48 protein-coding genes, 2 tRNA genes and 2 pseudogenes (1 of these 52 running past the window's edge) are annotated in these 55731 nt (G+C 62.4%); 35 read left to right on the forward strand and 17 right to left on the reverse strand.

The window, feature by feature from the left end:
- The 4 genes in view from YH3_RS22985 to YH3_RS23000 are tightly spaced (at most 1 nt apart) and all read right to left on the reverse strand, a layout consistent with a single transcriptional unit that may run on beyond the window.
- Window positions 1-10, reverse strand: partial view of an SDR family NAD(P)-dependent oxidoreductase gene (locus tag YH3_RS22985; protein ID WP_030537576.1) — the start only. Its footprint begins 866 nt before the window's first position; 10 of the gene's 876 nt are visible here — the first part of the coding sequence; the start codon lies at window positions 8-10; the stop codon falls past the left edge of the window.
- Between the two features lies 1 nt (window position 11).
- Window positions 12-1142 carry a nitronate monooxygenase family protein gene (locus YH3_RS22990; protein WP_064444099.1) on the reverse strand — a complete coding sequence of 377 codons (1131 nt, stop codon included), beginning with the start codon at window positions 1140-1142 and terminating at the stop codon, window positions 12-14.
- Window positions 1139-1897, reverse strand: coding sequence for a CoA-transferase subunit beta (locus YH3_RS22995; protein WP_042446091.1), 759 nt, complete (start codon window positions 1895-1897; stop codon window positions 1139-1141). Before YH3_RS22995 ends, YH3_RS22990 begins: the two co-directional genes overlap by 4 nt.
- The gene (locus YH3_RS23000; RefSeq protein ID WP_007733364.1) at window positions 1894-2757 is read right to left on the reverse strand and encodes a CoA transferase subunit A; all 864 of its coding nucleotides are present in this window, start codon (window positions 2755-2757) and stop codon (window positions 1894-1896) included. The genes YH3_RS22995 and YH3_RS23000 overlap by 4 nt, the downstream gene beginning before the upstream one ends.
- A 160-nt stretch (window positions 2758-2917) precedes the next feature.
- On the opposite strand from YH3_RS23000, the gene YH3_RS23005 reads away from it, so the two are divergent.
- From YH3_RS23005 to YH3_RS23050, 12 genes are all read left to right on the forward strand, one after another.
- Window positions 2918-3550 (forward strand): TetR/AcrR family transcriptional regulator, encoded by a 633-nt coding sequence (locus YH3_RS23005; protein ID WP_007733365.1) that lies wholly within the window; start codon window positions 2918-2920, stop codon window positions 3548-3550.
- Window positions 3547-4593, forward strand: a complete 1047-nt coding sequence (locus YH3_RS23010; RefSeq protein ID WP_007733366.1) for a phosphotransferase family protein — start codon at window positions 3547-3549, stop codon at window positions 4591-4593. The genes YH3_RS23005 and YH3_RS23010 overlap by 4 nt, the downstream gene beginning before the upstream one ends.
- 359 nt (window positions 4594-4952) lie before the next feature.
- On the forward strand, window positions 4953-5747 hold the full coding sequence (locus tag YH3_RS23015; protein WP_007733367.1) for an IclR family transcriptional regulator: 795 nt from the start codon (window positions 4953-4955) through the stop codon (window positions 5745-5747).
- Window positions 5748-5900: 153 nt separating this feature from the next.
- Window positions 5901-6158, forward strand: coding sequence for a TetR family transcriptional regulator (locus tag YH3_RS36820; protein ID WP_238592697.1), 258 nt, complete (start codon window positions 5901-5903; stop codon window positions 6156-6158).
- Window positions 6155-6358, forward strand: a complete 204-nt coding sequence (locus tag YH3_RS36825; RefSeq protein ID WP_007733369.1) for a hypothetical protein — start codon at window positions 6155-6157, stop codon at window positions 6356-6358. The genes YH3_RS36820 and YH3_RS36825 overlap by 4 nt, the downstream gene beginning before the upstream one ends.
- A complete protein-coding gene (locus YH3_RS36830) occupies window positions 6355-6594 on the forward strand; it encodes a hypothetical protein (RefSeq protein ID WP_007733370.1) in 240 nt (79 codons plus the stop codon). The genes YH3_RS36825 and YH3_RS36830 overlap by 4 nt, the downstream gene beginning before the upstream one ends.
- 127 nt (window positions 6595-6721) lie before the next feature.
- Entirely contained in the window at window positions 6722-7900 is a 1179-nt protein-coding gene (locus YH3_RS23025) for an acyl-CoA dehydrogenase family protein (RefSeq protein ID WP_064444100.1), read from the forward strand.
- 166 nt (window positions 7901-8066) lie between these two features.
- Window positions 8067-9746: an energy-dependent translational throttle protein EttA gene (gene ettA / locus YH3_RS23030; protein WP_007730925.1), complete on the forward strand. Its 1680-nt coding sequence runs from the start codon at window positions 8067-8069 to the stop codon at window positions 9744-9746.
- A gap of 4 nt (window positions 9747-9750) precedes the next feature.
- Window positions 9751-10170, forward strand: coding sequence for a thioesterase family protein (locus YH3_RS23035; RefSeq protein WP_003944475.1), 420 nt, complete (start codon window positions 9751-9753; stop codon window positions 10168-10170).
- Between the two features lie 99 nt (window positions 10171-10269).
- Entirely contained in the window at window positions 10270-15117 is a 4848-nt protein-coding gene (locus tag YH3_RS23040) for an NAD-glutamate dehydrogenase (protein WP_007730933.1), read from the forward strand.
- The gene (locus YH3_RS23045) at window positions 15114-15533 is read left to right on the forward strand and encodes a thioesterase family protein (RefSeq protein WP_003944573.1); all 420 of its coding nucleotides are present in this window, start codon (window positions 15114-15116) and stop codon (window positions 15531-15533) included. The genes YH3_RS23040 and YH3_RS23045 overlap by 4 nt, the downstream gene beginning before the upstream one ends.
- A complete protein-coding gene (locus tag YH3_RS23050; RefSeq protein ID WP_007730934.1) occupies window positions 15526-16212 on the forward strand; it encodes a hypothetical protein in 687 nt (228 codons plus the stop codon). The genes YH3_RS23045 and YH3_RS23050 overlap by 8 nt, the downstream gene beginning before the upstream one ends.
- A 28-nt stretch (window positions 16213-16240) precedes the next feature.
- Here the strand turns inward: YH3_RS23050 and YH3_RS23055 are convergent, their stop codons facing one another.
- A complete protein-coding gene (locus YH3_RS23055; RefSeq protein ID WP_030536650.1) occupies window positions 16241-17839 on the reverse strand; it encodes a glycoside hydrolase family 13 protein in 1599 nt (532 codons plus the stop codon).
- 170 nt (window positions 17840-18009) lie between these two features.
- On the opposite strand from YH3_RS23055, the gene YH3_RS23060 reads away from it, so the two are divergent.
- Complete coding sequence (locus YH3_RS23060) at window positions 18010-18438, forward strand: cupin domain-containing protein (RefSeq protein ID WP_228401110.1); 429 nt, start codon at window positions 18010-18012, stop codon at window positions 18436-18438.
- A gap of 4 nt (window positions 18439-18442) precedes the next feature.
- Here the strand turns inward: YH3_RS23060 and YH3_RS23065 are convergent, their stop codons facing one another.
- Complete coding sequence (locus YH3_RS23065) at window positions 18443-18850, reverse strand: globin (protein WP_003944464.1); 408 nt, start codon at window positions 18848-18850, stop codon at window positions 18443-18445.
- A 182-nt stretch (window positions 18851-19032) separates the two neighbouring features.
- On the opposite strand from YH3_RS23065, the gene YH3_RS23070 reads away from it, so the two are divergent.
- From YH3_RS23070 to YH3_RS23080, 3 genes are all read left to right on the forward strand, one after another.
- The gene (locus YH3_RS23070) at window positions 19033-19731 is read left to right on the forward strand and encodes an HNH endonuclease (protein ID WP_003944465.1); all 699 of its coding nucleotides are present in this window, start codon (window positions 19033-19035) and stop codon (window positions 19729-19731) included.
- A 146-nt stretch (window positions 19732-19877) separates the two neighbouring features.
- Window positions 19878-20141 (forward strand): hypothetical protein, encoded by a 264-nt coding sequence (locus YH3_RS23075; protein ID WP_007730943.1) that lies wholly within the window; start codon window positions 19878-19880, stop codon window positions 20139-20141.
- Window positions 20128-20607: a DUF5130 domain-containing protein gene (locus YH3_RS23080; RefSeq protein ID WP_003944512.1), complete on the forward strand. Its 480-nt coding sequence runs from the start codon at window positions 20128-20130 to the stop codon at window positions 20605-20607. The genes YH3_RS23075 and YH3_RS23080 overlap by 14 nt, the downstream gene beginning before the upstream one ends.
- Window positions 20608-20678: 71 nt before the next feature.
- On the opposite strand, the pseudogene pepN reads toward YH3_RS23080, so the two are convergent.
- Both pepN and YH3_RS23090 read right to left on the reverse strand, forming a co-directional pair.
- Window positions 20679-23034, reverse strand: a pseudogene (gene pepN / locus YH3_RS23085) (aminopeptidase N).
- A 65-nt stretch (window positions 23035-23099) separates the two neighbouring features.
- Window positions 23100-24335 carry an NAD(P)/FAD-dependent oxidoreductase gene (locus YH3_RS23090; RefSeq protein WP_064444101.1) on the reverse strand — a complete coding sequence of 412 codons (1236 nt, stop codon included), beginning with the start codon at window positions 24333-24335 and terminating at the stop codon, window positions 23100-23102.
- A 166-nt stretch (window positions 24336-24501) separates the two neighbouring features.
- Between YH3_RS23090 and YH3_RS23095 the strand changes: the two genes are divergently transcribed.
- Window positions 24502-25125 carry a DsbA family protein gene (locus tag YH3_RS23095; RefSeq protein ID WP_003944541.1) on the forward strand — a complete coding sequence of 208 codons (624 nt, stop codon included), beginning with the start codon at window positions 24502-24504 and terminating at the stop codon, window positions 25123-25125.
- On the opposite strand, the gene YH3_RS23100 is transcribed toward YH3_RS23095, so the two are convergent.
- Window positions 25113-25991, reverse strand: coding sequence for a M48 family metallopeptidase (locus YH3_RS23100; protein ID WP_042923839.1), 879 nt, complete (start codon window positions 25989-25991; stop codon window positions 25113-25115). The genes YH3_RS23095 and YH3_RS23100 overlap by 13 nt on opposite strands.
- A 100-nt stretch (window positions 25992-26091) precedes the next feature.
- Between YH3_RS23100 and YH3_RS23105 the strand changes: the two genes are divergently transcribed.
- Together YH3_RS23105 and YH3_RS23110 are read left to right on the forward strand one after the other, a co-directional pair.
- Window positions 26092-26565: a ribose-5-phosphate isomerase gene (locus YH3_RS23105; protein WP_003944571.1), complete on the forward strand. Its 474-nt coding sequence runs from the start codon at window positions 26092-26094 to the stop codon at window positions 26563-26565.
- A gap of 15 nt (window positions 26566-26580) precedes the next feature.
- Window positions 26581-27378 carry an Fpg/Nei family DNA glycosylase gene (locus tag YH3_RS23110; protein WP_064444102.1) on the forward strand — a complete coding sequence of 266 codons (798 nt, stop codon included), beginning with the start codon at window positions 26581-26583 and terminating at the stop codon, window positions 27376-27378.
- On the opposite strand, the gene YH3_RS23115 is transcribed toward YH3_RS23110, so the two are convergent.
- Both YH3_RS23115 and YH3_RS23120 read right to left on the reverse strand, forming a co-directional pair.
- A complete protein-coding gene (locus YH3_RS23115; protein WP_064444263.1) occupies window positions 27375-28145 on the reverse strand; it encodes a hypothetical protein in 771 nt (256 codons plus the stop codon). The genes YH3_RS23110 and YH3_RS23115 overlap by 4 nt on opposite strands.
- Window positions 28146-28338: 193 nt before the next feature.
- Window positions 28339-28412, reverse strand: a tRNA-Gly gene (locus YH3_RS23120).
- Between the two features lie 395 nt (window positions 28413-28807).
- Between YH3_RS23120 and YH3_RS23125 the strand changes: the two genes are divergently transcribed.
- The 5 genes from YH3_RS23125 (at window position 28808) to clpX (ending at window position 33532) form a co-directional block, all read left to right on the forward strand.
- Window positions 28808-28881, forward strand: a tRNA-Pro gene (locus YH3_RS23125).
- Between the two features lie 149 nt (window positions 28882-29030).
- Window positions 29031-30404 (forward strand): trigger factor, encoded by a 1374-nt coding sequence (tig, locus tag YH3_RS23130; protein WP_064444103.1) that lies wholly within the window; start codon window positions 29031-29033, stop codon window positions 30402-30404.
- 216 nt (window positions 30405-30620) lie between these two features.
- Window positions 30621-31208 carry an ATP-dependent Clp protease proteolytic subunit gene (locus tag YH3_RS23135; RefSeq protein ID WP_007730960.1) on the forward strand — a complete coding sequence of 196 codons (588 nt, stop codon included), beginning with the start codon at window positions 30621-30623 and terminating at the stop codon, window positions 31206-31208.
- A gap of 48 nt (window positions 31209-31256) precedes the next feature.
- Window positions 31257-31919 carry an ATP-dependent Clp protease proteolytic subunit gene (locus tag YH3_RS23140; protein ID WP_003944539.1) on the forward strand — a complete coding sequence of 221 codons (663 nt, stop codon included), beginning with the start codon at window positions 31257-31259 and terminating at the stop codon, window positions 31917-31919.
- A gap of 332 nt (window positions 31920-32251) precedes the next feature.
- Window positions 32252-33532 (forward strand): ATP-dependent Clp protease ATP-binding subunit ClpX, encoded by a 1281-nt coding sequence (gene clpX / locus YH3_RS23145; protein WP_003944582.1) that lies wholly within the window; start codon window positions 32252-32254, stop codon window positions 33530-33532.
- A gap of 151 nt (window positions 33533-33683) precedes the next feature.
- Here clpX and YH3_RS23150 read toward each other — a convergent pair whose 3' ends face one another.
- The 3 genes and pseudogenes from YH3_RS23150 to YH3_RS23160 form a co-directional block, all read right to left on the reverse strand.
- Window positions 33684-35021: an MFS transporter gene (locus tag YH3_RS23150; RefSeq protein ID WP_042450291.1), complete on the reverse strand. Its 1338-nt coding sequence runs from the start codon at window positions 35019-35021 to the stop codon at window positions 33684-33686.
- Between the two features lie 190 nt (window positions 35022-35211).
- Window positions 35212-37434: pseudogene (locus YH3_RS23155) on the reverse strand (glycoside hydrolase family 3 C-terminal domain-containing protein).
- A 71-nt stretch (window positions 37435-37505) separates the two neighbouring features.
- Window positions 37506-38180 (reverse strand): TetR family transcriptional regulator, encoded by a 675-nt coding sequence (locus tag YH3_RS23160; protein WP_007730968.1) that lies wholly within the window; start codon window positions 38178-38180, stop codon window positions 37506-37508.
- Between the two features lie 127 nt (window positions 38181-38307).
- On the opposite strand from YH3_RS23160, the gene aroQ reads away from it, so the two are divergent.
- Genes aroQ through YH3_RS23175 form a run of 3 tightly spaced genes read left to right on the forward strand, consistent with a single transcriptional unit; the run spans window position 38308 to window position 41545 of the window.
- Window positions 38308-38757, forward strand: coding sequence for a type II 3-dehydroquinate dehydratase (gene aroQ, locus YH3_RS23165; RefSeq protein WP_007730969.1), 450 nt, complete (start codon window positions 38308-38310; stop codon window positions 38755-38757).
- A complete protein-coding gene (locus YH3_RS23170; protein WP_007730970.1) occupies window positions 38757-39635 on the forward strand; it encodes a shikimate dehydrogenase in 879 nt (292 codons plus the stop codon). The genes aroQ and YH3_RS23170 overlap by 1 nt, the downstream gene beginning before the upstream one ends.
- The gene (locus tag YH3_RS23175; protein ID WP_064444104.1) at window positions 39632-41545 is read left to right on the forward strand and encodes a sugar phosphate isomerase/epimerase and 4-hydroxyphenylpyruvate domain-containing protein; all 1914 of its coding nucleotides are present in this window, start codon (window positions 39632-39634) and stop codon (window positions 41543-41545) included. Before YH3_RS23170 ends, YH3_RS23175 begins: the two co-directional genes overlap by 4 nt.
- On the opposite strand, the gene fdhD is transcribed toward YH3_RS23175, so the two are convergent.
- Entirely contained in the window at window positions 41496-42365 is an 870-nt protein-coding gene (gene fdhD, locus YH3_RS23180) for a formate dehydrogenase accessory sulfurtransferase FdhD (protein WP_064113167.1), read from the reverse strand. The two genes, YH3_RS23175 and fdhD, sit on opposite strands and share 50 nt — an antisense overlap.
- 1 nt (window position 42366) lies before the next feature.
- Window positions 42367-44676, reverse strand: coding sequence for an FdhF/YdeP family oxidoreductase (locus YH3_RS23185; protein WP_193777181.1), 2310 nt, complete (start codon window positions 44674-44676; stop codon window positions 42367-42369).
- Window positions 44677-44797: 121 nt separating this feature from the next.
- Here YH3_RS23185 and YH3_RS23190 point away from each other — a divergent pair, with 121 nt between their 5' ends.
- The 3 genes from YH3_RS23190 to YH3_RS23200 all read left to right on the forward strand — a co-directional run bounded on the left by YH3_RS23190 (window position 44798) and on the right by YH3_RS23200 (window position 48529).
- Window positions 44798-45805 carry an iron-siderophore ABC transporter substrate-binding protein gene (locus tag YH3_RS23190; RefSeq protein WP_064444106.1) on the forward strand — a complete coding sequence of 336 codons (1008 nt, stop codon included), beginning with the start codon at window positions 44798-44800 and terminating at the stop codon, window positions 45803-45805.
- Between the two features lie 63 nt (window positions 45806-45868).
- Window positions 45869-46483, forward strand: coding sequence for a GNAT family N-acetyltransferase (locus YH3_RS23195; protein ID WP_030536638.1), 615 nt, complete (start codon window positions 45869-45871; stop codon window positions 46481-46483).
- A 12-nt stretch (window positions 46484-46495) separates the two neighbouring features.
- Window positions 46496-48529 (forward strand): S9 family peptidase, encoded by a 2034-nt coding sequence (locus tag YH3_RS23200; RefSeq protein ID WP_050654660.1) that lies wholly within the window; start codon window positions 46496-46498, stop codon window positions 48527-48529.
- Between the two features lie 71 nt (window positions 48530-48600).
- Here YH3_RS23200 and YH3_RS23205 read toward each other — a convergent pair whose 3' ends face one another.
- Window positions 48601-49302, reverse strand: a complete 702-nt coding sequence (locus YH3_RS23205; protein WP_019749074.1) for a hypothetical protein — start codon at window positions 49300-49302, stop codon at window positions 48601-48603.
- A 172-nt stretch (window positions 49303-49474) separates the two neighbouring features.
- On the opposite strand from YH3_RS23205, the gene YH3_RS23210 reads away from it, so the two are divergent.
- The 5 genes from YH3_RS23210 to YH3_RS36835 form a co-directional block, all read left to right on the forward strand.
- A complete protein-coding gene (locus tag YH3_RS23210) occupies window positions 49475-52156 on the forward strand; it encodes a valine--tRNA ligase (protein WP_064444264.1) in 2682 nt (893 codons plus the stop codon).
- Window positions 52153-53592 carry a folylpolyglutamate synthase/dihydrofolate synthase family protein gene (locus YH3_RS23215; protein ID WP_003944455.1) on the forward strand — a complete coding sequence of 480 codons (1440 nt, stop codon included), beginning with the start codon at window positions 52153-52155 and terminating at the stop codon, window positions 53590-53592. The genes YH3_RS23210 and YH3_RS23215 overlap by 4 nt, the downstream gene beginning before the upstream one ends.
- The gene (locus YH3_RS23220; RefSeq protein WP_003944448.1) at window positions 53589-54029 is read left to right on the forward strand and encodes a DUF4233 domain-containing protein; all 441 of its coding nucleotides are present in this window, start codon (window positions 53589-53591) and stop codon (window positions 54027-54029) included. The genes YH3_RS23215 and YH3_RS23220 overlap by 4 nt, the downstream gene beginning before the upstream one ends.
- An 18-nt stretch (window positions 54030-54047) precedes the next feature.
- A complete protein-coding gene (ndk, locus tag YH3_RS23225) occupies window positions 54048-54467 on the forward strand; it encodes a nucleoside-diphosphate kinase (protein ID WP_003944527.1) in 420 nt (139 codons plus the stop codon).
- Between the two features lie 448 nt (window positions 54468-54915).
- A partial coding sequence (locus tag YH3_RS36835) for a translation initiation factor IF-2 N-terminal domain-containing protein (RefSeq protein WP_238592684.1) occupies window positions 54916-55731 on the forward strand: 816 nt, incomplete at its 3' end.

Raw genomic sequence — 55731 nt, forward strand, 5'->3', positions numbered from 1 at the left:
GCTGATTCATTTCAGTTCGTTGTTCCTTTCACGTTTTCAGTTGACAAGACTCGACTGTCCAATTCGGGTGCGGGTGTGAGTCGAGCAAGGACGGCCTCCGCGTCCTGCATGATGCGTTCGACGAGTTCTGCGCTACTGGGGATGTCGTCGATCAGTCCGACGACCTGCCCGGTCGCCATGACTCCGATATCCGTGCGGCCGTCGAGGAGTGCGGATCGGTACAGCATCGGTGCGTTGGCGGCCATCACAACTTGCCGCCAGCCGAGTTCGTGGCTCTTCCGCATTTCCAGGCCTTCACGTATCAACTTCGACCAGGGTGTTCCCGAGAGACGTTGGAAAGCAACAGCATTGCGGGCAGCACGTAACATGCGCGTCGGTCCGTGGCTTGATTCGAGTTGATCGATCGTTCCTGCGCGCAGCACACGCTGAGGAACCCCGTCGATCTCGAGTGTGACCACGGTGTCGTTGACCGACTTCGAGAGATAGACATCTTTGACTGCCTGAGACACCGGTGAATCGCTGGTGAGCATGAAGCGAGTCCCCATCGCGATTCCGTCCGCACCGTAGGCGAGTGCTGAGACGAGACCTCGGCCGTCGAAATATCCGCCTGCCGCGATAACGGGGATGTCGACTGCGTCGACTACCTGTGGCAGAAGCAAACTCGTGGGGACTGCGCCTGTGTGTCCGCCGCCCTCGCCGCCTTGAACGACAACTGCGTCAACTCCCCACGCTGCAACTTTCTCGGCATGTCTGCGAGCTCCGATCGACGGCACGACAACAAGGCCTGCATCTTTGAGTCGGCCGATCAGCGCCTGGTTCGGTGCGAGCGCAAAGGAGGCGATCTTGACCCCCGATCGAATGAGAAGTTTGATTCTGCGATCGATGTCGTCCTGGTTGGCTCGCAAGTTCACGCCGAATGGTTGGTCGGTGCGGTCTTTGACGTAATCGATGGCGCTGACGAGTTCGTCGTAGGTCAGCATCGCCCCGGCGATGATTCCCAAACCGCCGGCTTTGGTTGTGGCCGCCGTAAGTCGGGCGTCCGAGACGTACCCCATGCCGGTCTGCACAATCGGATACTTCACACCGAAGAGTTCGCAGATACGGGTGTGCAGTGGCCCGGTACCTGAGTCCAGCACGGTCATGCCGGTACTTCCTTGTCACGTAGGTTCCGTGGATCGATGACGTTGCGAATCAGGTCGAGTTCCTCGCTTGTGGGGGTTCGAGTAGTGGGTACGGCTTTGGGCAGGTGGAGTTCGAACCCGGTTGCGGCTACTACTTCGTCGACGGTTACGCCGGGGTGAGTCGACACCAGACGCAACTGTCCGCTATCCGGCTCGAAGTCCAGAACTGCGAGATTTGTGACAACTCGTCGTAACTCGTGGTATCGGCTGGCCGACGGTCCGGCCTTGCGTGCATTGTCGTTTCCGACACCGGAAACCATGTCGACCTGTGAAGTGAGAACGCGTGCACTGTGTTTCGGCACCCAGTAACTTGTCGGGTGATGCACGGTATTGCTCGGCGCTCCGCGGACTCCCAAGAGTTGCACTGTCGGCCGCGAATGATCACCTATCGCGGAGATGTTGCAGTTCCCATAGGAATCGAGCTGCGTGGGAATCATCATGATGTGCCGTTTGCCATTCCAGACGAGATTGAAGATCTGGTTGAAGGGCAACCACGATTCGACCTCGCCTGCCGGAGTTCGGTCGACGGCCCACGTGCCGCGCACGGCTGACGCTTCTCCGTCGGACAACACGAGATCGGGTTCGAAAGTGTGACGCGCCAATCGCACACCGATTGCAGGTATCACGCCGAATGCGCTCGCGATCACTTCACCGTTGCCTCGGTACGCCTCGGCGCACGCGATCGCGCAGACCTCTGCCCGAGTGGCGTCACTCATGCCGGCACTCCTTCGAATTCCGCAGCGACGAGTCTCTGGTAGTCGGCCTCGGAGCCGGACAGATATCGGTCCACGAAGCGTTGCCAAGCTTCTGGATCTTTTGCTGCAGTGGCATATTCGAGTTGGAAAGCCTCGTCACGATCGTAGTCGGGTACGCAGGATGTGAAATGCGCACCACCTGGAGCGTGAACGACTCCCGATACAAGCAACCGGGGAATTCGAATCGTCGACGGATGTGCATCCGCGGTCAACTCCGCAGTGGGAACCACTTGTTCGCAAGAGACATAGACCGATTCGGCAGCCAGGCAGAACAGGTCGTCGAAGTACAGGTCCGGCCCGAGGTATTGGGCATTGCCATGCATGTCCGCGCGGTTCATATGTACCAGCGCGGCATCGAGGGGGAGCGCCGGCATCGCAACCAATGATTCGCCCGCATAAGGATCGACGATCGTCTGCAGTTCCGGATTCACCCGGAGGACGTCGGAACCGAGTCCCGCGCGAGTCGGCAGGTAGGGCATACGGATCCCGGCCGCGTACAGGCCCCATTGGAGCATGCCCTCGTCGTATTCGCTGACCTCGATACGACCAGCCTGTCGGGCTGCTCTGAAGTGAGGGTCCAGGGGGATCGAGTCCAGCGAGACGAAACCGAACACAACCTTTCGAACCTTTTCGGCTGCGCACAACAACCCCACATCAGCTCCGCCGTACGACACAACGGTCAGATCGGTCAGTTCTGACTTGAGGATCTCTCGGATGAGTGACATCGGCTTCCGGCGCGAACCCCACCCGCCGATTCCGATTGTCATTCCGGATCTCAGTCGACTTACGACATCTGCTTCCGACATTGTCTTGTCCGACACGCGTCCGTCCTCTCCTGGTATTTCACGAGCGCTCAAAGTCTCGTATCAAACGTTTGCTACGCGGTACGGAGCGACTGTAGCAAACGTTTGATTCGCGGTATAGAGTCAAAATTGCAACCTCGTCAGAGGTGACACGTGAAGACTCGTCAGGAGGACTTGAATGGAATGGTCGGATCGTCACGACTTGATACTCGAACAGGCTGCAGAACTGTTTGCCACCAAGGGGATCGCGGGCACCAAAGTTCGCGATATCGCTGATGCGGTGGGAATTCTGTCCGGAAGCCTTTATCACTACTTCCCATCGAAGGATGCAATCGCGAATACGATTGTCACACAATATCTTCAGGCGCTCACGAGCGCATACGGGTCGATCCTGGAATCTGCCGGTGACCCACGTACTCGCCTCGGTTCGCTGGTTCGAGCTTCGTTTCAGGTCAGTCAGGCGCACCCACACGCCTCCGAGATCTATCAGAACAACAGCACCTATCTCCGGAAACTTGACTCCTATCACGACATCCGTGAGGCCGCCCGTAGCACCAAGGACGCCTGGATCGCTGTTATCGAATCCGGAATGAGCGCAGGCGAGTTTCGATCGGACCTGCCGGCGGAGATTCTCTACGGACTGATTCGCGACGCTGTGTGGTTGTCGCTCCGATGGTTCAGCCCCACAGAGGAGTTCGGTCTTTCAGAGCTCGCCGATGCCGTCGTTTCGGTGTTTCTCGACGGCATCGATGCGCCGCTGAAATCAGCATCTGTCGGAAGTGGTCCCGCGCGAGAGGGTGTGAGGTCGTGAACCCGGCACCGCAGGGCGACAACGGTTTGTGTGAGCCCCTGGTGGCGGCGTGGTTCCGTGAGTATCTGCCCGATGCCACGCAAGGATTGCTCGAATTCGAACGGATCGCCGGTGGACGCTCGAACCTGACTTACTCGGTGAGCGACGAGGCAGGTTCTCGATGGGTGCTACGTCGACCCCCGCTCGGAATCAGGCATGCATCCGCCCATGATGTAATTCGCGAAGCTGACATTCTCGAGCGACTGCAGAACGTGCCGGTTCCGTCACCGATCGTTGTAGGCAAGTGCATTGACGAATCTGTGACTGGTGCTCCGTTCTTTGTCATGGACTTCATCGACGGCGCAGTCCTGCGTGATCCGGAGGTAGTACGCGCGAAAATCCCGTACGAAACGCGAGCCGGATTGGCCGCGGAACTGGTTCGCAATCTTGCCGCCCTGCACTCGGTCGACCCTCGTGAGATCGGATGGAATGCTCTGGCCGATCGGACGGACTACATCGATCGTCAGTTGAATCGGTGGTTGCGGAACTGGAAGGGTGATCGTGTGCGAGATAGCCTCGACCTCGAACGCACACATGCCAAGTTGTCTCGAAATATTCCCCCTCAGTGCAGTAGCAGCGTCGTGCACGGTGACTTTCGCCTTGACAACTGCATTGTCGGCGCCGACGGCGTGATCGCCGGAATACTGGATTGGGAACTGGCCACGGTGGGTGACCCCTTGGCAGACCTGGGCCAACTGTTGGTCTATTGGGCCGAACCCGATGACGATGTTTGTGCATTGGAGAATGCTCCGACTCGAATCGAAGGGTTCCCGTCGCGCGATGAGCTGTTGGACGTCTATATCTCTGCGGCCCAACAAGATGCGGACTTCAATATCGACTTCTACATTGCGTTCAACTGGTGGAAGATCGCATGCATTGTCGAGGGTGTGTACAGCCGCACGCTACGTGGCGCGATGGGCGAAATCGAGCGGTCGGCGGAATCGTTCGGCGCCCAGGCGGACAGGCTTGCGGCACAAGCGTGGCGAATGGCCCAACGGATTTGACGGAAATCTTCCGTGCGACTTTCTGGTCTAGTGGAATATGCCTCCGGGGCAACGTATTTCGTCCTTCTCTGTTCATGTTGCGGCGTTAACGTCCACCGTGATCCTTCTGTGAATGCTCCTGAGGTTTTTCTCTTCACACCCGATGTCAACATGGCACAATTTGTCACACTGAGATCGTTCGAACATCCGACGGTGACGGACGGCCTGGTGTCGCGGTGCTGTTGCAGCGGGCCGTAACCAGTAAGCCCGATGTCGGCAACAACGGCCACGGCGACAACACCGTTGCCGACGGTAGCGCTTTTCGGCTCCACGTGCCCCACATGCACCATAAATTGTGGGAATGACTTCAAGGAATTCGCATGCAAGCTTCCGCTCGTGCAGACGCTACGACCCCGGCGGGGTTCCTGGATCGACTGGCGTCGGTCATGGATGCTTTCGAAGTGTCCGGACAGCTCACTCTCAGTCAAGTTTCGCGAATTACCGGCTTGCCTCGTTCGTCGGTGCATCGCATGCTCGAGCAGCTCGTCGCCAAGAAGTGGCTCCGGCGGGATGGCACTGATTACTGCCTTGGAATCAGATTGATGGAGCTGGGAAGCCTTGCAATACAACAGGATCGATTGTATTCGGTCGCTTTGCCCTTCCTCCGCGAGTTGCATCGAGTGACCGGACTGGTAGTGCAGTTCGGAGTGCTGGACGCGCCGGATGTCGTTTACCTCGACAAGATCGGCGGAATGCTGTCCGGTGTAGTTCCTACTCGTGTCGGCGAACGTTCTTCGGCCGACAGGTCGGCTCTTGGACGTGCGCTCCTTGCGTTCGGAGGCTCCCCTGTGGGCGCTGAAGCGCCGATGACTCTAAGGCAGGAACTCAGTCGAATACGTGATACCGGCGTAGCGTACGGCGCGGGGCTGTTGAGTCCCGGCCTCAATTGCGTTGCTGCACCGGTTGGGCCGCAAGGAAACGCGATTGCTGCCGTTGCTGTTTCCGGTCCGTCCGCGATGCTCAAACTCGACTACCGAAGTGCGGTACCTGTCCGCCTTGTAGCGTCATCGATTTGGGGGGCGGTTGGCCAAACTGCGACACATTTCGATGTTCAACGCACCATGCGTGAACTGCGAGCGTTGCCGTCGGCGGGACCCAGGCGTATGCGTTCGTGAACGTCGATGATCCGTAGACTTGGTCCTGCGCTGCCGCCTCGAATCGCGTCAAATGGCGATGGGGGTGAGACGAGGCTGGCCTGGCGTCTCGATGTCCAGTCGGTGGCGGAACTGATCGAAGGCGAAGTGGACGGTTCATGGCTTCCGCAGCCGATGCCAGGGTTCTTCCTGTTCAACTCCGAAGCACGGTGGCGCACCCTGCGATACTGGCATGAGCATGGTTCAGTGTCTAACTCCCCGTCGCTCACCCAACGGCGGAAGGAGCAGGCAAAGTTGGAGATATCACGTTGTGCTGCAGAGCTTTTTGTCCTTCGCGGCGAGAATCCGGTGACTGCCGAGGGCATTGCACGCGCAACTGGAATCGGACTTCGCACGTTCTATCGATACTTCGGACGAAGGAAGATGCGGTGAGGCCGATACTCGCCAACGGGATCGACGAATGGCTCGGGTATATCGCGTCCAGTTCGCCGGGTACGCCTGTTGTTCAGGTGCTGGCATCCGCCGCCCGCGTCGCACTGAATTCACCTGCTGCAACACCCGATGCGATTGCGTTGATTCGCCGACTTCAAAGGATTGTTCCTGGCGATCCGGCGCTTCGGAACGCGTGGTGAGCTTGGTCAACGACACCGAGACTGCATTGGTGCTCGTACTGCGTGATTTGATGGGACCCGGCGCAGACCCACTGGAAGTGCGTTTGCTTGCAATTGCAGCGAACACGGCCCAGCGGATGGCCGTTGTCGCGTGGGTTGACGGGGACTCCCCGGCGTATGGCGACGGCTCGCCTGCGGAAGTTGCGATGAGGTGTATTCGCATTCTGACCGCGGGACTGGGGCACGTGTCGACCTGAACGCCACTGGCCTTGTCGCATCCGTATTGATCGGCGCTGAACGAACTGGCCGTTCTACTTCCGCATTTTTCTAGAACGTGTTCTACTTTATTGAAGGTTGGCGGGCTATCAATGGAGGCGGAAGATCATGGGTCAGGTTCTGGACAACATCTCACAGTTCGCCGACGAGATCCGCGCCGACGGGGTCGAGGGCGACAAGCTGATGCGCTTGACGGACGGCAGCGCGAAGCGTTTGCGCGACGCCGGCGTCATCCGGATGTTGCGGCCGAAGGAGTTCGGAGGCCTCGAGGCGCATCCGCGTGAATTCGCCGAGACGGCAATGGCTATCGGTGCGATGGACGGTGCCACGGGCTGGGTCAGCGGCATCGTCGGTGTGCATCCGTGGGAGCTTGCGTTCTTCGACCGCACGGCTCAGGAAGAGGTGTGGGGAACCGATCCCGATACGTGGATGGCGGCGCCGTATGCGCCGATGGGTGTGGCGAGGCCGGTCGAGGGTGGGTACATCCTCAACGGTCGTTGGTCGTTCTCGTCCGGTACCGATCATTGTGACTGGATCATGATCGGTGCGATGGTCGGTGACGAGTCCGGTAAGCCGTTGATGCCGCCGAAGATTCTGCACGTGTTGTTGCCGCGTTCGGATTACGACATCGACCAGGACAGCTGGAATGTCGTGGGTCTGCGCGGTACGGGGTCGAAGGATCTGATCGTCAAGGATGCGTTCTTGCCGACTTACCGCACGATCGACGCCGGAAAGGTTTTCGACGGGACGGCGTGGAAGGAAGCGGGTCGTACGGAGACGTTGTACAAGTTCCCGTTCTCGTGCATTTTCCCGTTGGGGATCACTTCGTCGTTGATCGGTATCGCCGAGGGTGCGTTGGCGTGCAACATGGCGGCGCAGCGTGAGCGGGTGACGGTCAGTGGTGTTCCGATCAAGGAAGATCCGTACGTGCTGTTCGCGATCGGTGAGGCGGCGGCCGAGATCGCTGCTTCTCGGGCTGCGATCTTGGAGACGGTGGATCGTTTCTGGGACATGACGGAGAAGGGGCAGGAAGTTTCGTTCGAGCTTCGTGCGATCGGTCGGCGTACGCAGACTGCTGCTGCGTGGCGGGCGGTGCGTGCGGTGGACGAGATCTTTGCTCGTTCCGGTGGTGGGGCTTTGCAGTTGAGCACGCCGATGCAGCGGTTCTGGCGTGATGCTCATGCCGGTTTGGCGCACGCGATCCATGTACCCGGTTCCATTTTCCATGCGTCGACGCTCTCGCAGCTCGGTGGCGAGCCGAAGGGCATCCACAGGGCAATGATCTGAGCCGTCCTGGGGACACCCGGAGGTGTCCCCATCGCGGTTTTCGTGGGGGTCGATGAGCATGTCGACGAATCTGGTCGATGACCTCGGACTGTCCGCAGAACCCGCATCGGTGTGAGCGCCAACGCGCAATGTGGGTTATAGGACAAACACCGATAGGCTGGCGGTCATGGCTGAGTTCATTTACACGATGAAGAAGGTGCGCAAGGCGCACGGTGACAAGGTCATCCTCGATGACGTCACGATGAGCTTTTACCCCGGCGCGAAGATCGGTGTCGTCGGACCGAACGGCGCTGGTAAATCCAGCATCCTCAAGATCATGGCCGGACTGGACCAGCCGGGCAACGGCGAGGCATTCCTGGCTCCGGGCGCGACCGTCGGCATCCTCATGCAGGAGCCGGAGCTCGACGAGACCAAGACTGTTCGCGAGAACGTCGAGGACGGTCTCGGAGAGACGATGGTCCAGCTCAAGCGGTACAACGAGATCGCCGAGCTGATGGCTACGGATTACTCCGACGAGCTCATGGAAGAGATGGGCGAGCTGCAGGAGAAGCTCGATCACGCAGATGCGTGGGAGATCGACTCGCAGCTCGAGCAGGCTATGGACGCCCTGCGCTGCCCCCCGCCGGAAGAGATGGTCACCCACCTCTCCGGTGGTGAGAAGCGACGCGTTGCGCTCTGCAAGCTGCTGCTGAGCAAGCCCGACCTCCTGCTCCTCGATGAGCCCACCAACCACCTCGACGCCGAATCTGTCCTGTGGCTCGAGCAGCACCTCGCTGCTTACCCCGGCGCAATCCTCGCCGTGACTCACGATCGTTACTTCCTCGATCACGTCGCGCAGTGGATCTGTGAAGTAGACCGCGGACGCCTGTACCCGTACGAGGGCAACTACTCCACCTACCTGGAGCAGAAGGCTGCACGCCTCGAAGTTGCCGGCAAGAAGGATCAGAAGCTGCAGAAGCGCCTCAAGGACGAGCTCGCATGGGTTCGTTCCGGCGCCAAGGCCCGCCAGGCCAAGAACAAGGCTCGTCTCGATCGCTACGAGGAAATGGCGAACGAAGCAGAGAAGACGCGCAAGCTCGACTTCGACGAGATCCAGATCCCGGCACCGCCGCGCCTGGGTGACGTGGTCGTGGAGGTCTCGAACCTCGACAAGGGCTTCGACGGTCGCGTTCTGATCAAGGATCTCTCGTTCACGTTGCCGCGCAACGGAATTGTCGGCGTCATCGGCCCCAACGGCGTCGGTAAGACGACGCTGTTCAAGACCATCGTCGGTCTCGAGGAGCCTGACGCCGGTGAGGTCAAGATCGGTCAGACGGTCAAGCTGAGCTACGTCGACCAGAACCGTTCCGGAATCGACCCCAAGAAGACGGTCTGGGAGACCGTGTCCGACGGGCTCGATTTCATCGTCGTCGGCCAGACCGAGTTCCCCTCGCGCGCGTACATCAGCTCGTTCGGTTTCAAGGGCCACGATCAGCAGAAGCCGGCCGGCGTCCTCTCCGGTGGTGAGCGCAACCGCCTGAACCTGGCGATGACGCTCAAGCAGGGCGGCAACCTGATCCTGCTCGATGAGCCCACCAACGACCTCGACGTCGAAACCCTCGGCTCGCTGGAGAACGCTCTCGAAGAGTTCCCCGGCTGCGCCGTCGTGATCTCGCACGATCGCTGGTTCCTGGACCGGACCTGTACCCACATCCTCGCGTGGGAAGGTGGCTTCGGCGACAACGAGGCAGCTTGGTACTGGTACGAGGGCAACTTCGAGGGCTACGAGGCGAACAAGGTCGAGCGACTCGGCCCCGACGCCGCACGCCCGCACCGCGTGACTCACCGCAAGCTCACCAGGGACTGATCCGGTGTCCGACGTATACACGGCGCAGATCCAGGTCCGGTGGGGCGATTCCGACCGGTTGGGTCACGTCAACAACACGCGTTACGTCGAGTACATGCAGGAAGCGCGCATCCAGTTCCTGGAAGCGAAACTGGCGCCGCTCGGCGGCCGGCCGGGATACCTCGTGGTTCGAAAGATGACCGTCGAGTTCCTCAAGCCGGTCACCGATCGGTCCGGTCCCTTGAATGTGGAGATCTTCACGACTCACGTCGGGACTTCCTCGTTCACGGTTCGGCACGTCATCCGTGACAACGCGGGTGTCGAATGCGCTTTCGGCGACGCGTTGATGGTCGGATTCGACACGGTGTCCGAAAAGTCCAGACCGCTGGCGGACAGCGAACGCGCGGTGCTCGAAGCATCGCTTGTTCAGATGACGACATCGTAGATTTCGTTTCTCAGTTCACCCTAGGTACTGGTTGCCGCGGCTAGTCTCGAGTCAGAGATTGGTCGCGGCGATCAGAACCCACAAGGATGTGAGCCAGGAATGACAGACCGTGTACGGCAGCAGGGCACAGGCCTCGACGAAGCGACGTTGTTGACGCGTCTTCGCGAGGCCTTTTTCACGCATATCGACGAGGGTGACAGCGACGACGTCATCAACGGTCGATCGGATCGAGTCCTGCTCGCGCATCTTGCGCTCGGGAGGCAGCGGACCCCGGGCACGGCCGTATGGCGTGTGTACCGCCCGTCAGGATCCGAGGGTCTCGGCGCTGCCGTCCAGATCGTCACCGACGACATGTCGTTGCTCGTCGAGTCCGTTACCGCGATGCTCAACCGACAAGGTGTGGGAATCAGTCAATTCGCCCATCCGATCCTGACGGTTGAACGCGATGACTCGGGCAATCTGATGTCCTTGGGCGACAGCGGTATCCAAGAATCCTGGATGCACGTCCAGTTGGACTCCGAAGTCGAGGATTCCGCTCTCGACGCGATCGAAGCACACCTCGGCAAGGTGCTCGCGGACGTCCGCCAGGTGGTTGGTGACACCCCGGACATGAAGGCATTGCAACTGCGCGTTGCCGACGAGTTGGAGAGTGCTGCAGAAACTGCCTCCGGGAGGATCACCCCCGAAGAATTCTCCGATACCGCTCGGCTGCTGCGGTGGATGGCGGACGGAAACTATGCCGTGCTCGGATACCGGCGATTCGAGGGTACGAAGGACGGTTCACGCACGGTCGCCGGCAGCGGGCTCGGCGTGCTGCGCTCCGACGCGGTCACCGAAGGCCCGATGAGTTTGCCTCCCGTCGCAGATCTCCCGGATCGACCGCTTCTGGTCCTGACGCAGGGATCGTTCCCCGCCACGGTGCACCGCGCTGTCTACCCGTACTTCGTGGGTGTCTCGATCCTCGACGACGAGGGAAACATCGTGGGGGAGCACAGATTCCTGGGTGTGTTCACCGTGGTCGCACTCCACGAGAACGTCCTCGCGATTCCTCTGATCGAGCGCCGCGTTCGCGAAGTCATCGCGCGTGCCGGTGTCGACCTGCATTCGTACTCCGGTCAGGCGATGCTCGAGGTCATCCAGTCGTTCCCACGCACCGAGTTGTTCTCGAGCGACGCCGAGACCTTGTTCGAGACCGTCCACGCCGTGCACAGCATCGGGCTGCGTCGACAGGTGCGACTCTTTGTCCGCGAGGACACGTTCGGACGCTTCGTGTCCTGCTTGGTGTACCTACCCCGCGACCGGTACACGACGCGGGTGCGACTGGCGATGCAAAACCTGCTGTGGCGCGAATTCGGACCAGGCACAGTCGATTACACCGCCCGGGTTACCGAGAATGATCTTGCGCTGTTGCACGTGACGATCCGGCGCGATCCGGACAGTGAGCCGGTTCATCTGGATGTCTCCGAGGCCAACCGCGAGCGAGTTCAGGCTCTGTTGACCGAAGTCAGTCGTAGCTGGGACGACCGCATCAACGACCTTGTTCGTGAAAGTCCGGGTGTGGATCCGGAACTGGTGCAGCGGTATTCGCGGGTGCTTCCCGATGGATACAAGGAGGACTTCGAACCGTCACGCGCGTTGGCCGACATCGCCCGACTCGAGGCGTTGGCGCCAGGCGCGATCGACGTACTGCTCTATCGTGCTGTGGACTCCGCGCCCGGTGCCTGGCGCTTCACGCTCTTCGTCGGCGGCGACGGTATCTCGTTGAGCCAGGTGCTACCGGTGCTGCAGTCACTCGGCGTCGAAGTTCTCGACGAGCGGCCGCACGTCGTGCAGCGACTCGACGGCGTTCAGTGCTGGATCTACGATTTCGGATTGTCGGTACCGGCGGATCTTCGGGCGTCGGTCGAGATCGACCTCGATGCGCAGGTGCCGCTCGAGACCAGTACCGCCCCGCTGACCGAGGTCCAGAAGCGATTCACGGCTGCATTCGGTGCAGTCTGGTTCGGCCGGGCCGAAGCTGACCGATTCAACGAGTTGGTGCTGCGGGCCGGAATGTCCTGGCGGCAAGCCGTGGTGCTGCGTGCTTACGCAAAGTATCTGCGCCAGGCCACATTTCCATACAGTCAGTTCCACATCGAAGGAATCGCGCTTACACACCCGCAGACCGCGTTTGCATTGGTGCAGTTGTTCGAGGCGATGTTCGACCCCGAGAAGCAGGACGACATTCGCGTCGCCGAATTGGACGAGCAGTTGCGTGCGTCCATCGACGAGGTACTCAGCTTGGATGCCGATCGCATTCTGCGTGGAATGTTCTCCTTGGTGAAGGCGACCTTGCGTACCAATTTCTACGTCGTCGACGCCGATGGCCGCTCTCGCGACTACCTGTCGGTCAAGCTCGATCCCTCACGGATCAGCGAGTTGCCCAAGCCGCGGCCGGCTTTCGAGATCTACGTGTACTCACCCGAGGTCGAAGGCGTCCACCTGCGATTCGGCGCAGTCGCGCGCGGCGGGCTCCGCTGGTCCGACCGGCGCGAGGATTTCCGCACCGAGGTGCTCGGCTTGGTGAAGGCTCAGGCCGTCAAGAACGCGGTGATCGTGCCGGTCGGCGCCAAGGGCGGCTTCGTCGTGAAGAATCCGCCTCTGCCGACGGGTGATCCGGCCGTTGATCGAATGGCGACGCTGGAAACCGGCAAGGCCTGCTACACCACGTTCATCTCCGGATTGCTCGACATCACCGACAACGTGCACGCGGCTACCGGCGAAGTTGTGACGCCGGATCGAGTGGTGCGCAAGGACGATCAGGATCGCTACCTGGTGGTCGCCGCGGACAAGGGCACGGCGACGTTCTCGGATCTCGCCAATTCGGTTGCCGCCAAGTACGACTTCTGGCTCGGCGACGCGTTTGCCTCCGGTGGCTCCGTGGGATACGACCACAAGGGCATGGGTATCACCGCTCGCGGCGCCTGGGAAAGCGTCAAGCGGCACTTCCGCGAACTCGGGGTCGACACGCAGACGCAGGATTTCACGACGGTAGGCGTCGGCGACATGAGCGGAGACGTGTTCGGCAACGGAATGCTCCTCAGTCGGCACATCCGTCTGGTGGGCGCGTTCGACCATCGACACATCTTCCTCGATCCGAACCCGGATGCAGCGAGCTCGTTCGTCGAACGTCAACGACTTTTCGAGTTGCCACGGTCGTCATGGGCCGACTACGACAAGAGCCTGATCAGTGAAGGTGGCGGCGTCTGGGACCGCACGGTCAAGTCGGTTCCGATCGCCGAAAGCGTCCGGATCGCACTGGGTCTGGCCGAGGGGGTCACGAAGCTCTCGCCGCCGGAATTGATGCAGGCGATTCTGTCGGCACCGGTGGATCTGCTGTGGAACGGCGGAATCGGTACATACGTCAAAGCGTCGACCGAGACCAATGCGCAGGTCGGCGACAAGAGCAACGACGCCGTGCGTGTCGACGGTCAAGATCTGCGGGTCAAGGTGATCGGGGAGGGCGGCAACCTCGGCGTCACTGCTCTGGGAAGAATCGAGTTCAGCGCCAGCGGCGGTCACATCAACACCGACGCCATCGACAACTCGGCCGGCGTCGACTGCTCCGATCACGAAGTGAACATCAAGATTCTTCTCGATTCGCTCGTGCGTTCGCAGTTACTGCCCACGCAGGAACGGAATCCGTTGCTGGCGTCGATGACCGACGACGTGGCGGCGCTGGTGTTGGCGGACAACATTGCTCAGAACGCGCTGCTCGGAATCTCCCGCGTGACCGCTTCTCAGATGCTCGGTGTTCACCGCCGTCAGTTGACGGATCTGACCAAGGCACGTGGCCTTGACCGCAAGCTCGAGGCGTTGCCGACCGACAAGGAGATCGAGCGTCGACTCGAGGCCGGTGTGGGTCTGACGTCGCCGGAATTGGCGACGCTGACGGCGCACGTCAAGCTTTCACTCAAGGACGATCTGCTCGCAACCGAGTTGCCGGACAACGATTTCTTCGCCCAGCAGATCCCGCAGTACTTCCCGACCGCTGTTCGCGATCGGTTCGAAACGGAGATCAAGGCACACCCGTTGCGGCGGCAGATCGTCGCGACGATGCTCGTGAACGAAGTGATCGACAACGGCGGAATCACGTACGCCTACCGCTTGGCCGAGGAGACCGGAGCGAGCAGTACCGACTCGATCCGTGCCTACGCCGCTGTGCGAGAGGTGTTTGCGCTCGACGAGGTGTGGTCGCGAATCCGCTCGGCGGGCGTCAGTGCAGAGATCGAAAACGAGCTGATCGTGGAGTCGTGCCGCTTGCTCGACCGCGCGTCGCGGTGGTTCCTGGCCAATCGGCCCCAGCCGATCGCCGTCGGCGCCGAGGTAGCGCGTTACTCGGCGGCGTATCGGGCGACGGCACCTCTGGTTCCGGGGCTGCTTGCGGGCCATCAACTCGACGATCTGCTGGTGCGGGCTCAATCGGTGATCGATCGCGGGGCTCCGGAAGCGTTGGCGCTGGACGTGTTCCGACTGCTCGACGTCTACTGCCTGCTCGACATCGCGGATATCGCCGACATCGCAGATCACGACATCACCGAAGTCGCGGAGCTGTACTACGCCTTGGACGCGCATCTGGGAATCGACTGGTTGCTGAGCGCGGTCTCGGGACTCGAGCGCGGCGATCGATGGCACTCGCTCGCGAGGCTCGCGTTGCGAGACGACCTCTACAGTTCGCTTCGGCAGCTGACGATGGAGGTTCTGGCCGGCGGCGAGCCGGGGGAGTCGCCGCAGGAGAAGATCGACGAATGGGAGTCGACCAACGCCTCGCGTCTGAGCCGGGCGAGGGCAGCTCTCGTCGAGATCTTCGAGTCTGGGACGCTTGACCTCGCGACGCTCTCGGTGGCGGCGCGTCAGGTTCGTAGCATGGTGCGCAGCATGGGCACCCGATCGGAGGTAGGACGTTGAGCGAAGGATTCCACGCCGAAGTTGTGGTTCGGTGGTCCGACATGGATGCCTTCCAGCACATCAACCACGCACGGATGGTGACGTTGCTCGAAGAGGCGCGGATTCCTTGGTTGTTCGAAGACTCGCGCCCGACGGTCACCCTGCGTGACGGGGCCGTGATTGCCGATCTCCATGTGCGGTACCGCGGCCAACTGCGGCACGACGATTCGCCGCTCGACGTCTTCATGTGGGTGGAAAAGGTGCGCGCGGTGGACTTCACCATCGCGTACGAGGTTCGCCCCCGCGGTGCGGATCTCAGTGTCCCGCCGTCCATCGTGGCGTCGACTCAGATCGCGGCCTTCGATATCGACACTCAACGTTTGCGTCGCCTCAGCGGGCCCGAGCGCGAGTACTTGGAGAGCTGGCAACGTGCATGAACGTGTACTGACCGTGCCCGAGGAGGCCGAGCGAAAGAACTTGGCCGGCTTCATCGGTCATGCCTTGCGTTTGGACGAGTCCACGGTCATCCGGATGCGTCGACGCGGAGATGCTCACCTGAGCGTTTGGGCGTCAACGGGTTTCGACGCTCTCGCTACGCGAACCGTGGCGGGCACCATCAACCCTGACGACACCTCGGCTGCCGGCGATCAGTTGCTCTCGGCGGTGGAGCAGGCGACAAGTGAGCTGATCGATCCGGGGTTCGCCATGGATTCGGCGTGGCGTGGGGCGTTGCCGCCGATGGACGGCTTCGAGCACCTGGACGACGTACCCGCCCGGGTGCTGATCGAACTGGCGCAGCGGGGCAACGCCTTGGCGCTCGAGCATGGAAGTAGTCACGGTCCGCCGGCGTCGTTGCTCGATCAGGACGTGCTCGAGGTCAGTGGTCCGTCCGGCACGGTCGGGATCTCGATGCGGGTTATTTTTGCCTTGACCGCAATGGGATTCGTTCCGCACGCCGGGTCCGAGGCGATGACCGCCGACATCGACCTCGAGCAGATCGACGCCTCGGAACTGGTTCGGGTGCGGGCGAGCAAATCCTGGGTGCGGCTCGATGCACGGTTCGGTTCGATCTACCGTCACCGCGGTGGTTCGATACCGCTGATGGTCGCACGATAGGAGTTCAGGTGGCGGGTGCGGTGTTCTCTCAGATCAGCCACGCCGCAGCGTTGACGGGTAGTTGACCGTCGACGAGTGGTGCGCTGCTCAACAGCAGCTGCCCGCTCGGCAGTGCGATCGGCACCTCCGTGGTGTTGAGAGCACAGATCAGACCACCGCGTCGACGGAAAGCGAGGCAGCCGGGGGGACTGCCGTACCAATCGATGTCGGCGCCGGAGAACTCCGGCCTGGCGCTACGAAGTTCGAGGGCGGCGCGATAAAGCGAGAGCATCGAGTCGACGTCCTCGATCTGCGCCTCCACCGTAAGTGTCGACCACTCGCGTGGCATCGGCAACCAGGTGCTCGCACCGGTGGTGAATCCGAACGGGGGTTCGCTTCCTTCCCACGGAAGGGGCACTCGGCAGCCGTCGCGTCCTCGCTCGGCATGTCCGGATCGTTCCCAGACCGGGTCCTGTAGTGCCTCGTCGGGCAGGTCGACGTTCGGCAGGCCGAGTTCGGCCCCGTTGTAGATGAAGCTCGCGCCCGGAAGCGCCAGTTCGACGAGGATCATCGCCCGTGCGCGTTGGGTTCCGATCTCACCCCCGCCGTAGCGCGTGACTTCACGTTCGACGTCGTGATTCGACAGCGTCCACGTGGGCACACCCCCGACCTCGGCGACGGCCGCAAGAGAGTTCTCCACGGCCTCCCGGACGGACTCGGCGGAGAATTCGGTTTCTGCAAGTCGGAAGTTGAATCCGAGATGCAGTTCGTCTGGCCGGATGTATTCGCCGAACTTCTGGTTGTCCTTCACCCAGATCTCGCCGACGGTCATCGCCTCCGGGAACTCGTCCATGACCTTGCGGATGCCGCGGTGGATTTCGTGAACTGCCGGGTTGTTGAACCGCGGGTCGTCGTCGGAATTGCGCATGAGCTCGTTGAGCTCCCAGTCGTGGTCCGGCAAACCGTCGGGCTTGGCCATTCCGTGGGCCACGTCGATGCGGAATCCGTCGATTCCGCGCTCGAGCCAGAACCGCAGAGTCTTGGCGAGGTCGTCGAAGACCTCGGGGTTGTCCCAGTTCAGGTCGGGCTGTTCCTTGGCGAAGATGTGCAGGTACCACTGGCCGGGTGTTCCGTCGGCTTCGGTGACGCGGGTCCACGCCGGGCCGCCGAAGATGCTCGGCCAGTTGTTCGGCGGTTCGTTGCCGTTCTCACCTTTGCCGTCTCGGAAGATGTAACGGGATCGCTCCGCAGAACCGGGCGCCGACGCCAGGGCTGCCTTGAACCACTCGTGCTGATCACTCGTGTGGTTCGGGACCAGGTCCATCGTGACCTTGATTCCGCGTTCGTGGGCTGACGTGATCAGTGAATCCATCGTCGCCAGATCGCCGAACAGGGGATCGATGTCGCGAGGATCCGAGACGTCGTAGCCGTGGTCTGCCATCGGTGACTTCATCACCGGGCTCAACCAGATTGCATCGATGCCGAGCAGTTCGAGGTAGCCGAGTTTCTCCTCGACTCCGCCGAGGTCGCCGATACCGTCGCTGCCCGAATCGGCAAAAGAACGCGGATAGATCTGATAGAAGACCGCCTCGTTCCACCACGGGGCTTCGGGCCGGCTTACAGAGGACGAATCCGCGGGGGTGCTCACAGCAGTTCATAGTGCCAAACGTCTGGCACTCTCACGACTTGGACACGGCAAAAGCGTGACTCTTTACCTAGCCTTGGTGTACTTTGCATTCACGCGGTGACACCATGTGGCAACTTTGGTGTTACTGCCGGGGGATAAGTATTCGGGAATTCAACCAAGGGGGCTTGGCCTTGACTTTGTCGGCAATCGAAGCGGTCAGTTTGGATCATGTACTGCTCGAAGATGATCCGATCAACCGCGACTGGATAATCTTCGGCACACCGGTTGCACGGTCGGCGCAATGGTCGGCGAGTAAAGACGGGACCACGACTACACACGTCTGGGATTGCACGAAGGGGCGCTTCCGCTGGTACTTCCACGCGGACGAAATCGTGCACATCATCGAAGGGTCGGTCACCGTTCAGGCCGACGGAATCGCCGAGCGAACCCTGAGTGTCGGCGATGCCGCACTCTTCCGTGCGGGCAGTTGGTCGGAGTGGGAGGTCGAAGAGTACGTGCGCAAGCATGCAATCTTGAGTTCGCCCCTGCATCCCACGGTGTCGTTCGGGGTACGAGCAGTCCGCCGGGTCGCGCGCGTGTTCAGGCCGAAGGCTAGGTAGACGGTCAGATAGCGGAGTTCACCATGGACGCGGCAGCCATCTCCATGTAGTCGATCAACTGCTTGCGGTGCACCGGGCTCAGAGTCTTCTCGTCGATGGACGCGATGGCGACGTGCATGCACCGCAGCCACGCATCACGCTCGATCGGGCCGATCACGAATGGATTGTGGCGCATCCGCAGACGCGGGTGTCCACGCTCCTCCGAGTACGTGTGCGGTCCGCCCCAGTACTGCTCGAGGAACATCCGCATCCGCCGCTCGGCCGGGCCGAGATCGGCCTCGGGGTAGAGCGGGCGCACAACCTCGTCCTTCGCGACTTCTTCGTAAAATCGCGCGGTGAGCTTGTGAAACGTCTCGGCTCCGCCGACGGCGTCGTAGAAGGTCTGCTGCACGTCGTGCTGTACGTCATTCATGGCAAGTTCCATTGTGCCTGACGGCCGTAGTGGTCGGTTTCCGGGTCGACGACGGTTGTATCGAGTCGGAGTGCGTACCCATTCACCGGAAATTCACCGGCCGTCCTGGCAATTTTGTTCGAAATGGGAGTGCGTAACGCGATCATCCGTGGTCAACTTGGGGGCAGTCTCCCGGAGGTCGTATGAAGAACCGACATGCTGCACGCAATCACCGACAACTCCAGCCCACTAGCGCGCGGAACGACCACGCGTTAGGGGCTGTTCTGGAAGTTGTTCCTGACGGGTTCGCGCACACTGCCGACCCACTCTTTTCCGACGAGCATTCTCACCTCGAGATGTTCCCTCCCGATCGCGTAGTCCCCGAGTGGGTGAAACGTCGGGTGCTACTGCTCAACGTCACGTACGAACCGCTGACCGCCCTTCCTGCCAGGCGCGCGGTCGTACTGATGGCCTGCGGCAAGGCCGATACCGTCCACGAGGACGAACAGGGCCCGGTAGTCCATTCCGCGGACTGGTCGGTGCAGGTTCCCTCGGTCATTCGATTGCGCACCTACGTGCGCGTTCCATATCGCGCCCGCATCCCCATGACTCGTGCCGCGCTGATGCATCGTGACCACTTCCGATGTGCGTACTGCGGAGCCAAAGCCGAAACCATCGACCACGTCGTTCCTCGCAGCAGAGGTGGCGGGCATTCGTGGGAGAACTGCGTCGCGTGCTGTGCCCCCTGCAATCACCGCAAGGCCGACAAGATGCTCAGCGAACTCGGATGGACCCTCCGTGCGGAATTGGTCCCGCCGTCCGGACCTCACTGGCGTCTGCTCGCGGCGACCAAGGAATTGCATCCGGCGTGGATGCCTTATCTCGGCGTGGGCGCAGCCTGAGCTATGTGTCGGCGTGGGCGCAGCCTGAGCAATGTGTCGGCGTGGGCGCAGCCTGAATTGAGTTCTAGCGTCACCGAAACGAAATTGCCCGAGAATTTGTGGCCCTGACGCTTTCCTTCCTGGCGTTCTGGGCTACGTTATCTGGTGTGAGCATTCTCGAGGTAGTACTGATATACGTTGGGATTCCGGCCTTGATCACCGCGTTCTTCGCGGCTGCGTCCTTCCTCGGGAAGAAGACGCCGGGACCGGTTCCGCCGGCGTTCCATCTCGGTGAGTCGTGGGATCACGCTCCCGTGCTGTGGAGTGCTGTCGACGAGGTCACCGTTCGCGGTGGCCATCACGGCAGTGCACACGCAATCGAAGCCGGTTCGGCTGATCTGATCGGAGGGTCCGCAAGTGGCAAGTGGTGATCATTCGACCGCGCTCGCAGTAGCGCCCGAGGACCTGCCCGTCGGCAGCGTCGTCACGTCCAGTGGACGAGTATCCGGTGTGCATCGCATCGGCGAGCCGTTCACCGACGATCTTCCGTTCGAGACCATGGATCTGGTCGCGCTCGACGTCGCGATGACCGAAGCGACGCGGGCCACCAAGGTGCGGTTCAACGCGTACGTCGGTGATCTCGGTTCTGATCCGGCAGCGGGTGCCGACGCATTGTTCCCGACCACGCCCGAAGCCGAGCGTTCCGTCCTGATCGCCGTTTCGCCCAACCAGCGCACCGTCGAGGTTCGCAGCGGTCGGGCAATCGCCGATCGGGTCACCGATCGTGTTACCCAGCTCGGAGCAACGGCAGCTGTTGCATCCTTCAGTGAAGGCAACCTGATCGACGGACTGATCAGTGCCATCCGCGTTATGGCAGCCGCAATTTCAGCGCCGTAACTGTTTGTCAGACACAGGCCGGTGCCCGCGTCGATTCGTGAGAATCGACGCGGGCACCGGCCTTTTGCATGTCAGCTCGCGTCGAACTTTCGTGCTGCGAGTGAACGAACCACGCCGGCCTGGCCTTCGACGACCAGGCGACGCAACGCGGGAGGGATGTCGCCTTCGAGGAACCGGTCTGCTGCCGCTACGGATTCGTCCGAGATCGACCACGACGGGTACCGCCGCGGCTTGACGAGCGCCCGCAGCGGTCGGGTCACGCTGAGCTTCGGCGTCGATGAATGGAGTTGCGGTTCCTTCGGCGTCGATCTCACCGGCGGCCGCGAGTGCCCCGACGATGCGCCAGCGCAGGTCCGTGTCGACGATCAGGCCGTCGAGCCCAACGGTGGAGGGATCGGCGTCGAGCAATTCGCGCAGTACCTCGGTGTGCCACGGGGAGAGTGCTGCGCCGGTGAGTGCGTTGACGAATGCCAGCTGGTGGTCGGACCCGGCCTCTGCCTCACGTGCGAGTTCGAGCAACCGATTGGCGAAGCTCGCCGCGCCTTCGGCCTCGGCCCAGGCCGGATCTGCGTAGGAGCCGATGGCGGTTTGGGCTTGGAGCAAGAGACGTTGCACCACACCGACTTCGGTCTCCGAACTGATGCCGCGCTCGACCAGCGCGACGAAGTCGCGTGCCTTCAGTTCGGCTTGACGGGTCATTTCCCACGCTGCCGACCAGACCAGGGTGCGGGGGAGTGAGTCGGTGATGTCGCCGACCCGCTCGATCGCCGTCGCCAACGATTCGGGATCGAGTCGCACGGAGCCGTAGGTGAGATCGTCGTCGTTGACCAACACGAGTGCACCGCGGGCGACGCCGACAAGTTCGGGGACATCCGTGCTTTCCACGGCATCGAGGTCGAGTTCGACGCGATGGCTTCGCACCAACTTGCCGTCGACGTCGTCGTAGATTCCGATGGCGATCCGGTGGATTCGACGCTCCCCGGCGCCTGGTGCAGCACCGTCCTGCAGGACGGCGAAGCGGGTGAACTTTCCGTCTGCGTCGACATCGAAGTCGGGGCGCAGGATGTTCAAACCGGTAGTCTTGAGCCACTGCCGACCCCAGTCGGAAAGGTCACGGCCCGAGGACTTTTCGAGTGAGCCCAGCAGATCGTCGAATGTTGCGTTTCCGAATGCGTGCTCACGGAAGTACTCACGCAGTCCGGCGAGGAACGGCTCGAGTCCGACGTATGCCACCAACTGCTTGAGGACGCTGGCGCCCTTCGCGTAGGTGATGCCGTCGAAGTTCACCTCGACGGCGGCCAGGTCCGGAATGTCCGCGGCAATCGGGTGCGTCGACGGCAACTGGTCCTGGCGGTACGCCCACGACTTCTCGACGTTGGCGAACGTCGTCCAGGCGTTCGTGTACTCCGTGGCCTCGGTCTGGCACAGGACCGAAGCGAAGGTCGCGAACGACTCGTTGAGCCACAGGTCGTCCCACCACGCCATCGTGACGAGGTCGCCGAACCACATGTGCGCCATTTCGTGCAGGACCGTTTCGGCACGACGCTCGTACGAGTAGCGGGTCACCTTGGAGCGGAAGACGTAGTCCTCGAGGAATGTCACGGCGCCGGCATTCTCCATCGCGCCGGCATTGAATTCGGGGACGAAGAGCTGGTCGTACTTGCCGAAAGCATAGGGAACACCGAAGTTGCGGTGATAGAAGTCGAATCCCTGCTTGGTCTCGGTGAACAGTCGCTCCTCGTCCATGAACTCGGCCAGTGAAGCGCGGCAGAAGATTCCGAGCGGGATGTCGCCGTGCTCGTCGGAGTAGTTGTCGGTCCACTGCGCGTAGGGACCGGCGATGAGCGCCACCAGGTACGTGCTCATCTTCGGGGTGGTCCTGAAGACGTGCTTGCCGGGATCGGCGGCAAGGGTCTCGACGACCGCGGAGTTGGAGATGACCTTCCACGACGTGGGAGCGGTGACGCGGACGTCGAACGTGGCCTTGAGATCAGGCTGATCGAAGCACGCGAACATGCGCTTGGCGTCGGCCGTCTCGAACTGTGAATAGAGGTAGACGGAGTCATCGGTCGGGTCGACGAATCGGTGCAGTCCCTCGCCGGTGTGGGAGTAGATGCAATCGGCCTCGATGACCAACTCGTTGTCGGTAGCGAGATCAGGCAGGCTGATGCCCGTCGACTCGTCGTAGCCGGAGACGTCGAGCGCGGTGCCGTTGAGGACCGCGGAATGGACTCTGGCCGCGACGATGTCGATGAAGCTGCTTGCTCCGGCCGTGGCGGTGAACGTGACGGTGGTCTTCGAGGAGAACGTCTCCTCGCCGGGTGCGTCTTTGCCGTCGGTGAGATCGAGTTCGATCAGGTAGTTCTCGACGGTCAGGATTGCTGACCGTTGCGCTGCGGTTTCGCGTGTCAGGTTCGGTGCGACCACAAAGATCTCCTCGTAGATGGTGCGGATCTATTACGTCCATCCCATCACGAAGAGAACGACTTCACTCAAGCGGACACTTCTGCCAGCGGAATCTCCGGATCGGCCAACCGCTCCGGATCGACGGGACGCGAAGACGCGACCAATTCCTTGATGGCGTCACCGGCATCCCAGATGTTCACGTTCATGCCGGCGAGCACCTTGTTCGCGGAATCGAGCCAGAACGCCAGGAACTCGCGCTTGTCGACGTCGCCGCGAGTGACGACACGGGAGTAGCCGCCGTGCGGTGCGTGACCTACGTATTCCATTCCGAGGTCGTACTGATCGGTGAAGAAATACGGCATGCGGACGTACTCGGCGGGCCGTCCCAACATGGTCTCTGCGGCCGTCTCGGGTTGGTTGAGTGCGTTTGCCCAGTGCTCCACCCGAATTCGTGCATTCAGAATCGGATGCTGTGCGGCCGCGATGTCACCCACTGCGACCACGTCGGGGTCGCTGCTCTGCAGACCGGCGTCGACGAGAACCCCGTTGTCGACGTCGATACCCGCCTCCGATGCCAACTCGGTGTTCGGCAATGCGCCGACAGCGATCAACACGGCGTCGGCCGGAATCACGGTTCCATCGCTCAAAGTGACGCCCGAGGCGTGACCGCCGTCGACAGAGATTGCAGTGACGTCCGTGCCGGTGCGTAAGTCCACCCCGTTCTGGCGGTGCAGCGCGGCGAAGACCTCACCCATTTCCGGGCCGAGGGTCGATTGGAGCGGAAGGCCGGCATGTTCGAGCACGGTGACCTCGACGTCGAAACCGCGAGCCGACGCGGCAATTTCGAGGCCGATCCAGCCGGCACCGACCACGACGAGCTTCTTGTCGGCGGCCAGGGTGCGCAGCAGCGCGGCGGCCTGATCGACTGTTCGCACGTAGTGAACGCCCTCGGCGTCGGATCCCGGGATGTCGAGGCGCCGCGACCGCGAACCGGTGGCCAAGGCGAGCTTGTCGTAGCTGATCGTGGAACCGTCCGGAAGTGACACGGTGTGCGCAGCGGGGTCGATGGCCGTTGCCGTCGTTCCCGGGCGAAGATCGACATGATGGTCGCGGAACCACTCGCCGTCGTGGACGGTGAATTCGGGGAGCGTCTTCTTGCCGGCGAAGAACTCTTTCGACAGCGGCGGACGCTCGTACGGGAGGTGGTCTTCTTCACTCAGTACGGTGATCTCACCGTCGAAATCTCTGTCACGCAGGGCTTCTGCGATCTTTGCGCCCGCGAGCCCGCCGCCGACGATCACGAATCTCCGGTTGGTGCTCATTACTGAACCACTCCTTCGTACTCGTTTCTTTTCGACACTACTGCGATCGGGAGGTGGTTCGGGGGAAAGCGCGGGAAGGATTGGGGGTTCATGATTGTTGGCAGAACGGGAGTATGTCCCCGAACTGATATGACCTGACCGACATGAACTGATAGGGAGTTTCTTCGTGAGCGCAACCTCGAGCAAGACCACGGACACTGCTGACTTCTGGTTCGATCCGCTCTGCCCGTGGTGCTGGATCACCTCACGCTGGATTCTCGAGGCCCAGCAGGTACGCGACATCGAGGCCAAGTTCCACGTGATGAGCCTTGCGGTTCTCAACGAGGGCCGTGACCTTCCCGACGAGTACCGGGAGATGATGACCAAGGCCTGGGGCCCGGTCCGTGTCGCCATCGCTGCAGCGCAGCTGAAGGGTGACGAGATCCTGCTGCCGCTGTACACGGCGATGGGGACGAAGATTCACAACGAGGGAAACAAGGACTTCGCCGACGTCATCAAGTCGTCCCTTGCCGAGGTCGGCCTGCCACCTGAACTGGCCGAGGCCGCCGACACCGACAAGTACGACGAGGCTCTGCGCGAGAGCCACCACAAGGGCATGGACGCCGTCGGACCCGACGTCGGAACCCCGACGATCCATGTCAACGGTGTGGCGTTCTTCGGCCCCGTGCTCTCACGCATCCCGCGCGGCGAGGACGCAGGCAAGGTGTGGGACGGCGCAGTCGCGCTGGCCGGCTACCCCCACTTCTTCGAGCTCAAGCGGACCCGCAACGAGGATCCTCAGTTCGACTGAGCGGCAGTGAGCGCCGGATTTCGGTAGAGCTGACCCGGCCGGAAGAACAGATGCCCTGAGTGCGTGCGGTTGCGAAGCGCAGCCGCACGCCAGGTCAGCACCGGATGCGACGACAAGATGTTGACGAACCACGGGAAGAACCCGGATTCGAGTGTCGCCCGATCGGCCAGTTCGTCGAACCCGACCAGACCCACCAGATACTTTCCCGCGCCGAGGACGCCCATCGCGCCCGGTGCACCCTGAGGGCGCATGTGAAAGCCGAAGTTGTCCGCCGTGTACTCCATGGAACGCGACAGCGAAGACCCGATCACCGGAATGTAGTTCGACGCGAACTGTCCCCACTGGCGCCAGTACGACGCATGCCCGGCAGCGATGTGGCCGACCTCGTGGCCGATGATGAATGCGAGCGCATCGGGCTCGCGTGCCTGCCCACCGACTTCGAACAGGTCGCTGTAGACGACGACGAAACGGCGAAATCCGTGCCCCGACGCAAACGCGTTGATCCGTCCGTTCCCCAGCACGACGTAGGCATCCGGCGGAGTTTTCATGCCGAACCGTGCCGCAGCCTCGGCAACCAGCTGATACCCCTCCGGAAACTGTGAAGGCGTCATCTTGATTCCGTTGACCTGTTGCGATCCGTACAGCTGACCTCGCGCGAGGAACAGCAGGATCGGAGCCGCGAGCACCACGAGGATCCACGTCGACAGATCACCCGCAGCGATCAGAACGATCGCCACCACATAAGTGACGACCGTCGTCAGCACCGCGAGCACGAGTAGCGGGATTTCCCACGGGTGGCGAACGGCGTCACTGCCCGGTGACACACGAACGGCGGGTGCAGCGGCCTGGCCGTTGACGGGGTACATGGGCACCACGATAGGTGTGCTCGCGCGGCGATGCCTGTTCCTGAAAGTGTGACGTCGACCCGGGTGCGCCCGGCTGGTCGGGCCTGAGAGAATTGTCGCCATGCGCGTATACCTGGGTGCCGACCATGCCGGATTCGAACGTAAGAACGAGATCATCGAACACCTGAAAGCGAACGGCCACGAGGCCATCGACTGTGGTGCTCACGAGTACGACGCCGTGGACGACTACCCGGCTTTCTGCATCGAAGCCGCAAAGCGCGTCGTCGCCGACGAGGGCAGCCTGGGAATCGTCCTGGGTGGCAGTGGCAACGGCGAGCAGATCGCCGCGAACAAGGTTCCCGGCGCACGGTGCGCCCTCGCTTGGAGCGTCGAAACGGCGAAGCTGGCACGTGAGCACAACAACGCTCAGCTGATCGGCATCGGCGGACGTATGCATTCCCTCGAGGAATCGCTTGCCATCGTCGACGCTTTCCTCGCCACCGCATGGTCGGGTGAAGAGCGCCACCAGCGTCGTATCGACATCCTGTCCGAGTACGAGAAGACCGGCGTCGCACCGGCTCTGCCGCAAGCCTGATCCGAAAGTTGTTCCGTGCCTGAAGGTCATACCCTGCACCGGCTGGCACGGTTGCATGCCCGCAAGTTCGTCGGTTCACCGGTCCGCGTCCTCAGTCCGCAAGGCAGATTCGCCGAGGACGCGCGCCTGGTGGACGGACACGTACTCACGTCCTCGGATGCCTGGGGAAAGCACCTCTGGCACACGTACGACAACGGTCTGACAGTTCACGTACACCTCGGGTTGTACGGAAAGTTCACCGACGCCGCCCTGCCGATGGAAGAACCGGTAGGCCAGGTCCGGATGCGAATGGTCGGTGCCGACTTCGGCACCGACCTTCGTGGTCCCACCGCCTGCGAAGTCCTGCTACCTCCTCAGGTCGCCGCGATCGAGGCCAGACTCGGGCCGGACCCACTGCGCCGCGACGCGGATCCAGAGAAGACCTGGTTGCGAATCTCCAAGTCCAAGACGGCAATCGGCGCCCTGCTGATGGACCAGGCGGTCCTGGCGGGTGTCGGCAACGTCTATCGCGCCGAACTTCTCTTTCGTCACGGAATCAACCCTGAACGACCGGGGAATCTCGTCTCTCACGGCGAGTGGACCGCCATGTGGGCAGACCTAGTCGAATTGATGAAAGTCGGCGTCAGACGGGGGAAGATGCACGTCGTTCGCGCCGAGCACGACAACGGAGATCCGGCGTACGCGAAGGATCGTCCGCGTACCTATGTCTACAGAAGAGCAGGATCGCCGTGCCGCGTGTGCGGCACACCGATCCTGCATTCCGTCATGAAGGCACGAAACCTGTTCTGGTGCCCGGTGTGTCAGTCGGCTTAGAAGTCGAAGCCTCCGAAGTCGCCGCCACCGAAATCGCCGCCTCCGAAGTCCCCGTAGTCGCTGCCTCCACCGTCTGCGGTGAAATCGGTGTTGTCGATACTTCCTTGGTCGGCGCCGGGATCACCGGCGTCCATACCCTGATCTCCCGAGTCACCGGAGCCTGTATCGGCGCCGGAATCGCCGCCCTGTGCGAAAGCCTCTGCGCCGTAAGGAACCCCGGCCATGCCGGAGAACATGGTCGAAAACAGCATCATCGAACCCAGACCCCAGGCGCCGGCGACGAGTGCAGGCTTCCACCAGGGTTCGGAGTACCAGCCGGCCGGGACCGGGCGTCCGGCGACTCGGCCACCGGGGTAGTAGTTGGGTGTGTGCGACGACGGATTGGGTGATGCGGCGACCTTGCGGCCCTCGAATTCGACCTCACGGTCTTCGGTGACCGAACCGGCAGCCTTCTGTCCGTCGATGGAAGGAACTTCCGGTCCCGGATCCATGCCCATCGCCACCCGTGCCGCGCGGATGTAGTAAAGCCCTTCCAGTGCAGTCTGTTTCGCGAGACGTGCTTGGACCGGCGTTGCGGCCTGATCGATCTGCGAGCCTGCGGCGTTGTACCGTTCGGCCGCGTCGGCGAGGGCTTGGCGCGACGCGTCGTCACTGCCGGTCAGGTTGTAGACCTGACCGCCGAGGCGTTCGATCGCCTGCCGGGCATCGGCTTTCGCATCGTCGAGTTGTGTTGCGCTGTGGCCGGAACCGCGTTGCTGGCTTTTCATGACCAGAAATACGACTACGGCCAGAACGACGAGTATGAGAAGAATCGTGGTCACGAGTGGCCTCCCGAGCAGAATCGATCCGGACAACTCCAGGATACGGACCGCAGGGGGGTGGTCTGAGTGGACAAAGTCGGAATACAAAAAATCCGCACCGGCTGGGCCGGTGCGGATCTTTGTGGAGTTTCCCTCTTGATGGAGGGGATGACGGGAATCGAACCCGCGTGATCAGTTTGGAAGACTGAGGCTCTACCATTGAGCTACATCCCCGTGCATACGACAACTCGGGATCGCCGTGTTCGTCGTCTGCGATACGGAACTGTACCCAATGCCCCACCGGATTTCATAATCGGGGGGTCGGAGAAGTTCGAGACCGTCGTTCACCTGGGGAATTGGCGAATTGCTCGGCGAGTCGGGGTGTCTCGGCCGCAGGCGCGACTTCTGATTCCGGCTCTGAATGGCAGTTGAGGCAAGGCTGTATGTGGCTGCCGTCGGATGACATACTGACGGGGTCGACAGCCGGGCCGTGTACAAATGGCGGTCGGGTTCGTGAGAGAGTAGTGAGCGCGATAGGGTTGTGCGCGGTCACCGATGGTGGCTGCCTTTGTGGCCCGCTGTCTTAGTGGCCTCGGATGGCCGTATCGTGTGTTTCATGTGATCGGAAACGGGATGTAGCGCAGCTTGGTAGCGCATCCGCTTTGGGAGCGGAGGGTCGCAGGTTCAAATCCTGTCATCCCGACAAGTACGTACATGGCACTTCACCTCCAGTAAGTCCGGGAGTGAAGTGCCGCGCCAGACAGCAGTACCGAACACACAGCACTACCGAACACACAGCAGTACCGATTCAACACAAGTTGTGAGCAAGACCAGACGAAGGAGCGAAGTTTCGTGAAGAGCACCGTCGAGCAGCTCAGCCCGACGCGAGTCCGTATCAACGTTGAGGTGCCCTTCGCGGAACTCAAGTCTGATTTCGACAAGGCCTACAAGGCCCTCGCGCAGCAGATTCGTCTCCCCGGCTTCCGTCCCGGCAAGGCTCCGGCCCGCCTCCTCGAAGCGCGTGTCGGTCGCGGCGCTGTGCTCGAGCAGGTCGTCAACGACGCTCTGCCGTCGCGTTACTCCGAGGCTGTCACCAGCGCCGGCGTGAAGGCCATCGGCCAGCCCGAGATCGAGGTCACCAAGATCGAAGACGGCGAGCTCCTCGAGTTCACCGCCGAGGTCGACGTGCGCCCGGAGATCGAGCTCCCTGACTTCAGCTCCATCAACGTCGAGGTCGATCCGATCGAGATCACCGACGAAGCCATCGAAGAGCAGCTGCTTTCGCTGCGTCAGCGTTTCGGCACCCTCTCCGGCGTCGACCGCGCAGTCGAGGACGGCGACTTCGTCTCCATCGATCTGTCGGCCACCGTCGACGGCGAGAACGTTGCCGAGGCAACCGCGAGCGGACTGTCGCACGAGGTCGGTTCGGGCCAGCTCATCGAGGGCCTCGACGAAGCCATCATCGGCCTCAAGGCGGGGGAGTCCAAGGACTTCACGTCGACGCTGGTCGCCGGCGAGTACGCAGGCAAGGAAGCTGTTGTCACCGTGACCGTGCAGACGGTCAAGGAGCGCGAGCTTCCGGCTGAGGACGACGAGTTCGCTCAGCTCGCCAGCGAGTTCGACACCCTGGAAGAACTGAAGGCTGACCTCCGTGAGCGCGTCGCACGCGTCCGCAAGGTCGAGCAGGCCGGTCAGATCCGCGACAAGGTTCTCGAGCAGCTGCTCGAGACCGTCGAGGTTCCGTTGCCGGAGGCTGTCGTCAAGGCTGAGGTCGACGCTGCACTGCACGACGCCGTTCACGGTCTCGATCACGACGAAGAGGCACTGAACAAGCTCCTCGAAGAGCAGGGCAGCAGCCGCGAAGAGTTCGACAAGGATGCACAGGAAGCCGCTGAGCGCTCCGTCAAGACGCAGCTCTTGCTCGACTCGATTGCCGATGCGGGCAACGTCACCGTCGGTCAGGACGAGCTCACCGAGCGCATCCTGTTCCAGGCGCAGCGTTACGGTATGGCTCCTGAGCAGTTCATCCAGCAGATCCAGCAGGCCAACCAGCTCGGCGCCGTCTTCGCAGACGTCCGTCGTGGCAAGGCTCTCGCGTCCGTCGTCGAGTCGGCCGGTGTCAAGGACACCTCCGGCGCAGTTGTCGACACCGCAGAGCTGTTCGGCAGCAGTGAGGCCGAAACCGAAGCGGACGAGTCTGATTCCGCCGAGAGCGAAGACAAGTAAAAACGCAGGCGGACGGGTGTTTTCACCACGATCGACTGCACTGAGTTTTCCGCTTTGAGCGAAGTAGGGCGGCACCGGGACTCCGGTGCCGCCCTACTTCGTTACTGTCTGTGTCAGTAGAAGTGTTTCGCATAGACGATCCACCGCACAAGTAGATCCACATAGAAGGCAGGTACCGTGACTTCCAATCACCTGGAGACTTTGCAGAGTCCCGCCATGACTTCAGCGACCGCTGGGTTGAACCTCAGCGACTCGGTGTACGAGCGCTTGCTGCGAGAGCGCATCATTTTCCTCGGTACCCAGGTCGACGACGACATCGCCAACAAGCTGTGCGCACAGATCCTGCTGCTCTCGGCCGAGGACCCGACGCGAGACATCTCGCTCTACATCAACTCGCCCGGTGGATCCGTGACCGCAGGTATGGCGATCTTCGACACGATGCAGTTCGCCGAGTGCGACATCGCCACCTTCGGCATGGGCCTTGCGGCGTCGATGGGTCAGTTCCTGCTCTCGGCAGGCACCAAGGGCAAGCGCTACGCACTGCCTCACGCCCGCATCATGATGCACCAGCCGTCCGCCGGCATCGGTGGTTCCGCCAGTGACATCGCGATCATGGCCGAGCAGTTCAAGCACACCAAGCGCGAAATGGCCGAGCTGATTGCTCAGCACACCGGCCAGACGGTCGAGCAGATCACCGCGGACTCCGACCGTGACCGTTGGTTCACGGCGAAGGAAGCTCTCGAGTACGGCTTCGTCGACCACGTCGTCTCCCGTGCGAATCAGGCCGGCGGCACCGGCAACTGAGCCGGTTCGCCCATCCTTTCGCTGCCCAATTCATACTTTGGAGAACTGATGACCAATCTTTTCGGAGCTAACTCGCTGGGCGGCCAGGCGCCGTCGGGCCCCCAATCGCGTTACATCCTGCCCCAGTTCACGGAGCAGACCAGCTACGGCGTCAAGACGTCCGACCCGTACAACAAGCTGTTCGAGGAGCGCATCATCTTCCTCGGCTCGCAGGTCGACGACGTCTCCGCCAACGACCTCATGGCGCAGTTGCTGGTTCTCGAATCGCAGGATCCGGACCGCGACATCACCATGTACATCAACTCGCCCGGTGGTTCTTTCACCGCGCTGATGGCGATCTACGACACGATGCAGTACGTCCGTGCCGACATTTCCACCGTCTGCCTCGGTCAGGCTGCTTCGGCAGCTGCCGTGCTTCTGGCCGGCGGTACGCCGGGCAAGCGCTTCGCGCTCCCCAACTCGCGCATTCTGATCCACCAGCCGGCTACGGGCGGCATCCAGGGTCAGGTTTCCGATCTGGAGATCCAGGCTGCGGAGATCGAGCGTATGCGTCGGCTCATGGAGAGCACGCTGTCGCTGCACACGGGTAAGGATCCGGAGACCATCCGCGTCGACACCGATCGCGACAAGATCCTCACGGCCGAGCAGGCCAAGGAGTACGGCATCATCGACGACGTGCTGGCTTACCGGAAGCTCAGCGCACAGAAGTAGTCGATTTCCGCCTCGTGTCGAGGATCTGTTACCCGATTCCCGACACGAGGCGGACACGTCGAGAAGTGCCTGGTGGAGCGCTTGCCAGGCTGAAATCTCGACTCTTTTCTTTTTTATCCGCAGACGAAACGCCGAGAACAGGTCGACCCCGTTCGGGATCTGCGGGTACCGTCACTTCACGGGCTGGTTCTCGACCGGCGTTCTGCGATTGTTCGACCAGATTTGTTCGATCAGTTTGTCTGATCTGACAACTACCGAAGTACTGCGGAGCGTCTCGACCGATCGAGTGGCGGCGAGTGCACGTACATGATGGAAAGTAGGGACCTCACGAGATGGCACGCATCGGCGACGGCGGGGATCTGCTCAAGTGCTCTTTCTGCGGTAAGAGTCAGAAGCAGGTCAAAAAGCTCATTGCAGGACCCGGGGTGTACATCTGCGACGAGTGCATCGACCTCTGCAACGAGATCATCGAAGAGGAATTGGCCGAATCGAGCGAGGTCAAGCTCGACGAGCTTCCCAAGCCTGCGGAGATCCGAGAATTCCTCGAGAACTACGTCATCGGTCAGGACTCCGCCAAGCGGACGTTGGCCGTGGCCGTCTACAACCACTACAAGCGCATTCAGGCCGGCGACAAGGGCCGTGACGCGCGGGGTGAGACGGTTGAGCTCGCGAAATCCAACATCTTGATGCTCGGCCCCACCGGCTGTGGCAAGACGTATCTCGCTCAGACTCTCGCGAAGATGCTCAACGTCCCGTTCGCCATCGCTGACGCGACGGCGTTGACCGAGGCCGGTTACGTCGGTGAGGACGTCGAGAACATTCTGCTCAAACTGATTCAGGCTGCCGACTACGACGTCAAGCGCGCCGAGACCGGAATCATCTACATCGACGAGGTCGACAAGATCGCCCGTAAGAGCGAGAACCCGTCGATCACGCGTGACGTCTCCGGCGAAGGCGTTCAGCAGGCGTTGCTGAAGATCCTCGAAGGTACGCAGGCGAGCGTCCCGCCGCAGGGTGGCCGTAAGCATCCGCACCAGGAATTCATTCAGATCGACACCACGAACGTGCTGTTCATCGTCGCGGGCGCTTTCGCAGGTCTCGAGCGGATCGTCTCCGATCGTGTCGGCAAGCGCGGTATCGGTTTCGGCGCCGAGGTTCGGTCGAAGGCCGAACTGGATACGGTCGATCGTTTCGCCGAGGTCATGCCGGAGGATTTGATCAAGTTCGGTCTGATTCCCGAGTTCATCGGCCGTTTGCCGATGATCGCGTCGGTGACCAACCTCGACAAGGAATCGCTCGTTCAGATCTTGTCGGAGCCCAAGAACGCTCTCGTCAAGCAGTACCGTCGCCTGTTCGACATGGACGGCGTCGAGCTCGAGTTCACCGAAGAAGCGCTCGACGCTATCGCCGATCAGGCGATCTTGCGTGGAACCGGCGCTCGTGGCCTGCGCGCAATCATGGAAGAGGTTCTTCTTCCCGTGATGTACGACATTCCCAGCCGTGACGACGTCGAAAAGGTGGTCGTCACCGCGGAGACCGTCAACGACAACGTACTTCCGACCATCGTTCCGCGTAAGCCGGAACGTGGCGAGCGTCGCGACAAGACGGCGTAGAACTTCAAAACGACTGTGGCCCGGTATCTCTCGCGAGATGCCGGGCCACAGTGGTTCGTGCAACACAGTGGTTCGTGCAACACAGTGGTTCGTGCAACACAGTGGTTCGTGCAACACAGTGGTTCGTGCAGGATGTCTGTCGGGTATTCGGCTAGATCGGGTTGCCGAGTTCCTTGAGGGGAGTGCGGAACGTCTCCTTGGCGGTGAACGCCGAGAGCGCGCAGATGACGCAGGCCACCGAAGTCAGAATGGCAACGGGCATCCAGTGTGTCTTGTCGCCGCCCATGAGGGCGTTGCCGATGGCGGGGGCAAAGCCTGCGAGGGCGAAGCCGACCTGGGTGCCGATCGCAATGCCCGAGTAGCGGACCTTGGTGTTGAACATCTCGGAGTAGAACGACGGCCAGATGGCATTCGGGGCAGCGTAGAAGACGGACATCAATCCGATTGCGGCGAGGAAGATCAGGGGAACGTTGCCGCTGGCGATTGCGCCGAAGTACACGTAGATGAACACCGCGCTACCGAGGGCGCCACCGATGAACAGCGGCCTGCGACCGATCCGGTCGGAGAGCATCGCCCAGGCGGGCTGACTGAGCAGGGCTACGGCGTTGGCTGCGATGGCAACCCAGAGCATGGTCGACTTCGGAATCCCCACTTCTTCGGTGGTGGCGAAAGCGAGACCGAAGACGGAGAAGATGGTCGAGACGACGGCGATGAAAGCGCAGCAGATCACGCGAATCAGATTTGCGCTGTGGGTGCGAAGAAGATCGGCAACAGGCAATTTGGCGACGGTCTTGGATTCCTGCTGCTCGGTGAACTCTTCGGGCTCTTCGAGCTTGAGACGCATGATGTATGCCGCGACCAGAACGATCAGGCTGCCCCAGAACGGGATTCGCCAGCCCCACGTGTAGAGGATGTCGTCGGGGAGCGCGGCGATGGGCAGGAATACGAGGCTGGCGAGGATGAAGCCGGCCTGGGTGCCGTTGAGGGTCCAACTGCAGAAGAACGCGCGTCGGCCTTCGGGGGCGTGTTCGAGCGTCAGTGAGCTGGCACCGCTCTGTTCACCGGCAGCGGAGATGCCCTGGGCGATTCTCATCAGGACGAGAAGGATCGGTGCAAGAACTCCGATCGAATCGGCGCTGGGAATACATCCGATGAGGAAGGTGGCTGCGCCCATCAGAATGAGCGTGAGCAGCATGATCTTCTTGCGGCCGACGCGGTCACCGAAATGGCCGAGGACTACAGCGCCGAGGGGACGCGCGACGTACGCGACACCGAAGGTGGCCAGCGAAAGTAGAGCCGCATGCCCGCTGTCCGGGAAGAACACCGTGGGGAAGATGAGCGCAGCGGCGGAGGCGTAGATGTAGAAGTCGTAGTACTCGAGCATGCTGCCGAGAAACGACGACGTTGCGGCGCGCTTGACCTTGGTCGTGTCCGGCCTTGCCAAGGATCCCGCCTCGGGCCCGGACGGTGTAACCGTGCTAGCTGACATGCTCATCTCCTGGGTGGAAGCGTCGTGGAGGCTCTACATCCGCCGATTGTGTTCGTATAAAGAACGTCTGTGCGGAGAGCGATACAAGGAATGTAACCGACGCCACAGCAACTACACAAGATTATTAACCAAATAGTTCATAAAAATCTACTGGCGGTCACGCTGCTCGTCGAAACCGCAGTTCAGAGAGTTAGGAGGCCGGCTGTGCTGCGGCCGCCACCAACTGCTCCACCTGTTCCTCGGTGATCCCGAGGCCGAAGGTGGCGAGTTTTCCGAGCGGCATCGAGCCTGCGAGTGCCATCATCTCGGGGCTGACCGCCTGTGCACCGTCGCCCGCTGCGGCAGCCATGGCGGCGCCGAGAACTGCGCTGCCGACGGGATGGGCGAGCCATTCGCCGATGGTCGACATGGCGTCGAGCGTGCCGACGCCGACGTTCCCGGCCAGGGTGATCGTGTCGGTGGTTGCGATGTCCCGAGACGAGAAGCCGACGCGGATCTCGTAGTCGCCAGGTTCGATCGCCCAGTCCTTTTCCGTGACAGACTAATAGGCAAATGCCCTGCTGTCGAGCGTGATGGTCACAGTCGCGGATTCGTCGGGGTCGAGGTGGACCTTGGCAAAGCCTTTCAATTCCTGCGCGGGTCGATCGATGCTTGCCGAGGCGTCGTGGACGTAGACCTGAACGACGCTGCTGCCCGATCGGTCGCCGCTGTTGCGCACGGTGACGGTCACTTCGGCGGAGTTCTCACCGGCCTCGACGGAGGTATCGGTGATGTCGAAGGTGGTGTAGCTCAGCCCGAACCCGAACGGGTACGCCACTTCGCGCAGTGCGGAGTCGTAGTAGCGGTATCCCACGTACAGGCCTTCGCCGTAGCGGACGTGCTGCTGTGATCCCGGGAAATGCAGATACGACGGATTGTCTTGGAGGCGAAGCGGAATGGTCTCCGTCAGGCGGCCGGACGGATTCGTGATGCCGAACAGAAGATCGGCAATCGCCGAGCCGCCCGCCTGGCCGAGTAGCCAGCCCTCGAGGATTGCGGCGGCATGATCCTTCCAAGGCTCGATCGCAACCACACCGCCGTTGGCGAGCACGACGACCGTGTTCGGGTTCGCGCCGTGGACCGCTTCCAGCAGGGCGATCTGGTCAGCCGGCAGTTCGATGTCGGTTCGGTCGAATCCTTCGGATTCCGTGGCGGACGGTAGTCCGAGGAACAGCACCGCGACGTCGGCGCGGCGTGCGGCGTCGACAGCCTCGGTGACCATGTCGTCGTCCGGAGTGCCGTCGAAGGTGAAGCCCGGTGCGAAAGTGACGCGGTCGGCGCCTTCGAGGTCGAGGATCGCGTCCAAGGCATTGTCGAGCTTGGTCGGGACCACCTGTGAACTGCCGGCTCCCTGGTACCGCGGGCTGCACGCGAATTCGCCGATCACCGCGACGGTTTGCCCGCCGGGGGTCAGCGGCAGCAGTTCTCCGTCGTTGGCCAGCAGGACAGCGGACTCCGCTGCAGCGGTCCGTGCCAGTTCGTGGTGACGCTCGACGTCGTACGTGTGGCCTTCGGTGCGCGCGGCGGCGGTGCGTGCCACCAGCGTCGCCAGGCGCTCGGCGGCAGTGGTGAGCACTGATTCGTCCAGGTCGCCGCCGCGCACGGCGTCGACGATCTGGGTATCGGTTCCGGTCGGCGGCATTTCCAGGTCGAGGCCCGCGGCGAGTGCCGCCACGCGGTCGTTGACCGCTCCCCAGTCCGAAACGACGAGGCCGTCGAAGCCCCACTGTTCGCGGAGTACCTCGGTGAGCAGCCAATGGTTCTGGCTCGAGTACACACCGTTGATCTTGTTGTACGAGCACATGACCGTCGTCGGGGCCGCGGTCTTGACGGCGTATTCGAAGCCGGCCAGATAGATCTCGCGCAGCGTCCGTTCGTCGACGTCGGCACTGACTCTCATCCGGTCGTGTTCTTGGTTGTTGGCAGCGAAGTGCTTGAGCGAGGTTCCGACGTCGCGAGACTGGATGCCGGTGATCAGCGCTGCCGCGACGCGGCCGGAGAGGAATGGGTCCTCGGAGACGTATTCGAAATTCCTGCCACACAAGGGTGATCGTTTGATGTTGATGCCTGGGCCGAGGAGGACCGAGACCTGTTCGGCTTTGGCCTCGTCGCCCAGAGCCTCACCGACCTGGCGGATGAGGTCGAGGTTCCACGACGAGCCCAACCCGACCGCCGGTGGGAAACATGTCGCTGGAATGCTGTGGCCGAGTCCGAGTGCGTCGCCGCCCTCGGGTTGTTTCCGGACTCCGTGCGGACCGTCGGTCAGGAGTATCGATTCGATTCCGGGAACGGACTGGCTGTGCCAGAAATCCGAGCCCGACGTCAACGACGCCTTCTCCTCGAGTGAAAGCCCGTCTACGTAATTCTCGGTCACGTCATTCCTCCCGGTGGCAGCTGTGAGTTCCACTCACCACCGTAGGGGGATTTTTCGGACTTCGGGGTGGGTCAGGACGGCGCCTTCGAGGTCAAGAACGCAACAACCATGTCGCCGAGCATTGTTCGAAGATGCTCACGATGCGTCGAGTCGGTCAGGTCGCGGTCGAAGAGCGCTTTGAAGGTGTAACGATTGGCGATACGAAAGACGCAGTAACTGCTGATCAACATGTGAATATCGAGAGCATCTACGTCGGAGCGGAATGCTCCCGACTGCTGTCCGTCGTGGAGGATCTGCGAGACCAGGTCGGCGGCGGGGGCGCCGAGACCGCTGAGTAGCTCGGATTTCTCGATGTGCTCACCGCGGAGCATGTTCTCGTTGGCTACCAGCCGAATGAAGTTCGGGTGTTGTTCGTGGTGGTCGAAGGTGAGTTCGGCCAAGGCGCGGACTGCTGCCGTGGGTTTCAATCCCTCGAGGTCGAGTTCACGTTCCTGCGCACGAATGACGCTGTACGCGTGTTCGAGGACGGACTTGTACAGCCCTTCCTTGTCGGTGAAGTAGTAGTAGATCATGCGCTTGGTGGTGTGAGTCTTGGTTGCGATCTCGTCCACTCGGGCGCCGGCAAAGCCTTTGTCGGCAAACTCCTCGGTGGCGACGGCGATGATGTTCACCCTGGTCAGATCGCTGTTTCGGCGTCGTTTCTCCGGCTTCGACACCACGGAGTTCACTGACTGCTCGGAAACCATGTGCTCACTCTATCTGTCAGCAGTTTGTCGACTTTGCTTGTCGAGTCCGCGTCGGGGGAGTAACGTCCAGTGAACTAACTCACTAGTTCGTACATTAGTTTCGAGCGTCAACCCCGAGGTGCCCCTGATGACTTCATCTCTACCGATTCTGGTCCTCAACGGGCCCAACTTGAATTTGTTGGGCCAGCGCCAACCGGAGTTCTACGGGAGAGACACGCTGGACGACGTAGTTTCCCGCTGTGAAGCGGCGGCCGCGAAGTTCGGAGCGGTGGTCGAGGCAAGGCAGTCGAACCACGAGGGCCAACTGATCGATTGGATCCACGAGGCCAGGGGAAACGTTGCGGGCATCGTCATCAATCCCGGTGGGTACTCGCATACCTCCGTTGCGTTGCGTGACGCTCTGGTCACACTCGATGCCCCCGTCGTGGAGGTGCACATCAGCAACATCCACAGTCGCGAAGAATTCCGTCACCACTCGTATGTCTCCGGGATCGCCGACGCTGTCATCTGCGGATTGGGAATCGACGGTTACAGCGCCGCAGTCGAATTCGTCTGCGTCCGAGAAGGGAAGAACTGATGAGTGATTCGATCCTCTGCGGTCTGATCGGCACCGGCATCGGAGCCTCCTTGACTCCGATCATGCACGAGGAGGAAGGGCGCAGACAGGGCCTGCCGTACGTCTACCGCATCCTCGATCTCGATGCGATGGGGATGGCGCCGTCGGACATCGGTGAACTTCTCACCTATGCACGACGTTTCGGGTTTCGCGGCCTCAACATCACTCACCCGTGCAAGCAGTTGGTGATCGAGCACCTCGACGAGCTCTCGCCGGATGCGAGCCGGCTCGGAGCGGTGAACACGGTCCTCTTCGACTCCGGCAAGGCGATCGGACACAACACCGATTGGTCGGGCTTCGGCCGAAATTTCGACGACGGACTTCCCGGAGCACAGCTCGATCGTGTCGTGCAGCTCGGTGCCGGCGGAGCCGGTGCGGCGGTTGCCTATGCCGCGCTCACCCGTGGCGTCGGGACACTGACGTTGGTCGATTCGAGCCTGCCTCGCGCGCAGGAACTTGCACAAACCTTCGCGCAGCAGTTTCCGGCGCAGGTTGTCGAGGCGCGGCACACGAGCGACCTCGCCGAAGTGCTCGGCAAGGCAAACGGATTGATCCACGCGACGCCGATGGGAATGGCGGCTCATCCCGGAATGGCATTCTCGCCGGATCTGCTTCGCCCTGATCTGTGGGTGGCCGAAATCGTCTACCGTCCACTCGAAACCGAACTGTTGCGTCAGGCAAGGTTGATCGGAGCCCCGACGCTCAGCGGAGGCGGAATGACTGTCTTCCAGGCCGTCGACGCGTTCCGGATCTTCACGGGCATCGAGCCCGACAGTAAGCGGATGCTCACGCACATGACGGAACTTGTACACGGCGAACAGACTGCGGCAGCGCTGTGAGTGCCCCGGTCCGGACGTCGATCGCGACGGTATCGCTCAGTGGCACTCTCGAGGAGAAGCTCGACGCCATCGCTGCTGCCGGCTTCGACGGCTTCGAGGTGTTCGAGCCGGATTTTGTTGCTTCGCCGTGGTCCCCGAAGGAATTACGAACGAGGGCTGCGGATCTGGGCTTGACCCTCGATCTGTATCAGCCGTTCCGTGACTTCGACACGGTGGACGAGGCCCAATTTGCTCGGAATCTTGTTCGAGTGCAACGCAAATTCGAGCTCATGGATCAACTGGGGTGCGAGACGCTCCTGGTGTGCTCCTCGCCCCTGCCGACCGCAAGTCACGATGACGGTCAGTTGACAGAGCAATTCGGAGCTCTCGCCGAACTGGCGTCCGAGCACGGCAAGAAGGTTGCATACGAGGCGCTCGCGTGGGGTGCCCACGTCAACACGTACGGCCATGCGTGGCAGATCGTCGAGGGCGTCGACCATCCTTCGCTCGGTACCTGTCTGGACAGCTTTCACATCCTCTCGCGCGGTGACGATCCCGCCGGAATTCGCGAGATTCCCGGCGAGAAGATCTTCTTCCTCCAGTTGGCGGACGCTCCGTTCTTGGCGATGGACATCCTCCAGTGGAGCCGGCATCACCGAAACTTCCCGGGGCAGGGCAGCTTCGATCTCAGTGCGTTCGCTCAGCATGTCTACGCCACCGGTTACGACGGACCGTGGTCGCTCGAGATCTTCAACGACGTATTCCGACGCGCGGACACCCAGCGGACGGCAATCGACGCTCATCGGTCGCTCCTCCATCTGGAAGAACAGGTCGCCGCCGCGAACCCTGCCGCCGGTGGACCCACGCTGTTCACCGCCCCGGAGCGCACCCCGCTCGAAGGGATCGTGTCTCTGCGAATCGCTGCGGGTCCGGCTAAACAGGACCAGGTGCACTCGATGCTCTCTCGCGTCGGTTTTCATCTGGTCGGACGGCACCACGATCACGACTTGCAGTTGTGGCGGCACGGACCGCTCACCGTTGCCGTCGACGCGACAGCGGGCACGGTGTGGACGGCGCCCGGGCTGCCCGCGGATCTGCCGGTTCTCACTCAGATCGGCATCAGGGCAACCGAACCCGAAGTGTGGGGAGAGCGCGCTCTGGCTCTCGAAGTACCGGCGACGCGCGTGCAGTTGCCGGGGTCGAGCGACGAGAACTCCGAGGTACCGGACGTCGTACGCTTGAAGGTCACCGATGCGACATCGATCGACCTTCGTGGCCCTGGCAGCGCTGCAGCGTGGGAATCGGCATTCGAGATCTACCCGCTGCCCGCCGAGCGCAATCGTGAACAGGGCGCAGTGTTCACCGGGATCGACCACGTGGCACTGGCAGTTCCGGCGGAGAGTTGGGACGGCATCATGCTGCTCCTGCGGTCCGTGTTCGAGATGCAACCGCACGAGGGGCAGGACGTCACCGATTCGGTCGGACTCATGCGGAGCCAGGCACTCACGCTCGTTCAGGACGGTGACGGACATACCCTGCGGATCTCACTGAACATGGTGGAGGGCAGTCGAAGCGGGCTGCCGACGGTCCGCCGCGGCGGCGTCAGCCACGTCGCTTTCGCGTGTGAGAACATCTTCGGTGCCGCTGCGTCCATGCAGGACTGGGGCTTTGCTCCGCTACCCATTTCCCCGAACTACTACGACGATCTGGACGCACGTTTCGGTCTGAATTCAGAACTGCTCGACCGGATGCGCAGCGCCGGAATCCTTTACGACGCGGACGCTCACGGCGAGTTCTTCCACCTGTTCACCCCGACCGTCGGGGGAGACCTGTTCTTCGAGGTCGTGCAGCGGGTGGGTGGATACGAGGGCTACGGGGAAGTTAACTCCGCTGTGCGACTGTCGGCTCAGTTGCGCGCGAGTTCGACGTGACCTCGACTCGGTGCGGGTGCGAGTAGATATTCATCGAATCGCCGCGGATGAAACCGGCGAGAGTCAGCCCGGACTCCTGCGCTAGTTCCACGGCCAGCGACGACGGCGCGGAGACAGCACCGAGGATCGGAATGCCGGCCATGACGGCCTTCTGGACGAGTTCGAACGACGCCCGACCGCTGACGATCAAGATCGTGTCGTAGAGGGGCACTCGGCCGTCGGTGATGGCCCAACCGATCACCTTGTCGACGGCGTTGTGACGGCCGACATCCTCGCGCAGTGCCAGGAGTTCGCCGGTGGCGGTGAACAATCCGGCCGCGTGCAGGCCACCGGTGCGCTCGAAGATCCGTTGGCTCTCCCGCAGTGTGACCGGCATGGCCGACAGGATGGTCGAGGTGACGGAAGTCGTGTCACCGACCAGCGGATGTCGCGTCGTGGTTCGGACGGCGTCGAGCGAGGTCTTGCCGCACACGCCGCACGCGGAACTGACGACGGTGTTCCGATCGGTGGTGTGGTCGGGCAACGGCACTCCGGGAGCGAGAGCGATGTCGAGGACGTTGTACGTGTTCGCACCGGATTCGTCGACGCCGTCGCAGTAGCGGACGACGCTCACGTCGTCGCGGGTGGCGATGACACCTTCGCTGAGAAGGAATCCGTGCACGAGGTCGACGTCGTTGCCGGGGGTCCGCATCGTCACTGCCAGCACCTGACCGCCCACTCTCATTTCGAGTGGTTCCTCGACGGCCAGCGTGTCGGGGCGCGTGACGACCCGATCACCCGAGATTCGAACGACCGGTGTTCGTGCGGTGACTCGTCCCATCTCAGGCGCCCGATGCTTCGAGTCGAACGGTGACGGCCTTCGACACCGGCGTGTTCGACTTGGCCGCAACGTGTTCGAGGGGAACGAGCGGATTTGTCTCCGGGTAGTACGCCGCAGCATTGCCGCGCGGGGTGTCGTAGGAGACGATGCGGAATTCCGTGACCCGACGCTCTTCGAGTGTGCCGTCGGGTGTTGTCCACTCGGACACGATGTCGACGAGATCGCCGTCACGGAATCCGAGCGCGGTGATGTCTTCGGCGTTGACGAGGATGACTTTGCGTCCGCCCTTGATGCCGCGGTATCTGTCGTCGAGGCCGTAGATCGTGGTGTTGTACTGGTCGTGGCTGCGCATCGTCTGCAGAATCAGGCGCCCACTCGGAGTGGGTATCCAGTGCAGGTCGTTCACGCCGAAGTTGGCTTTGCCGGTGTGCGTGCGGAACTCACGCGAGTCACGCGGCGGGTGGGGGAGTTGGAATCCGTCTGGCTCTCGAACGCGGGAGTTGTAGTTTTCGCAGCCTGGCACTACCCGTGAGATGGAATCGCGGATCAGGTCGTAGTTGCCCTCGAAGGCCGACCAGCGGACGGAGTGATCGTTGCCGAGTAGTTCGCGGGCGAGTTGGCAGATGATGGCGACTTCGCTACGCAGGTAGGGGCTGACCGGTGTGAGGCGTCCGCGCGACAGGTGCACCATGGACATCGAATCCTCCACGGAGACAAGCTGCTTTCCGCCGGCTTGGACGTCGAGGTCGGTGCGTCCGAGGGTGGGGAGGATGATCGCGGTCTGCCCGTGGACCACGTGACTGCGGTTCAGCTTGGTGGACACCTGCACGGTGAGTTCGCATTGACGCAACGCTGTTTCGGTCGCTGCGGTGTCCGGGCTTGCCTGGATGAAGTTGCCGCCCATCGCCATGAAGAAGCTTGCCTTGCCTGCGTTCATGGCGCGGATTGCGTCGACGGTGTCCCATCCGTGCTTGCGGGGACTCGAGATCGAGAACTCGGTATCGAGCGCGGCCAGGAACTCTTCCGGCATCTTTTCCCAGATGCCCATCGTGCGGTCACCCTGGACATTGGAGTGTCCTCGCACCGGACAAACGCCGGCACCGGGTTTGCCCATCATTCCACGCATGAGCAGCAGGTTGACTGCTTCTTCGATGGTGGCGACTCCGTGTGTGTGCTGAGTGATCCCCATGGCCCAGCAGGTGACGGTTCGCTCGGATCGGGCAAGTGCGGCAGCCGTTTCCTCGAGCTGTGCCATCGACAGACCCGTTGCCTCGAGTACCGTGTCGAGATCGACCGCGCGGATGTGCTTCTCGTATTCGTCCCAACCGGCGCAGTACCGGTCGACGAAAGCGCGGTCGACGACCGTCCCGGGAGCGCGATCTTCCTGCTCGAGCAGCAGCTTCCCCAGGCCTTGGAACAGCGCCATGTCGCCGCCCAGCCGGATCTGCAGGAACTCGTCCGCGATGTCGACTCCGTGCCCGATCACGCCGGACACCTTCTGTGGATCCTTGAACCTGCGCAATCCCGCCTCGGGTAGAGGATTGATGGCAATGATCTTGGCGCCGTTGCTCTTTGCCTTCTCCAGCGTCGAGAGCATTCGAGGGTGGTTGGTGCCGGGGTTCTGTCCGGCGATGAGGATGAGATCGGCGTTCTCGAGGTCGGGAACCGTCACCGAGCCTTTGCCGATGCCGATGGATTCGGTCAGTGCGCTTCCGGACGACTCGTGACACATGTTGGAACAGTCGGGCATGTTGTTGGTGCCGTAGCTGCGAATCATCAACTGGTAGAGAAACGCGGCTTCGTTGGACGTGCGACCGGAGGTGTAGAACACCGCTTCGTCCGGCGATGCGAGGCCGTTCAGATGTTCGGCGATCAGTGCGTACGCGCCGTCCCAGTCGATCGGCCGGTAATGGGTTGCTCCAGGCGTCAGGACCATCGGGTGCGTCAGTCGCCCCTGCTGTCCGAGCCAGTAGTCGGTCTTGCCATCGAGATCGGCGATCGAGTGCTCCGCGAAGAATTCGGGTGTGACGGTGCGAAGCGTTGCTTCCTCGGCAACAGCCTTCGCTCCGTTCTCGCAGAATTCGGCGGGCTTGCGATGTCCGGGAGTCTCCGGCCACGCACACCCCGGGCAGTCGAAGCCGTGGCGTTGGTTGAGTCTGGTGAGCGTTCGGGCGGTCCGCAAGGCTCCCATCTGCTCGATTCCTCGTTGCAGCGACACCAGAACGGCCGGAACTCCGGCGGCGTAGTCCTTGGGGTGCGTGACTTCGAGATCCGATTCGTCGATGTCCTTCGAGGGGCCCTGGCGCGTCATGTCTCCATAGTGGCCCGATCGGCGCGGTACTGCCATCGAATGGGCCGGTCGAACTAGCCGGAATGAAGCTTTCATCGGCTAGCCTTACCTACCGAACCAGCAGACTTTAAGGGGTAGGAACATGGATCGAACGGACGCAGGTCGGCTGACCCGGCGCGGATTTCTGATCGGCACGTCGGGAGCGTTGCTGGCATTCGCCGCAGCCTGCTCCAGTTCGAACGACGAGGACACACCTCCCAGCGGTGACTCTGCGGAATCGATCACCCACAAGTTCGGGGCTACGGAGTTGCCCAAGGATCCGCAGCGGATCGTCAGTGTCGGATACAACGATCAAGATGCGATCCTGGCGCTCGGTGGGACCTTGGTCGGAACCTTCGACTGGTACGGCGATTACCCCTACGGCGTGTGGCCCTGGGCGCAGCCGCTGCTGAACGGGGCGACTCCCGAGATCATCGGAACCGCGGGCACCACCATTCAGATGGAGAAGGTCGCTGCCACGACACCCGACCTGATTGTCGGCACCTACTCCGGGCTCACTCAGGCGCAATACGACAAACTCAGTGCTATTGCACCGACGGTGGCGCAGCCCAAGGAGTTCGCGGATTACGGAATCCCCTGGCAGAACCAGACGACCATCATCGGCGAAGCGTTGGGGCAGCAGGGTAAGGCCGCCGAGCTGATCGCCGGCGTCGACCAGAAGTTCGCCGACGTGAAGACGGCCAATCCGGCGTTTGCCGGCAAGACCGTTCTGGTCGGCGCGTTGAAGGGGCCGGGGCAGTTCGGGGTCTACGGACCGGAAGACCCGAAGGTGCGGTTCTTCACCGAACTCGGATTCGTGAATCCGCCTGTCACCGATCAGATCACGGGTAACTTCGCCGAGATCAGCACCGAGCAACTCTCGCTCGCGGACGTCGACGTACTCGTCTGGTACGCCGGTGGCGGCTACGGCGACAAGCTTCGCGCGGAGCTGGACAAGACCCCGATCTACCAGGAACTCGACGTCGTGAAGGACGGCCGCGCGATCATTCTGGAAGACGCTGCTGCCGAAGCCATGACGTGGAGCACCGTACTGAGCTTGCCGTACGCGCTCGAACAGATTCCGCCGCGGATTGCGGGCTTGCTCGTCTGATCGGTTCAAGGACAGCGCTGTTCAAAGTCCAGTGATTCGGACAGTCGGCGGTACTCTCGCCTCATGGGTGTACACGTACGGCCGGCTGTCCGATCCGATATTCCGGCACTGTCGGCAGTGTTGGCCGAGGCGTTCGAAGATGATCCCTTGATGGCGTGGATGTTGCCGGACGAGGCCACCAGGGCTGATCGCCTGACGAAACTGTTTGCCGCAGAAGCTCGTTACCACCACCTCGCCGGGGGCGGCGTCGAGGTGGCCACCGACGACAACGGCCTGATCGGCGGGGCAACTCTGTGGGATCCGCCGGGGCGGTGGAAGCAGTCGTGGATTTCCGGGCTCGTGAGCCTGCCCGCAATGGTGCGTGTCTTCGGCAGGGGGCTACGACACGCGGCCGAGGTCAGCTCCGTTCTCGAAGGAGCACACCCGAATTCGCCGCACTGGTATCTCGCGACCGTCGGGACCGGCAGCGCGGCGCGCGGTGGGGGATACGGCAAAGCGCTGCTGAACTCTCGGTTGGAGCGTTGTGACCGTGAACATGTCGACGCTTACCTCGAGAGCAGCAAGGAATCGAACATCCCGTACTACAACCGCTTCGGTTTCGAAGTGACCCGTGACATCGTCATGCCAGGCGGCGGGCCGACGATCTACGCAATGATGCGTCAACCGCGGGGCGCGTGATACGAACTAGTGGTGACCCAGATTCCCGAGCTCCACGCAGGCACACCGTTCGACGAACTCGACGACTACATCGCTCTGGCCAGGTTGTCCGGCCTGGTGTTGTCACCTGACGGCTCGCTGCTGATCTGCGCGCGCGCCGTTCTCGACGACAAGAGCGCCGAATACGTGTCCTCGTTGTGGGAGATCGACCCGGAAGGCCGGCGTCCTGCGCGTCGGTTGACCTGGGGTTCGACCAGCGAGTCCGGTGCTGCCTTCGCGTTCGACGGCGACGTGCTCTTCACTGCCACGCGAGCCGTGCCGGGCGAGAGTGATCCGCAACCAGCACTCTGGCGCCTACCAGCGGCGGGCGGAGAAGCTCAGCTGCTGATCTCGCGTCCCGGTGGTGTCTCGTCGGTATCAGCGGCGAAGGCGGCGCCGACGTTCGTGGCCCAGACGTCGGTCATGGCTTCGGCGATCAGCCTCGACCAGGACGATCAGGTGCGATCGGCGCGCAAGGACAAGAAAGTCACGGCGATGCTGCACACCGGTTATCCGGTGCGCCACTGGGACCACGACCTGGGCCCCGATCATCCGCATCTGGTTGTGGCCGAGACGGATTCGAAGGAATCCGTCGAGTTGCGGGACATCACACCGACGGCAGGCGCAGCGCTGCGGGAGACGTCGACCACGATTTCCGACGACGGTCTCTTCGTCGTGACCACGTGGACTGTCGGCGATGCGAGTGCCGCCCGCCGATCGACGTTGGTTCGGATCGACACGGTGACCGGTGACCGAGTCACGCTTGTCGACGAGGCCGACGCGGACGTCTACAACCCGGTGCTCTCGCCGGACGGAACCAAGCTCGCGTTCATCCGGGAGACACTCACCACACCGGAGTCCGCACCACGAATGACTCTGCAGCTCTACGACTTCGGATCCGGTGCCGTGACCGGCGTCGCCGACGGCTGGGATCGCTGGCCTACCTCACTTGCCTGGCTACCCGACGGATCCGGGCTGGTCGTCACCGCTGACGACGGCGGCCGCGGTCCGATCTTCACCATCGACCTGTGGGGCCAACCAGTGCGCCTGACAGCCGACGACGCGGCGTACACCGACCTTCGAGTGGCGCCGGACGGTGAGTCGATCTACGCGTTGCGAGCCTCGTACGAAGCGCCCCCGCACGTGGTGCGGGTCGATCTGCGATCAGGTGAGATCACCGCACTTCGTGGGCCCGACACTTTGCCGGAGCTGCCGGGAACACTGACCGAGATCACCGCGCGTGCCGAGGACGGTTCGACGGTGCGTAGCTGGTTGGCGCTGCCGACGGGCGCCGCGCCGCATGCACCGGTGCCATTGCTTCTCTGGGTCCACGGCGGCCCACTCGGTTCGTGGAACACCTGGTCCTGGCGGTGGAATCCGTGGCTGCTCGTCGCCAAGGGCTATGCAGTACTGCTACCAGATCCCGCGCTCTCGACCGGATACGGCCAGGACTTCGTCCAGCGGGGGTGGGGTCAGTGGGGCAAGGCGCCCTTCACCGATCTGATGGCGATCACCGATGCTGCTGTCGCCCAGCCCGAGATCGACCCCAAGCGAACCGGCGCGATGGGTGGTTCGTTCGGTGGTTACATGGCCAACTGGATTGCCGGACATACCAACCGTTTCGACGCCATCGTCACCCACGCGAGTCTGTGGGCACTCGATCAATTCGGCCCGACGACGGACGCTGCCTGGTACTGGCAGCGCGAGATGTCGCCTGAGATGGCCGTCGAGAATTCGCCGCATCTGTACGTCGCGGACATCACGACTCCGATGCTGGTCATCCATGGCGACAAGGACTACCGGGTTCCGATCGGTGAGGGCTTGCGACTCTGGTACGAACTGCTTGCCGAGTCAGGTCTGCCCGCCGACGACGACGGGAAAACGGACCATCGCTTCCTCTACTTCCCCGACGAGAATCATTGGGTGCTCAAGCCGCAGCACACCAAGATCTGGTACGAGGTGGTCACCGCGTTCCTCTCCGAGCACGTTCTCGGCGAAGATGTCGCGCTACCGGAGATTCTGGGCTGAACCCGCGCGTGCCTCGTTCGGATGAAACACCGAACGAGGCACGAGCGTCTTCGCGTGGATCCGGACCGGAATCAGGCGCCGGGGCAACGAACGGTGTACGACCACTCGGTGTGGTCAGGGCCCGTGACGCGAACCAGAACGGACGACGCCCCACCGGCGGGCACGTTGACGACAGCTGAACCAGTTCCCTCGTTGATGTTGTCGCCGATGTATCCGGTGCTGTGGATCAACCGACCTTCGTAGTACACCTCGATCAGGTCCGGGACGTTTTCGGTCTCGTAGCCGAGCACGAACGAGGTCGGGCCACCGCGGCCGAGTTCGTGCTTGGTGCTGGTGATTCCTGCGCCGCCCGAGACGGTCGAGGCGTCGCAGCGCTGCGTGGGCGCAAACGATCCGCCGCCGCCGCTGCCGCTGGCCAGGCCACTGAGAATGTCCCTGACGTTGCCACTGGCCAGGCCGTTGACGATGTCCGTCGCGCTGGTCGAGCCGGCGTTCAGGCCGCCGAGGACGTCGTTGAGGTTCCCGGTGGCGATCCCGCCGACGATGTCACCCACGCTGCCGCTGGCGATGCCGTTTGCGATGTCGTTCCCGATATCGCCGACGCTTCCGTTGATCGTGGCGCTGCCACTGTCGATGCTTCCTTGCACACTTTCTTCGATGCCGGGGGCAGCGGACGCAGTCGCCGGAAGCACGAGGGCAACCGCCGCTCCGATCGTCGCGGCCGCCGCCAAGGTTCGAACGCCGGGACGGCGAGAACTCCAGTTGTTCAACATATTTGCTCCACGGGTAGTTGGTCGGTCGTCCTTCAGAGCGATCCTGTCAGCCGAGCGGATCGGTGAATATCGTTTGTTCGGCTGACCCCGGACCGCGGGGCAGTCGTTCGTGTGCGCCGCGGCGGCCGACGGGCGAATTCGTTCACGACGGGGGAGTCATTAGGATCAAGTGGTGACCAGTGCAGCTCCAGAGAACCCCCAGACCCCCGCCGACGCCCTACCCAAGAGCTGGGACCCCAGCGCGGTAGAGGCCGATCTGTATCAAGGCTGGGTAGACGCCGGGTACTTCCAGGCCGACGCGACCAGCGACAAGCCCGGCTACTCCATCGTGCTGCCGCCCCCGAACGTCACCGGCAGCCTGCACATGGGCCATGCCCTGGATCACACCCTCATGGACGTGCTCAGCCGTCGCAAGCGGATGCAGGGCTACGAGGTGCTGTGGCTGCCAGGCATGGACCACGCCGGTATCGCCACGCAGTCCGTCGTCGAGAAGCAACTCGCTGCCGACGGAAAGACCAAGGAAGATTTCGGCCGCGAGCTGTTCATCGACAAGGTCTGGGACTGGAAGCGCGAATCCGGTGGAACCATCGGTGGCCAGATGCGGCGCATCGGTGACGGCGTCGACTGGAGTCGTGATCGTTTCACGATGGACGAGGGCCTCTCCCGCGCCGTCCAGACCGTCTTCAAGCGCATGTTCGACGAGGGCCTGATCTACCGCGCCGAGCGTCTCGTGAACTGGTCGCCGGTGCTGCAGACCGCGATCTCCGACATCGAGGTGAAGTTCGAGGACGTCGAGGGTGAGCTGGTTTCCCTGCGCTACGGCTCGCTCGACGACAACGAGCCGCACGTCATCGTCGCGACCACTCGCGTCGAGACGATGCTCGGTGACACCGCAGTAGCGGTCCATCCCGAGGACGAGCGCTACAAGCACCTCATCGGCACCACTCTCGATCATCCGTTCACCGGGCGTCAGATCCCGATCATCGCCGACGACTACGTCGACCCCGAGTTCGGAACCGGCGCTGTGAAGATCACGCCGGCTCACGATCCCAACGACTTCGAGATGGGCCTGCGGCACAACCTGCCGATGCCCACAATCATGGACAAGACCGGCAAGATTGCCGACACCGGAACCGAATTCGACGGAATGGACCGCTTCGAGGCTCGCGTCAAGGTTCGCGAAGCTCTCGCCGAGCAGGGACGCGTCGTCGCCGAGAAGCGCCCGTACCTGCACAGCGTCGGGCACTCCGAGCGCAGTGGCGAGGCCATCGAGCCTCGTCTCTCGTTGCAGTGGTGGGTCAAGGTCGAGACGCTCGCCAAGGCTGCGGGTGACGCGGTTCGCAACGGGGACACCATCATTCACCCGGCGAGCCAGGAGCCACGCTGGTTCGACTGGGTCGACAACATGCATGACTGGTGCATTTCCCGTCAACTCTGGTGGGGTCACCGCATTCCGGTCTGGTACGGCCCCGAGGGTGAAGTTGCGTGCTTCGGTCCTGACGAAACGGCGCCGGAAGGCTGGGTCCAGGATCCCGACGTCCTCGATACCTGGTTCTCCTCCGGACTGTGGCCCTTCTCGACGATGGGCTGGCCGGACAATACGCCCGAACTCGAAAAGTTCTATCCCACCAGCGTTCTCGTCACCGGCTACGACATCCTGTTCTTCTGGGTCGCCCGCATGATGATGTTCGGCACCTACGTGTCCGAGGACGAGTCGATCACCGCCGGTCCGGGTAAGTCCGGCGCGCAGATGCCGTTCAAGGACGTGTTCCTGCACGGACTGGTCCGCGATCAGTACGGCAAGAAGATGTCGAAGTCTCGCGGCAACGGTATCGACCCACTCGACTGGGTCGATCGTTTCGGCGCCGACGCCCTGCGATTCACACTTGCACGCGGCGCCAACCCGGGCAGCGACCTGTCCGTCGGTGAGGATTCGGCGCAGTCCTCGCGCAACTTCGCGACCAAGTTGTTCAACGCGACCAAGTTCGCTCTGATGAACGGCGCTGCTCCCGCGCCGCTGCCCGCTCGAAGCGAACTGACCGACGCCGATCGTTGGATCCTCGACCGTCTCGACACGGTCCAGGCCGAGGCGGACGCCGCATTCGATCGCTACGAGTTCAGCAAGGCGTGCGAAGGCCTGTTCCACTTCGCGTGGGACGAGGTCTGTGACTGGTACCTCGAACTCGCCAAGGTGCAGTTCGCCGCCGACGAGGCCGTCGCCGCGAACACCCGCGCCGTGCTCGGCAACGTTCTCGATGCACTGCTCCGCCTCCTGCACCCGGTCATTCCGTTCGTGACCGAAACCCTGTGGAAGGTGCTCACCGGCGGCGAGTCCGTCGTCGTCGCCGAATGGCCCACGTTGTCCGGTGAGGCAGTCGACGCCCAGGCCGCAACCAGGATCGAAGACACGCAGAAGCTGATCACCGAGGTGCGACGATTCCGAAACGATCAGGGACTCAAGCCTTCCCAGAAGGTCCCGGCTCGTGCGTCCGGGCTCTCGGAGGCCGGCATGGACGGCCAGTTCGCCTACGTGGCGGCGCTGGCCAAGCTGACCGAACCCGAAGAGGGATTCACCGCGTCGATCTCCGTCGAGGTGCGCCTGAGCCAGGGCACCGTCACTGTCGACATCGACACCTCGGGCACCATCGACCTCGGCGCGGAGAAGAAGCGGCTCGAAAAGGACCTCGCGGCAGCGCAGAAGGAGCTCGTCACCGCTGACAACAAGCTGGCGAACGAGGCCTTCCTGGCGAAGGCGCCCGACGCCGTCGTCGACAAGATCAAGACACGTCGCCAGATCGCCGTCGAAGAGATCGAGCGCATCACGGGACGTCTGAAGGAGTTGGCCGACAAGTGAGTTCGTACGAACCGTCCCAATTCGACGCTCAGAGTTCGGTTCCGACTCCGGTCGACATCGCCGAACTGGCGCTGGTGGAAGCAGAACTCGACAAGCGTTGGCCCGAGACCAAGATCGAGCCGTCACTGACTCGTATCGAGGCGCTCATGGATGTCCTGGGCTCGCCTCAGCACAACTATCCGTCGGTGCACGTCACGGGAACCAACGGTAAGACGTCGGTGACGCGCATGATCGATTCGTTGATGACGGCTCTGCATCGTCGCACCGGGCGAACCACCAGCCCTCATCTGCAGATCGCGACCGAGCGGATCAGCATCGACGGTCATCCGATCTCGCCGCGGCTCTACGTGGACACGTTCCGCGAGATCGAGCCGTACGTGCAGATGATCGACGCACAGTCGGAGGAAGCCGGGGGACCGGCGATGAGCAAGTTCGAAGTGCTCACCGCCATGGCCTATGCGGCCTTCGCGGAGGCGCCGGTCGACGTCGCCGTGGTCGAGGTCGGCCTCGGCGGACGCTGGGACGCCACCAACGTGATCGACGGGCAGGTTGCGGTGATCACGCCGATCAGCCTCGATCACGCCGAGTACCTGGGCACCGACCTGGCCGGGATCGCGGAGGAGAAGGCCGGGATCATCAAGAAGGGCCGCGAGGACCTGGTTCCGGTGGACACCGTCGCGATCATCGCCGAGCAGACTCCCGAAGTCATGGAGGTATTGCTGCGGCGTGCTGTCGAGGTGGAGGCCGCGGTCGCTCGTGAAGGCTCGGAGTTCAAGGTGCTTGCTCGCCAGATCGCGGTGGGCGGACAGCAGCTCGAACTTCAAGGCTTGAGCGGTGTGTACACCGACATCTTCCTCCCCCTTCACGGTGAGCATCAGGCGCGCAACGCCGCGCTCGCGCTCGCTGCCGTAGAAGCGTTCTTCGGTGCCGGTCCGGATCGACAACTGGATCAGGATGCAATCCGCAACGGGTTCGCCTCGATCGTCAATCCTGGTCGCCTCGAACGTGTTCGGAGTGCGCCGACGGTCTTTCTCGACGCCGCCCACAATCCAGACGGTGCCCGCGCTCTCGCGGCCGCACTGGCCGCCGAGTTCGACTTCCGCAAGCTCGTGGGAGTGGTCAGCGTCATGGCGGACAAGGACGTCGACGCCATCCTGACTGCATTCGAATCCGTCTTCGACGAGATCGTCGTCACCCACAACGGGTCACCCCGGGCGATGGACGTCGAAGAACTGGCGAACATCGCCGTCGCGAAGTTCGGCGACGAGCGCGTCGTCGTTGCGCCGGTGCTTGCCGACGCCTTGGAAGTCGCGATCGAAATCGCCGAGCAGGTCGCCGAACCCGGTGAGGCCGTATCAGGGGCGGGTGTGGTGGTGACGGGATCCGTCGTGACCGCAGGCGCCGCCCGCACGTTGTTCGGAAAGGACCCCGCGTGAGTACCCCGTCAGATGCCAATCCCGAGTCCGGAGACCACGAGCCCGGAGACACTGCCGGCGAGTTCGGGCCGCCGACCAAGGACCCGTGGAAAAGCTTCCGCGGAGTGATGGCCGGAACCCTGATCCTCGAGGCGATCGTCGTGCTGCTGGCTTTGCCGGTTGTCGCGGTCGTCGGCGGAGGCCTCACCGCGGCCTCCGCGGGATTCATCATCGGGTTGGCGGTACTGATGATTCTGGGTGCGGGCATCCAGGGCAAGCCGTGGGCGATGGGGTTCAACGTCGCGCTGCAGGTGATCCTTCTGTTCGGTTTCTTCGTCCACCCGTCGATCGCCGGTGTGGCGATCACCTTCGGGATCGTCTGGGGATACCTCGTCTACCTGCAGAGAGACATCAAGCGCCGGATGGACAAGGGCCTGCTTCCCGGTCAGCGGGACTGACCATTTAGGCTGTCCGCTGTGACTGAGCGCACCCTCGTACTGATCAAGCCCGACGCCGTTGCCCGTGGATACGTAGGAGAAATCCTCAGCCGTATCGAGCGCAAAGGCCTGACAATTGCAGCACTCGACCTCCGCGTAGCTTCCGAAGAGGTGGCTGGTAGCCACTACGCAGAACACGCCGAGCGTCCGTTCTACCCGAGCTTGTTGGAGTTCATCACCTCCGGTCCGCTGGTGGCCGCAGTGCTCGAAGGCCCCCGAGCCATCGCTGCTTTCCGTCAGTTGGCCGGCGGAACCGACCCGGTCGACAAGGCTCTTCCGGGTACGATCCGCGGCGACTTCGGACTCGAAGCGCAGCAGAATCTCGTTCACGGCAGCGACTCCGTGGAGTCGGCAGAGCGTGAAATCGCTCTGTGGTTCCCCGCGCTGTCGTCCATCTGAATCTCCGATCGGGCCTCTGGCCCACATGAACGGGCCTTCGGCCCACATCTCCACAGCGAATTCTCGGCACGTATCCCACATCGGTGCGCCCTTTGCAGTTGCAGGCGCGTTGGTGTGGGATACTGCTTTCAGTTGAACCGCAATTTGTTTTACGCACGTTCAACCGGATGACACCTAGGTTCGATGCCCTTTCATCGCTGCTCCAGGTCAACAGGAAATCCCTGGACCTCTGCACGCTGGATGATCAGGCGCTCGCGCACAGGACAACGGCCATCCAGCCAGGCACTTCATGTGCTCGCAGTGAATAACGGGCATTGCGGACCATGCGGAGCGAGACCTTACAATCTCGTACTCACTTCTGAGTGCGAGTACACACAGCACGCTCCCGCGTGGCCGCGTGACAACTCGACTTCTGGGTTGGACGCGCCCGGGGGCTGAGGAGACTTACGTGGCCGATCAATCCCCAACCGAATCAGATTCCAGCACCACCCCGGAATTTCCCGACAAGATGCGCGTACACGCGCTGGCGAAGTTGCTCGGCGTCACCAGCAAGCAGGTCCTTGCCGAAGCCGCAGCGCTCGGTACCGAATTGCGCAGCGCGCAGTCGAGTCTCCACCGTGACGTCGCTCAGCGGATTCATGCCTCGTTGACTTCCGCGGCCGAGGCCATCGAGCCCGTCGTCGCCGAGCTCGACACCCTCATCGACCCGGTTGTCGAGGCGCCGGTTGCCGAGGAGCCTGCTGCAGAAGCTCCCGTGGAGGCTGCTCCTGTTGCAGAGGCTCCGGCCGAGAAGCCTGTCAGGGCTCGTCGCACTCGCAAAAAGGTCGTCGTCGAAGAACCTGCAGCAGAAGAAACAGTGGATCCGGCTGTCGCCGAGATCAGCGCTGGACTCGACGCCGCAGCTGCGCTGCAGAGCAAGGAAGCCGAGCAGTCCGATCTGTTCACTTCCTTCGAGGCGCCGCAGACCCATCAGCCCGAGGTGGCTCCCGCCGCGCCGCAGGTCCCGCTGTTCCTGCAGCCGGATCTCGAAGCCGCCGAGGTAGCTCCGCGTCGCCGTCGCGCACGCCGCGAGCCTGCTGCACCGGCGGTCGTCGAAGAGAAGCAGACAACCGCGGAAGCCGAAACCGTCGTTCCCGAGGCAGCGCCGGTTGCAGTTCCTGCCGTCGAAGAGCCGGCTGTGACCGCACCGCAAACCGAGGGCGAGAGCGCCGAGTCCGAGGACGAGGACGACGATCAGCCGCGTCGCCGTCGTCGTGGACGCCGT

This window comes from Rhodococcus sp. YH3-3 (genome assembly GCF_001653035.1).
Lineage (GTDB): Bacteria > Actinomycetota > Actinomycetes > Mycobacteriales > Mycobacteriaceae > Rhodococcus_F > Rhodococcus_F qingshengii.

Excerpts from the sequence above, each read along its gene's own strand:
- YH3_RS22990 (WP_064444099.1), bottom strand. The coding sequence starts at position 1,142 with ATGACCGTGCTGGACTCAGGTACCGGGCCACTGCACACCCGTATCTGC.
- YH3_RS22995 (WP_042446091.1), bottom strand. The coding sequence starts at position 1,897 with ATGAGTGACGCCACTCGGGCAGAGGTCTGCGCGATCGCGTGCGCCGAG.
- YH3_RS23005 (WP_007733365.1), top strand. The coding sequence starts at position 2,918 with ATGGAATGGTCGGATCGTCACGACTTGATACTCGAACAGGCTGCAGAA.
- YH3_RS23015 (WP_007733367.1), top strand. The coding sequence starts at position 4,953 with ATGCAAGCTTCCGCTCGTGCAGACGCTACGACCCCGGCGGGGTTCCTG.
- YH3_RS36820 (WP_238592697.1), top strand. The coding sequence starts at position 5,901 with ATGCCAGGGTTCTTCCTGTTCAACTCCGAAGCACGGTGGCGCACCCTG.
- YH3_RS23025 (WP_064444100.1), top strand. The coding sequence starts at position 6,722 with ATGGGTCAGGTTCTGGACAACATCTCACAGTTCGCCGACGAGATCCGC.
- ettA (WP_007730925.1), top strand. The coding sequence starts at position 8,067 with ATGGCTGAGTTCATTTACACGATGAAGAAGGTGCGCAAGGCGCACGGT.
- YH3_RS23040 (WP_007730933.1), top strand. The coding sequence starts at position 10,270 with ATGACAGACCGTGTACGGCAGCAGGGCACAGGCCTCGACGAAGCGACG.
- YH3_RS23065 (WP_003944464.1), bottom strand. The coding sequence starts at position 18,850 with ATGAATGACGTACAGCACGACGTGCAGCAGACCTTCTACGACGCCGTC.
- YH3_RS23070 (WP_003944465.1), top strand. The coding sequence starts at position 19,033 with ATGAAGAACCGACATGCTGCACGCAATCACCGACAACTCCAGCCCACT.
- YH3_RS23090 (WP_064444101.1), bottom strand. The coding sequence starts at position 24,335 with ATGAGCACCAACCGGAGATTCGTGATCGTCGGCGGCGGGCTCGCGGGC.
- YH3_RS23100 (WP_042923839.1), bottom strand. The coding sequence starts at position 25,991 with ATGTACCCCGTCAACGGCCAGGCCGCTGCACCCGCCGTTCGTGTGTCA.
- YH3_RS23105 (WP_003944571.1), top strand. The coding sequence starts at position 26,092 with ATGCGCGTATACCTGGGTGCCGACCATGCCGGATTCGAACGTAAGAAC.
- YH3_RS23115 (WP_064444263.1), bottom strand. The coding sequence starts at position 28,145 with ATGAAAAGCCAGCAACGCGGTTCCGGCCACAGCGCAACACAACTCGAC.
- YH3_RS23135 (WP_007730960.1), top strand. The coding sequence starts at position 30,621 with ATGACTTCAGCGACCGCTGGGTTGAACCTCAGCGACTCGGTGTACGAG.
- YH3_RS23140 (WP_003944539.1), top strand. The coding sequence starts at position 31,257 with ATGACCAATCTTTTCGGAGCTAACTCGCTGGGCGGCCAGGCGCCGTCG.
- clpX (WP_003944582.1), top strand. The coding sequence starts at position 32,252 with ATGGCACGCATCGGCGACGGCGGGGATCTGCTCAAGTGCTCTTTCTGC.
- YH3_RS23150 (WP_042450291.1), bottom strand. The coding sequence starts at position 35,021 with ATGTCAGCTAGCACGGTTACACCGTCCGGGCCCGAGGCGGGATCCTTG.
- YH3_RS23160 (WP_007730968.1), bottom strand. The coding sequence starts at position 38,180 with ATGGTTTCCGAGCAGTCAGTGAACTCCGTGGTGTCGAAGCCGGAGAAA.
- aroQ (WP_007730969.1), top strand. The coding sequence starts at position 38,308 with ATGACTTCATCTCTACCGATTCTGGTCCTCAACGGGCCCAACTTGAAT.
- YH3_RS23170 (WP_007730970.1), top strand. The coding sequence starts at position 38,757 with ATGAGTGATTCGATCCTCTGCGGTCTGATCGGCACCGGCATCGGAGCC.
- fdhD (WP_064113167.1), bottom strand. The coding sequence starts at position 42,365 with ATGGGACGAGTCACCGCACGAACACCGGTCGTTCGAATCTCGGGTGAT.
- YH3_RS23185 (WP_193777181.1), bottom strand. The coding sequence starts at position 44,676 with ATGACGCGCCAGGGCCCCTCGAAGGACATCGACGAATCGGATCTCGAA.
- YH3_RS23190 (WP_064444106.1), top strand. The coding sequence starts at position 44,798 with ATGGATCGAACGGACGCAGGTCGGCTGACCCGGCGCGGATTTCTGATC.
- YH3_RS23195 (WP_030536638.1), top strand. The coding sequence starts at position 45,869 with ATGGGTGTACACGTACGGCCGGCTGTCCGATCCGATATTCCGGCACTG.
- YH3_RS23205 (WP_019749074.1), bottom strand. The coding sequence starts at position 49,302 with ATGTTGAACAACTGGAGTTCTCGCCGTCCCGGCGTTCGAACCTTGGCG.